Here is a 57,671-nt window from a genome sequence, read left to right as displayed (position 1 = left end):
GCACCACCGCCGAGTCCCTGGGCAAGCTCAAGCCGGCCTTCAAGAAGGACGGTAGCGTCACTGCCGGCAACGCCTCCTCGCTCAATGACGGCGCCGCCGCGGTAATGCTGATGAGCGCAGCCAAGGCAGAGCAACTGGGCCTGCCCGTGCTGGCCCGGATCAAGGCCTACGCCAACGCCGGTGTCGATCCGGCGATCATGGGCATCGGCCCGGTCGGCGCCACCCGCCGCTGCCTGGAAAAGGCCGGCTGGACCCTCGACCAGCTCGACCTGATCGAAGCCAACGAAGCCTTTGCCGCCCAGGCCCTGTCGGTAGGCAAGGAACTGCAATGGGATGCGTCGAAGGTCAACGTCAACGGTGGCGCCATCGCCATTGGCCACCCGATCGGTGCATCCGGTTGCCGTGTGCTGGTGACCTTGCTGCATGAAATGATCAAACGCGATGTCCACAAGGGTCTGGCCACCCTGTGCATCGGCGGCGGCCAGGGCGTGGCCCTCGCCATCGAACGCTGATCGACGCGGGAGGGGCCGCCCGGCCCCTCCCCGCTGCGCAACTGGTAAACTGCACGCCCGCAACCAAGGCCACGTGCATGTCCTCCTTGAATCAGGCGCTGCGCGCCGCCCTCGATAACCGCCAATCCCTCCTCGCCGAACTGCATGCCCAGGGCACCGATTGCTATCGCCTGTTCCACGGTAGCCAGGAAGGCGCGCCCGGCCTCACCGCCGATCGTTACGGCCCGCAATTGCTGGTGCAGAGCTTCCACCAGACGCTGGAGCGGGACGACCTGCTGGCGCTGCACGAGACCATCGAGGCGCACCTGGGCCAGCCGCTGCACCTGGTCTACAACGACCGCTCGCGGGGCAACAGCCGGGTCGACCGGCATGACGTGGTGTACCAGGCCAGCGATGAAGCGCTGGTGGATATGGTCGGCCACGAGTGGGGCCTGAACTATCGGGTGCGCGGCCGCCATGCCGGGCAGGATCCGCTGCTGTTCCTCGATCTGCGCAACGCCCGCGGCTGGGTCAAGCAGCACAGCGCCGGCAAAAGCGTGCTCAACCTGTTCGCCTACACCTGCGGGGTTGGCCTTGCGGCGGCGGCGGGCGGTGCCAGCGAGGTGTGCAACCTGGACTTCGCCGAGGGCAACCTGGCGGTGGGCCGCGAGAACGGCGCGCTGAATCCGCAACTGCCGGCGATGACCTTCGTCCAGTCCGATTACTTCCCGGCGATCCGCCAGTTGGCCGGCCTGCCTATCAGCCAGCGCCGCGGACAGAAACTGCCGTCCTATCCCCGCCTGCAAGCGCGCCAGTACGACCTGGTGTTCCTCGATCCGCCAGCCTGGGCCAAGAGCGCCTTCGGTACCGTGGACCTGCTGCGCGATTACCAGAGCCTGCTCAAGCCCGCACTGCTGACTACCGCAGAAGATGGCGTGCTGATCTGCAACAACAACCTGGCCAAGGTCGATATGAACGATTGGCGCGAACTGGTCCTGCGTTGCGCAGAAAAAGCCGGGCGCCGGGTACGGGAATGGCAGGTGATCAGCCCCGCTAGCGACTTCCCTTCACAGGACCAGCGACCACCGCTGAAAACCCTGATACTGCACCTCGAATAAATGGACGACCAGGCTGTCGGACTCGTCCGACAGCCTTCGGAACTCGACTAACCTGCCATACTCTAAGCGTCCCGCACTTCACGCAGATGCCGCACATGCCCAAAGGATTGAAACGCGCCCTCGGCGCCTTGCTGATTGCACTGGCCCTGTACAGCCTTCTCGGCTTTTTCATCCTCCCCGGCGTCGCCCTTCGAATCGCCAACCAGCAGTTGGCCCAATACGCCACCGCTCCCGCGCACCTGCAGCGCATCGAGCTCAATCCGTTCAGCCTCGAACTGACCCTGTGGGGCCTGCAGATCGGCGAGCCAGGCAAAGAGCAGATCGCCTTCGAAAAGCTCTACGCCAACCTGCAAGTGGACAGCCTGTGGACCAAGGCCCTGCACCTGGAGCGGGTCGAACTGGTCAAGCCGCGCACCGAAGTGCTGTTTGCCAAGGACGGCCAGCTCAACCTGGCCAACCTGTTCAAGCTGCCGCCCAGCGAGCCCACGCCGGAAGAGCCGGCCAGCGGCACCTTTCCCCTGCGCATCGGCAGTATTCAACTGAAAGATGGCTACCTGTATTTCCAGGACGCACGCCCCAGCGAACCGATCGAGTTCCTGTACGACGCGATGAACCTGGAGCTGAAGAACCTCAGCACCCTGCCCGACGACAACACCGACATGACCCTGGTGGCCACCGGGCCGAACGGCGGTGAAATCGACTGGAAAGGCAGCTTCAGCCTGTCGCCGATCGCCTCCAAGGGCTCGCTGAAAATCGCCGACGCCAAGATGAAGGCCTTCTGGCCCTATGTGCGCGATGCCGTACCGCTGGTCCTGGAAGACGGCACCTACAACCTGCAAAGCGACTACAACTTCAGCCTCGGCGAGCAGACCGAACTGCTGCTGGAAAACACTGCCCTGAGCGTGTCCTCCTTCGCCATCAAGGCGCCGGATGGCCGCCCGCTGGTGCGCCTGGCCAAGCTGGATGTCAGCGAGACGTCCATCGACCTGGCCAAGCAACTGGTCACCGTCGGCAAGATTCGTAGCGACAATCTCGAAACCTGGGCAGCACTCGAAGCCGACGGGCAACTGGACTGGCAGAAACTGTTCGCCAGCCAACCGCCCAAGGCCACGGAAAAGGAGAAGGCCGAGCCAGCCGCAGCCGAGCCGACCCCGCAAGAGAAGGCCGTGGAGAGCAAGCCCTGGCAGGTCCTGCTGAAAGACACCCAGGCGCGCAACTATCGGGTTCACCTGGCCGACCGCACACAGAAAGAACCGGTCAATCTGGACATCGGCCCGCTGAACGCCGATCTGCAGAACTTCGACAGCCTCAACCAGTCGCCCTTCACCCTCAAGCTCGACAGTGGCATCGGCAAGCAGGGCAAGCTGCAAGCTTCCGGCGAGGTCAACCTGGCACCGGTCAAGGCGAGGCTGAAGGTCAGTACCCAGGACATCGACCTGCGCATCGCCCAGGCCTATATCAGCCCGTTCATCCGCCTGGAACTGCGCAGCGGCATGCTCGGCAGCGACCTCGACGTCGACCTGAAAAGCACCGAGCCGCTGGCCTTCAGCGTCGCAGGCAAGGCCCGGGTCAACCAGTTGCACACCCTCGACACCATCAAGGACCGCGACTTCGTCAAATGGCAGCAGCTCGATCTCGATGGCATCGACTACCGCCATGGCGACGCTCTGAGCATCGCCAAGGTCAATCTGCAACAGCCCTACGCTCGTTTCATGATCAACGAGGATCGCACCACCAACGTCGATGACCTGCTGATTCCACAACCGGCCGACAAGAGTGCCAAGCCACAGGCCAGGACCGCCGCCGCAAACGACAAGCCGCTCGGCATCCGCATTGGCCAGATCGATATCAACGACGGCTCGGCCAACTTCGCCGACTTCAGCCTGACACCCAACTTCGCCACCGCCGTGCAGCAGCTCAACGGCCAGATCGGCACCATCGACAACCGTCAGCCGGTGCCGGCCAAGGTCGACGTCAAAGGCAAGGTCGACCGCTATGCGCCAGTCACCATCAAGGGTGCACTCAATCCTTTCAACCCGCTGGCCAGCCTGGATATCGCCACCAGCTTCAAGCGTGTCGAGCTGACCACACTGACGCCCTACTCCGGCAAGTTCGCCGGTTTCCGCATTCGCAAGGGCCGGCTCAACCTCGACCTGCATTACCTGATCACCAACGGCCAGCTCAAGGCCGAGAACAAGGTGGTGGTGGAGCAGCTGCAATTGGGCGAGAAGGTCGACAGCCCGGATGCCGTGGACCTGCCGATCCGCCTGGCGGTGGCCCTGCTCAAGGACACCGAGGGCAAGATCTCCATCGAACTGCCGGTGTCCGGCGACCTCAACAATCCACAGTTCAGCGTGATGCCGATCGTCTGGCAGACCCTGCGCAACCTGGTGCTACGCGCGGCACAGGCCCCCTTCAAGTTCATCGGCGGGTTGATTGCCGGCGGTGGGGCCGAAGATCTCGGCAACGTGGCCTTCGCTCCGGGCTCCAGCGAGCTGGCAGCCGACACCCAGGGCGCACTGGACAAGCTGGCAGCGGCGCTGAAGGAGCGCCCGGCCCTGCGCCTGGAAATCGAAGGTACCAGCGCACAGAGCAGCGATGGCCCGTTGATCGCCGAGCAGCGTCTGGAGCGTGAGTACCAGAGCACTTACTACAAGATGCTGCAACGCCGCGGCGACAAGGTGCCTGCCCAGGCTTCGCTGCTACAGGTGCCGGACGACGACAAGCCGGCCATGCTCGAAGGCATCTACCGCACGCGCCTGAAACAGCAACCGCCGAAGGAATGGGAACAGCTGGACACCAAGCAGCGCGTGGCCAACATGCGCGATGCCGTGCTCAAGACTTGGGCGGAAAGCAGCGTGTTGCTGCGCCAGTTGGGTCAGGCCCGGGCCAGCAGCATCAAGGATTACCTGGTGGACAAGGGCAAGCTGGAGGACGACCGCGTCTACTTCGTCGACGCCACCCTCGGCCAGGCGGAATCCGACGGCCGTGTCATCACCCCCCTGCATCTGGACGCCGAATAACCTCGTCCCGCAAAAAGGTGAGCCCCGGCGCATGGCCGGGGCTCGGGGTGCCCAAGTCCCTTTGGGCGGTCGCATGAACCGTCAGGATCAGCGAGCGGGACAATCCATCAGTTGGCTTTCAGGCCGTCAGCCGAAACGGCCTGGACGCCTTTGATTTTCTTGGTGATGGCTACAGCCATGTCTTTCTGAGCGTCGGTTACGGCTACGTCGGACGACAGGGAGACCACACCTTTGTTGGTTTCGACCTTGATGTCGGAGCCAGGAATGCCTTTCTCGGTCAGCAGGTCGGCTTTGACCTTGGTGGTGATCCAGGTATCGGAAGTAGCTTCCTTGGCCTTGGTCACCTCAACGGCTGCGAGGGTCATTGGAGCCTGGGTGGACTGTTGAGCGAACGCTACGTTGGCCATGGTCAGGGACAGGGCGGTAGCGGTGGCAGCAGCAATAGCGAACTTCTTCATACGAGACACTCCTGTTTTTCGAAAAGTCCTGCGCCGATAGGTCCTGGCTGCAGGGGGTAACAGGGTTATTGCAGGGGCTGTGCCAGTTTTTTCTTAATAAAAATACGTTTAAAAACAACAACTTATAAAAAATAGAAATCTGCAGGATCGTGCAATTTGCAAGTTGCCGCCTGATTGCGCATGCAAGATGCAAGCGGCTCCAGCAATTCGCGCGCATAAAAAAAGGATCCCCGAGGGGATCCTTTTTTTCGAAAGCCGGACTTAGACGCCCGAAGCCTTCGCAGCAGCCACGTCCTTGATGGACAGCTTGATACGGCCGCGGTTGTCCACGTCCAGTACCAGTACTTCAACTTCCTGGCCTTCCTTCAGGATGTCGGTGACTTTCTCGACGCGGGCATCGCTCAGCATCGAGATGTGCACCAGGCCGTCCTTGCCCGGCAGGATGTTGACGAAGGCACCGAAGTCGACGATGCGCTCTACCTTGCCGACGTAGATCTTGCCGATCTCGGCCTCGGCGGTGATGCTCAGTACGCGCTGGCGAGCTGCCTCGGCCGCGTCCTTGGTTTCACCGAAGATCTTGATCGAGCCGTCGTCTTCGATGTCGATCGAAGCCTTGGTTTCTTCGCAGATGGCACGGATGGTCGCGCCGCCTTTACCGATGACGTCACGGATCTTGTCGGTGTCGATCTTCATCGCGATCATGGTCGGCGCGTTTTCCGACAGCTCGCTGCGGGACTGGGCGATGATCTGGTTCATCTGGCCGAGGATATTCAGGCGCGCTTCCAGGGCCTGGCCCAGGGCGATTTCCATGATCTCTTCGGTGATGCCGTTGATCTTGATGTCCATCTGCAGCGCGGTAACACCCTTGGCGGTACCGGCAACCTTGAAGTCCATGTCGCCCAGGTGGTCTTCGTCACCCAGGATGTCGGTCAGGATGGCGAACTTCTCGCCTTCTTTAACCAGACCCATGGCGATACCGGCAACCGGCGCCTTCATCGGTACACCGGCGTCCATCAGGGCCAGGGAAGCACCGCAGACCGAAGCCATGGAGCTGGAGCCGTTGGATTCGGTGATTTCCGATACCACGCGGATGGTGTACGGGAATTCGTCAGCGGCTGGCAGCATGGCCTGGACCGAACGACGGGCCAGACGGCCGTGACCGATTTCGCGACGGCCAGCACCGCCCATGCGACCACACTCGCCCACCGAGAACGGAGGGAAGTTGTAGTGCAGCATGAAGGGGTCTTTCTTCTCGCCTTCCAGGGTGTCCAGCAGCTGTGCGTCACGGGCAGTGCCGAGGGTCGCAACGACCAGGGCCTGGGTCTCGCCACGGGTGAACAGTGCGGAACCGTGGGTCTTCGGCAGAACACCAACTTCGATGTTCAGAGGACGAACGGTCTTGGTGTCGCGGCCGTCGATGCGTGGCTTGCCGTTGACGATGTTTTCGCGAACGGTGCGGTATTCGATTTCGCCGAAGATATCTTTGACTTCGGAAGCCGAAGGCTGCCCCTCTTCGCCGGAGAACTTGGCGACGGCCTGGTCGCGCAGTTCGCCCAGGCGAGCGTAACGGTCGGCCTTGACAGTGATGGTGTAGCCCTGGGAAACGGCGTCGCCGAATTCAGCGCGAACAGCGTTCAGCAGTTCGGTGTTGGCAACCGCTGGTTTCCAGTCCCAGGTCGGTTTGGCGGCTTCGGCGGCGAATTCCTTGACGGCCTGGATGACGGCCTGGAATTCGTCGTGGGCGAACAGTACGGCGCCCAGCATCTGGTCTTCGGTCAGCTCTTTGGCTTCCGATTCAACCATCAGAACAGCGTCGGAAGTACCGGCCACGACCATGTCCAGGCTGGAGGCAGCCAGTTGCTCGTAGGTCGGGTTCAGCAGGTAGCCGGTGCTTTCATGGAAGGCAACGCGAGCGGCGCCGATCGGGCCTTCGAACGGAATGCCGGAGACAGCCAGGGCAGCCGAGGTACCGATCATCGCAGCGATGTCCGGATCGGTCTTCTTGCTGGTGGAGACGACGGTGCAGACGACCTGCACTTCGTTCATGAAACCTTCAGGGAACAGCGGACGGATCGGACGGTCGATCAGGCGCGAGGTCAGGGTTTCCTTCTCGGAAGGACGACCTTCACGCTTGAAGAAACCGCCAGGGATCTTGCCGGCAGCGTAGGTCTTTTCCTGGTAGTGCACGGACAGAGGGAAGAAGCCCTTGCCAGGATCAGCCTGCTTGGCACCGACCACGGTCACCAGCACGGTGACATCGTTGTCGACGGTGACCAGCACAGCGCCGGATGCTTGACGAGCGATACGGCCCGTCTCGAGGGTTACGGTCGATTGACCGAACTGGAATTTCTTGATTACCGGGTTCACGGTTTCCTACCTTTTTTCAGTTACTTGGGGGAACTGGTTTCTTGCGAATTCTTGGGCAGAACGGGGAATCGGCCCCATTGACCGTCCAGATAAAACTAGAGGTTGGGAGCCTGCCCTGCCCTCGCGCAAAGCGCTCCGGCGGAACAGCCAACCAACCTCTCGGATACGCGGGGTGCGTTCACCTGCCGAGGAACCGAAGCCCCCGGCCGACGACCGCAGCACGCCGCGCACACCACTGGTCAGGCCGCTATTAGCGACGCAGACCCAGACGACCGATCAGGGCGCTGTAACGGGTGGTGTCTTTACCTTTCAGGTAGTCCAGCAGCTTGCGGCGCTGGTTTACCATGCGGATCAGACCACGACGGGAGTGGTGGTCCTTGCCGTTGGCCTTGAAGTGGCCTTGCAGCTTGTTGATGTTGGCGGTCAGCAGAGCAACCTGCACTTCCGGGCTACCGGTGTCGCCGGCGGCTTGCTGATAGTCGGCAACGATCTGAGCTTTTTCTTCAACGCTGAGTGCCATTTGGCTTTCTCCAAATCAACGGAAACCCGAAGGCTTCCAACAGGCCAGGGACAAGCCCTGTATTTAAGAAAATGAGGTGTGACCATGCCTGTTGACAGCCACCCTCGTGTCCACCAGTACCTGGCCTGGGCCCTGCACTGACGGTTTCGATCATTCCGACCGAATCAGTCGACGCGGCGCGATGCGCCCGTCTTCGCTCACTTCACCGATACCGATGAAGCGACCGTTGTGATCCTGAACGCGGACCATGCCGAATTTCGGCGCGTCCGGCGAACGTACTGGCTGACCATGCAACCAGTAGAAAGCACTGTGCTCGGAGAACTGCAGCAACGGCCAGTCCTGCAGACCGCTGTCGGATGGCATCAGGAAGCGGTCGATCGCTTCGTTGCCACCTTCGGCATGAGCCGCCTCGAGCTCTTCGAGGGTCACGGTCTGGGCCAGCTCGAACGGTCCGGCCTGGGTCCGGCGCAGTTCGGCGACATAAGCGCCACAGCCCAGAGCCTCGCCGATATCCTCGACCAGGGTGCGGATGTAGGTGCCTTTGCTGCAACCGACGGACAGGCGAACCCGAGTGCCTTCGCACTCCAGCAGGTCCAAGCGGGTAATAGTAACAGAACGCGCTTCACGCTCCACTACTTCCCCTGCACGAGCCAGTTTGTACAACGGCTGGCCATCACGCTTGAGCGCCGAGTACATCGGCGGTATCTGGCTGATTTCACCACGGAATTGTGGCAGCAGCGCTTCAATATCCGCGCGACCAACGGTCACGTCGCGGGTGCGCAGGATCTCGCCTTCGGCATCCGCAGTGCTGGTGGTCTGTCCCAGTTGCATGACCGTCTCGTAACCCTTGTCGGAATCGAGCAGGTACTGGGAGAACTTGGTGGCTTCGCCGAAGCACAGCGGCAGCACGCCACTGGCCAGCGGGTCGAGGCTGCCGGTGTGACCGGCCTTCTCGGCATTGAGCAGCCAGCGGACCTTCTGCAACGCGGCGTTGGAGGTGAACCCCAGCGGCTTGTCGAGCAGGATGATGCCGCTGACGTTACGGCGGATGCGTTTGACCTGGGCCACCGGTTACTCCTTGTCGCTGTCCGGAGCGTCGGCGCTCTGGTGCAGGCTGTCCTCGGCAACGGCGCGCTCGATCAGGGCCGACAGGTGGGCACCGCGGCTGACGCTTTCGTCATAGTGGAAATGCAGTTGCGGCACGCTGCGCAGCTTCATTTCGCGACCGAGCTGCATGCGCAGGAAACCGGCTGCGGAGTTGAGGACCTTCAGGCTTTGCTGGATCGCATCGTCACCTTCCTGGCCCATGACGGTGATGAACACCTTGGCATGGCCAACATCGCGGCTGACGTCGACGGCGGTGATGGTCACCAGGCCGACACGCGGATCTTTCACTTCACGACGGATCAGTTGGGCCAGCTCGCGCTGCATCTGATCGCCGATGCGTTGGGTACGGCTATATTCTTTTGCCATGTCTTGCTACCTGTAACTAAAGCGGCAAACGCCCGGTCAGGCATGAAGCCTGACCGGGCGTTGCGTTCAGAGCATCCAGCGGGGCTTTGCAGCCGCCGGCCTGGCGCTTCCAAGCTCGCGCATCAGAGCGTACGAGCCACCTGGACTTTCTCGAAGACCTCGATCTTGTCGCCGATCTTGACGTCGTTGTAGCTCTTGACGCCAATACCGCACTCCATGCCGTTACGGACTTCGGAGGCATCGTCCTTGAAGCGGCGCAGCGATTCCAGCTCGCCTTCGAAGATCACCACGTCTTCGCGCAGTACGCGGATCGGGCGGTTACGGTAGACCGTACCTTCCACGACCATGCAACCGGCGATGGCGCCGAACTTCGGCGAACGGAACACGTCACGCACTTCGGCGATACCCAGGATGTTCTCGCGAACATCGCTGCCGAGCATGCCGGTCAGGGCCTTCTTGACGTCTTCGATGATGTCGTAGATCACGTTGTAGTAACGCATATCCAGACCTTCCTGCTCGACGATCTTGCGCGCACCGGCATCGGCACGCACGTTGAAGCCGAACAGGACCGCATTCGAAGCCAGCGCCAGGTTGGCGTCGCTCTCGGTGATACCACCGACACCGCCGGCGACCACGCGAACCTGTACTTCGTCGTTGCCCAGGCCACCGAGGGAGCCTTGCAGAGCTTCGAGAGAACCACGAACGTCGGCCTTGAGGACGATGTTGAGGGTCTTCTTCTCTTCCTGGCCCATGCTTTCGAAGATGTTTTCCAGCTTGCCAGCATGCGCGCGAGCCAGTTTGACTTCGCGGAACTTGCCTTGACGGAACAGGGCGACTTCACGGGCTTTCTTCTCGTCGGCCACAACGCTCAGTTCGTCACCAGCATCCGGGGTGCCATCCAGGCCGAGGATCTCGACCGGGATCGACGGGCCGGCTTCCTTAACAGGCTTGCCGTTCTCGTCGAGCATGGCGCGGACGCGGCCGTAGTTGGAACCGCACAGGACCATGTCGCCCTGACGCAGGGTACCGTCCTGAACCAGCACGGTAGCGACCGGGCCGCGGCCCTTGTCCAGACGCGATTCGACCACCACGCCACGACCTGGAGCGCTCGGCATGGCCTTGAGCTCGAGGATCTCGGCTTGCAGCAGAACGGCTTCGAGCAGTTCGTCGACACCGGTACCCATCTTCGCCGAAACCTTGACGAACGGAGTGTCGCCACCCCAGTCCTCGGAGGTCACGCCGTGGACGGCCAGTTCGTTGCGGATGCGATCGAGGTCGGCACCCGGCTTGTCGATCTTGTTCACCGCAACGACCAGAGGTACACCGGCAGCCTGGGCGTGCTGGACGGCCTCGACGGTCTGCGGCATCACGCCGTCGTCCGCCGCAACCACCAGGATCACGATGTCGGTCGCCTTGGCACCACGGGCACGCATCGCGGTAAACGCGGCGTGACCCGGGGTATCGAGGAAGGTGACCATGCCGCGGTCGGTTTCCACGTGGTAGGCACCGATGTGCTGGGTGATACCACCGGCCTCGCCAGCAGCAACCTTGGCACGACGGATGTAGTCGAGCAGCGAGGTCTTGCCGTGGTCGACGTGACCCATGACGGTCACAACCGGCGCACGGGAAACGCTCTCGCCTTCGAACTTCAGCGATTCTGCCAGGGAGTCTTCCAGGGCGGTGTCGCTGATCAGGGTGACCTTGTGGCCCAGCTCTTCGGCGACCAGCTGAGCGGTCTCCTGGTCGAGCACCTGGTTGATGGTCACCGGAGTGCCCAGCTTGAACATGAACTTGACGACTTCAGCGGCCTTGACCGACATCTGTTGTGCCAGTTCGGAAACGGTGATGGTTTCGCCGATGGTCACGTCGCGGATAACCGGACCGGTCGGGTTCTGGAAACCATGAGCGTTACGCTTCTTCGGCTTGGCCTTGCCACGACCGCCACGACGGAAGCCATCGCTTTCTTCGTCGGTAGTACGTGGGGCAGCACGTGGGGTCGGAGCCTTTTCCTTCTCCTTGACCTTGACCGAAACGCGCGGCGCTTCGTTGCGACGCTCGCCACCGCGACGGTCGTCGTCACGGGCACGATCGTTGCGACGGTTGTCGTCTTTCTTGCGCTCGCCGGCCGGAGCAGGAGCCGCAGCCTCGACGGCAGCCGGAGCAGGAGCCTGAGCCACTGGCTGTGCAGCCGGAGCTGGCGCCGCAGCGACTGGAGCAGCCACAGGCTTCTCGGCAGCCTGGCGACGGGCTTCTTCCTCGGCGCGCTGACGCGCTTCGGCTTCGGACTTCTCGCGCGCGGCATTTTCCACGGCGCGGCGCTCTTCCAGTTCACGCTTCTGCTCGGCCTGGATCTCTTCCGGGCTGCGCTGAACGAAAACCTTCTTCTTGCGTACTTCTACGCTGATGCTCTTGCTGCCGGCAACACGCAGGGTGCTGGTGGTCTTGCGCTGCAAGGTAATCTTGCGCGGCTCTTCCACTTTCGCCTTGTGGCTGCTCTTCAAATGGGTCAGCAGAGCCTGCTTTTCACTATCGCTCACCAGCTGACCGGCGTCGGTGTGCGGCAGACCTGCCTCACGCATCTGCTGCAGCAGGCGCTCTACCGGTGCAGCGACCTCTTGGGCCAGTTCTTTCACCGTGACTTGCGTCATGCACTTCTCTCCTCAGGCCAGCCTGCTTACTCGAACCAATGGGCTCGGGCGGCCATGATCAACTTGCCGGCACGTTCTTCGTCGATGCCGTCGATGTCGAGCAGGTCGTCAATCGACTGCTCGGCCAGGTCTTCGCGGTTAACCACGCCGCGCACCGCCAGTTCCGCTGCCAGGTCCTTGTCCATGCCCTCAAGCGAGAGCAGGTCTTCGGCCGGGTGGGCGTCTGCCAGTTTTTCCTCGGTAGCGATGGCTTTGGTCAACAGGCGGTCCTTGGCACGAGCGCGAAGCTCGTTGACGATTTCCTCGTCGAAGCCATCGATGTTGAGCATTTCTTCCAGCGGTACGTAGGCAATTTCTTCGAGGCTGGTGAAGCCCTCGTCGACCAGCACCTGGGCCAGTTCTTCGTCGACTTCCAGCTCTTCGATGAAGTTGCGCAGGATGTCGCCGGTTTCGGCTTGCTGCTTGGCCTGGATGTCCGATTCGGTCATCACGTTCAGGGTCCAGCCGGTCAGCTGGCTCGCCAGGCGCACGTTCTGGCCACCACGGCCGATGGCCTGGGCCAGGTTGTCGGCAGCTACGGCAATGTCCATCGCATGAGCGTCTTCATCAACGATGATCGCCGCCACTTCGGCCGGCGACATGGCGTTGATGACGAACTGCGCAGGGTTGTCGTCCCACAGCACGATGTCGACACGCTCGCCGCCCAGCTCGCCGGAAACGGCCTGGACGCGCGAACCGCGCATGCCGATGCAGGCGCCTTGTGGATCGATACGCTTGTCCTTGGAACGGACGGCGATCTTGGCGCGGGAACCCGGGTCACGGGATGCGGCCATCACTTCGATCAGGCCTTCGGCGATTTCCGGCACTTCGATGCGGAACAGTTCGATCAGCATCTGCGGTGCGGTACGCGACAGGATCAGCTGCGGGCCACGGTTTTCGGTACGGATTTCCTTGAGCAGCGCACGAACGCGAACGCCGACGCGGAAAGTCTCGCGGGAAATGATGTCTTCACGTGCCAGCAGTGCTTCGGCGTTGTTGCCCAGGTCAACGATGACGTTGTCGCGGGTCACCTTCTTCACGGTACCGGAGATGATTTCACCCAGACGCTCGCGATAGGCATCGACCACCTGTGCGCGCTCGGCTTCGCGAACCTTCTGCACGATGACCTGCTTGGCGGTCTGGGCAGCGATACGACCGAACTCGATGGACTCGATCTTCTCTTCGATGATCTCGCCAGCGACCGCACCCGGTTTCTTGGCCTGGGCCTGGTCTACCGCCAGCTCGATCGCCGGGTCGTCCAGATCCTCGTCCTCGACCACGGTCCAGCGACGGAAGGTCTCGTAGTTACCGGTGTGGCGGTTGATTTCCACACGCAGGTCCACTTCGTCTTCAAAACGTTTTTTGGTTGCAGTAGCCAGGGCCACTTCCAGCGCTTCGAAAATCACGCCTGCCGGTACACCCTTTTCATTGGATACCGACTCAACAACCAGCAGTACTTCTTTGCTCATCGTACGCCTCGCCTTTCGCAAGCCATTGGAACCGCGTCAACCGCAGCTCCGGCATGTCTCAGTCAAAACTGGGAATAATGTTGGCCTTGTCGATCGAGTCGATCGGCAGCAGGAACTCGTGATTGTCCACCTGGACCACGACATCCTGCTCCTCCACACCACGGATCAGGCCTTGAAAGTTACGACGACCTTCGAAGGGCGTACGCAGCTTGATCTTCACTTGTTCACCGGCATGCGAAGCGAACTGTTCAAGGGTGAACAGCGGGCGATCCATGCCAGGAGAGGAGACTTCAAGGGTGTATTCGGTGCTGATGGGATCTTCAACATCCAGAATGCCACTGACCTGGCGACTGACGACTTCGCAATCGTCCACCAGGATGCCGTCCTCTTTGTCGATATAGATACGCAGTACCGAATGCTTGCCCTGAGAGATGAACTCGATCCCCCAGCATTGATAGCCAAGCGCTTCGACTACCGGGGCCAACAAGGCCTGCAACTGTTCTAGCTTGCTCGACACCTGAACCCCCTCGTGCATGCTGTGCAAATAAAAAATGGGCAAGCGCCCATCATGAAATGCGCCGTGGAATATGGCGCCTGAGAACTGTTTAGCTAACAAAAAGCCCCTGAAAAGGGGCTCCGCTAAAACTGGTTGCGGGGGCTGGATTTGAACCAACGACCTTCGGGTTATGAGCCCGACGAGCTACCAGACTGCTCCACCCCGCGACAAAGCTGGGGCGAAAGTATACGACCGAACCCTGGGAGGGTCAATCAACCTCCACCTGCAAGAAAGCCCGCTAATGCGGGCTTCCTTACTTCAATTGGTACCGAGAAGGGGACTCGAACCCCTACACCCTATGGGCACAACCACCTCAAGGTTGCGTGTCTACCAATTCCACCACCTCGGCAATACTACTTTGAAACCCGTTACTTCTGCTCTGGAGCCTGAGGAACATCGCTGTTGTTACCAGCTTCGCTCTTCTGTTGTTGCCCCTGGAGCACCGGTACATCATCTGTTGCCGGTTTATTCTGCTGCACTTCCAACACTGCTGGATCTGGCAACCCTACTTGAGTCAGCTGATGAGCTTTCTCTTTAGCAAAGTATCCTAACCCAAGAGCAGTTAAGAAGAAAGAGGCAGCTAGTATAGCAGTAAACTTACTCAGAAAGGTAGCAGAACCTTGGCTTCCGAACACAGTATTTGAAGCACCTGCGCCGAAAGATGCACCCGCTTCCGCACCTTTACCCTGTTGCAGCAGAACCAGCACTACCAAACCCAGTGCGCCCAACAGATGAAGAACGACAACAACTGTTTCCAGCATTTTTCAGTTTCCTGCGGCGCGACAAATTGCACCGAATTCGTCTGCGTTCAGGGAGGCCCCACCAATCAGCCCCCCATCGATATCCGGCATGCCGAACAGCTCAGCCGCATTGGCCGCCTTCACGCTGCCGCCGTATAGAAGCCGCGTATGTTGCGCAACTTCTGGATCACTAGCCGCCAACTGCTCGCGAATGGCCTTATGCACATCCTGCGCTTGTTGCGGAGTGGCCGTGAGGCCGGTGCCGATGGCCCATACAGGCTCATAGGCGATAATCGCATCTGCAAAAGCAGAAATACCCAGTTGGTCGATGATGCTTGCCAACTGACGCCCTACTACTTCGAGCGTTTTGTTCGCTTCGCGCTCTTCGAGGGTTTCCCCTACACAGAACACTGGCTTCAGCCCACAGGACTGTGCTGCCGCGAACTTCTTGACCAGGACCGAATCCTGCTCACCTAGAATCTGACGTCGCTCCGAGTGACCGATCAACACCAGCTTGCAACCGGCATCAATCAACTGACTCGCTGCCACCTCTCCGGTCAGAGCACCCTGCTGGGGCTCTACCGCGGAGTTCTGAGCACCTACCGTAATCGATTTGCCCTGAAGGCCATCGACCACTTGGTTGATGAACAGACTCGGTGGGAACACCGCGACATCGACACCGCTCGGCAGAACCTGATCACTCAAGCCCTTGATCAGCTCAGCGACGCTGGCGCGGGTACCGTGCATTTTCCAGTTACCAGCTACCATTGGGCGACGCATGCTTTACCTCGTGGGTCAAAGTGGGCGCAGATGTTACCCAACCAAATCATCACTGGCAAGCGTAAATCAAACGCAAACTTCACTTACCAGTTTTGCCAGGGCTTCGGCATGGCCACGGACCTGACTTTCATCGTCGCCTTCGACCATCACACGCACCAGAGGCTCTGTTCCGGACTTGCGCAACAACACCCGACCGCGCCCAGCCATTTCCTCGGTGACACGCTCGCACGCAGCTTTGACCGACGGGTGCTCCAGCGGGTCGACCTTGCTCGCACCAAAGCGCACGTTGATCAACACCTGCGGGCATTTGCGCACAGCCTGCCGCGCTTGTGCCAGGGTCTCGCCACGGCGCTTGAGCGCCATCAGCACCTGCAACGCAGCGATGATCGCGTCACCGGTCGTGGTGTGGCTGCAGCACACGACATGCCCGGAGTTCTCGCCACCGATAATCCAGTCGCGCTCCAGCAGCTCGGCCATCACATAGCGGTCACCCACCTTGGCTCGTACGAAGGGAATTTCCAGGTCCTTCAGCGCCAGCTCCAAGCCGAGATTGCTCATCAAGGTCCCGACCACACCACCTTGCAGCTTGCCGCGCTCATGCAGGTCGCGAGCGATGATGAACAGCAACTCATCACCGTCGACGATGGCACCGGTATGATCGACCATCAGCACGCGATCACCATCGCCATCGAAGGCAATGCCCAGATCGGCATGCCCCACCAGGACCGCCGCCTGCAGCGACTCGATGTGCGTGGAACCGCAGTTCTCGTTGATGTTCAGGCCGTCCGGCTGGTTGGCCAGAACCGTCACCTCGGCGCCCAGTTCGCGGAATACGCTGGGAGCGACCTTGTAGGTAGCGCCATGGGCACAGTCGATGGCCAGCTTGAGACCGGAGAAGCTGGTACTGCTCGGAACGCTGCTTTTGCAGAACTCGATGTAACGACCTGCCGCATCGTTGATCCGCGAAACCTTGCCGATCTTGCTGGACTCGACCACGGTCATGGGCTGGTCGAGCAACTCCTCGATCATCAGTTCGACCTCATCAGGCAACTTGGTGCCCTGGCCGGAGAAGAACTTGATGCCATTGTCGTCGTGCGGATTGTGCGAAGCGCTGATCACGATGCCAGCCTCGGCGTGGAAGGTGCGCGTCAGATAGGCAATGGCCGGCGTAGGCATCGGACCGAGCAGCATGACGTCGGCGCCTGCCGCAGAGAGACCGGCCTCCAGGGCCGACTCGAACATGTACCCGGAAATACGCGTGTCCTTGCCGACCAGGACCCTGCAGTTGCCCTGCTTGCGGAAGGCCATGCCCGCCGCCCAGCCGAGCTTGAGCATGAAATCAGGCGTGATCGGGTATTCCCCGACACGGCCACGAATGCCGTCGGTACCAAAATATTTTCTGCTCATAAATGCTCCGTCACTCTTTATTCGGCGTTCTGTACCGCGGCGATCATGCGTACGACATCGACGGTCTCGGCGACATCATGAACACGCAGAATGCTCGCCCCCTTGGTCATCGCCAAGGCAGCCAGCGCCAGGCTGCCGTACATCCGCTCGTTTACTGGCCGATTGAGGGTCAGGCCGATCATGCTCTTGCGTGAAACGCCCACCAGCAAAGGGCGCCCCAGGCGCTGCAAGCGTTCCATATGCTTGAACAGGCTCAGATTATGCTCCAGGGTCTTCGCAAAGCCGAATCCCGGATCGAGAACAATCCGTTCTGCCCCGATTCCCACCGCCGCACAGGCAGCCATACGCTCTTCAAGATAGCCGCCCACTTCAGCAGTGACATCCTCGTAGTACGGGTCGTCCTGCATGTTTCCGGGCTCGCCGCGCATGTGCATCAGGCACACCGGCAAGCCGGTGGATGCGGCCGCATCCAGAGCGCCATCCCGCGACAGGGAGCGAACATCGTTGATCAGTCCAGCCCCCAGGCGAGCCGACTCACGAATGACTGCTGGCGTCGAGGTATCCACGGAGATAACCACATCCAGCTCGCGATTCAGCACCTCAACGACCGGCGCGACGCGCTCGAGCTCCTCAAGCGCAGTGACCACACGCGCACCAGGGCGCGTGGACTCGCCACCGACATCGATCAGCGTGGCACCCGCAGCAACCATCTGCTCGGCATGGCGCAAGGCTGCATCACGCTGGGTGAAGCGCCCACCATCGGAGAAGGAATCCGGAGTGATATTGAGGATACCCATGACATGGGTACGAGAAAGGTCAAGAACCCGGTTGCCGCAAGGCAACCGGGTTAGGTACTGCTGTGAGGTCATGTCAGCCCTTAGTGTTGCGCAGCGGGACCACCGATCGGGGATTCCGGACGGTCACCCTGGGAAGCAGTGGTGCCCGAAGTGCCGGAGTCGTTATCCCAGTCGCGTGGTTCACGCGGAGTACGGCCTGCCATGATGTCGTCAATCTGATCGGCGTCAATGGTTTCGTACTTCATCAGCGCATCGGCCATGGCATCGAGCTTGTCACGGTTGTCCGTGAGGATCTGCTTGGCGGTGGCATAACACTGATCGATGATGCTGCGCACCTCGGAGTCGATCAGCTTGGCGGTCTCGCCGGACACGTTGGTGTGCTGGCCACCAGAGCCACGCCCCAGGAACACTTCGCCTTCTTCCTCGGCGTACATCAGCGGGCCGAGCTTTTCCGACAAGCCCCACTTGGTCACCATGTTCCGCGCGATCTGACTGGCACGCATGATGTCGTTGGAGGCACCGGTGGTCACGCCGTCGAAGCCCAAGGTCATTTCCTCGGCGATACGACCGCCGTACAGCGAGCAGATCTGACTGATCAGCGCACGCTTGGACAGGCTGTAGCGATCCTCTTCCGGCAGGAACATGGTCACACCCAGTGCGCGACCGCGCGGGATGATCGAGACCTTGTAGACCGGGTCGTGCTCGGGAACGATGCGACCGACAATAGCGTGGCCCGCCTCGTGGTACGCAGTATTCTGTTTCTCTTTCTCCGACATGACCATGGTCTTGCGCTCTGCGCCCATCATGATCTTGTCCTTGGCCAACTCGAACTCCTTCATCTCGACCACGCGCTTGCCGCCACGTGCCGCGAAGAGGGAAGCCTCGTTGACCAGGTTGGCCAGATCGGCACCGGAGAAGCCTGGGGTACCACGAGCGATTACCGCCGGGTTGACGTTCTCGCCAACAGGCACCTTGCGCATGTGCACTTTCAGGATCTGCTCACGACCACGGATATCCGGCAGGCCGACCACTACCTGACGGTCGAAGCGACCAGGCCGCAGCAGCGCCGGGTCAAGTACGTCAGGACGGTTGGTAGCAGCAATGACGATGATGCCATCGTTCATTTCGAAACCGTCCATCTCTACCAGCAACTGGTTGAGAGTCTGCTCGCGCTCGTCGTGACCGCCGCCCATGCCGGCGCCACGATGGCGACCCACGGCGTCGATCTCGTCGATGAAGATAATGCAGGGAGCGTGCTTCTTGGCTTGCTCGAACATGTCACGTACACGGCTGGCACCGACACCCACGAACATTTCCACAAAGTCGGAACCGGAAATGGTGAAGAACGGCACCTTGGCTTCGCCGGCAATGGCCTTGGCCAGCAGGGTCTTACCGGTACCCGGAGGGCCGACCATCAGCACCCCGCGCGGGATACGACCACCCAGGCGCTGGAACTTGCCCGGATCGCGAAGGAATTCGACCAGCTCGCCGACCTCTTCCTTGGCTTCGTCGCAGCCAGCGACATCGGCCAGGGTGGTCTTGACCTGATCTTCGGACAGCAGGCGCGCCTTGCTCTTGCCGAAGCTCATCGGCCCGCCCTTGCCACCAGCACCGCCCTGCATCTGGCGCATGAAGAACATGAACACCGCGATGATCACCAGGATAGGGAAACTGGCAACCAGCAACTGGGTCCAGATGCTCTGCTGTTCTGGCTGACGACCTTCGATCACCACGTGATTGTCGACCAGATCGCCGATCAACCCGTTGTCCTGGATAGCCGGACGGATAGTCTTGAAGGTGTCGCCGTCATTGCGTTTGCCGGTAATGACAGCACCGTCGACCGTGACGCGCTCGACCTTGCCATCCTTGACTTGCTGGATGAAGTCGGAATAGTTGAGGGTCTGCGGCTCATTCGGGCTGGAGAAGTTGTTCATCACCGTCACCAGGACGGCTGCGATGATCAACCACAGGATCAAATTCTTTGCCATATCGTTCAATTAGCTACCCTCTGAAGCCGGTTTAGGCGCAACCGTGCCTCGCATGATAATCAGCGGCTTAACTTACTACATTACCTACAACGGCTGTTGGCACCGTCTGTAACCCTTTGTGAATCCAGACTACACGATATTCATCCACATCAGGCAGGAGCGCCGATTGGAAAATACTATCGAAGCCCCTGAAAGCTGCCGCGCTGACGCCTTATTCGCCGCGATATCCTCTTGCCAGCAGGTACTGTTCACGTGAGCGATCACGGGAAGACGACGGCTTGCGCATCTGGACCTTGTCGAATTTCTGACGAACGTCCTTCAGGTAAGTGTCGAAACCCTCGCCCTGGAAAATCTTGATCAGAAAATCCCCACCCGGACGCAAGACCCGGCTGGCCAGATCCAGCGCCAGTTCGCAAAGGAACATCGCCCGGGGCATATCGACGGCAGGCGTACCACTCATGTTGGGGGCCATATCGGAAATCACAAGGTCTACCTGCGAATTACCTACGGCTTCGAGAATCTGTGCGAGCACTTCGTCCTGGGTGAAGTCGCCCTGGATGAAGGTCACGTCGGGAATGCTGTCCATTTCCAGGATGTCGGAAGCGATCAGGCGACCCTGCCCGCCGATCAGCCGACTGGTGACCTGGGACCAGCCACCTGGCGCAGCGCCGAGGTCGATCACGCTCATACCAGGACGGATCAGGCGATCCTTTTCCTGGATCTCCAGCAGTTTGTAGCTCGCGCGCGAGCGATAGCCATCCTTTTGCGCCTGTTTGACGAAAGGATCGTTGAAATGCTCTCTCAGCCAGTTATGGCTGCTCTTGGAACGCTGCGCCACTGGGCACCTCGATGATTAAGCGTCGTGATTAACTGGGCGGAGCCACGGGCCCTCGGGTAAAATGGCCGCCATTTTTACAGAATCCAGACGAAAGGGTCAGATTATGCCGCTCAATAACGAGCAGAAGAAACAGTACAAAGCCATTGGTCACGACCTGAAACCTGTCCTGATCGTGGCGGGCAATGGCTTGACCGAAGGTGTCCTCGCCGAGTTGGAGCGCGCCCTTGTAGATCATGAACTGATCAAGGTGCAGGTCAAGCTCGAAGACCGTGAAGAACGCCGGGCTGTCATGGACGAGCTGGCCAAGGTCGGTCGTGCCGAGCAGGTCCAGATCATCGGCAAGATGGTGCTGCTGTACCGCCGCAACCCACAGCCGAACAAGCAACTGTCCAATATCCACCGCTACAAGTAACGGTGGCGCCGGTCAGCGGCGCGCCTTGCGCGCCCTGGTCGGGACGGGCTGGGCCACCAGCGCGATACCGCTGAGCCCCAGCACGACGAAGCAGAACACCTGCCAGCGCTCCCCGGCGGAAACACCGTAGCGCAGCGTGTAATAACCGACGCACGCAGTGAAACCGACCAGCAGCAGCTTGCCGCTGAACAGTCGCCACCACGCCGACACACCTCGCACCCGCGCCAGCACCGCCAGCTGGGTCAGCAATCCCACCGCCGCCACACCGATCAACCAGCGATCGATCTGCACAGCGATGTCCTGCACCAGCAAGGGTGCCAGGCTGCTGACCTTCAATGCCGGCACCAGGCCAACATGAAACACCCACAGGCCACCGACCCAGAACACCTGGGCCAGTTGCCAGAGGACGGCTTCGACGGTAGGGCCGCGCACGCCGGTATCAGATGTGCTTGACTTCGACAATCTCGTACTCGACCGTGCCGCTTGGGGTTTTCACCACGACGACATCACCCTCTTCCTTGCCAATGATGGCACGAGCGATAGGTGCACTCGCCGAGAGCTTGCCCTTCTTGATATCGGCCTCATCCTCGCCAACGATCTGGTAGCTCACCTGATCGCCGGTTTCGGTATTTTCCAGATCGACGGTGGTACCGAAGATCACCTTGCCGGTATGGGCGATGGAGGTGACGTCGATCACCACCGAGTTCTGCAGACGACCTTCGATATCGCGGATCCGCGCCTCGACCATGCCCTGCTCTTCACGAGCGGCATGGTATTCGGCGTTTTCCTTGAGGTCGCCCAGCTCCCGCGCTTCACCGATCGCCTGGCTCAGGCGTGGGCGCTCGGTCTTGCTGAGGAAGGTCAGTTCGTCTTCCAGGGCGCGAGCGCCCTGGACGGTCATCGGGTACTTGGTAATGCTCATGCTTTGAGTCCTGCATGCAGATCCTGCAAGCGGCGAACGGTCTTTTCCGGACCGAACTTCAGCGCTTCGCAGATAGCTTCACCGGCCGCAATGGTGGTGGTGCAGTAGATCTTGTGCTGCAACGCATTGCGGCGAATCGAGTAGGAATCGGCGATCGACTGGCGACCTTCGGTGGTGTTGATGATCAACGACACTTCGTCGTTCTTGATCATGTCGACCACGTGCGGACGACCTTCGGTCACCTTGTTCACGCGACGCACTTTCAGGCCAGCCGCTTCGATGATCTTCGCGGTACCAGCAGTTGCGACCACTTCGAAGCCCAGGGCGATCAGGTCACGGGCAACGCCAGCCACTTGCGGCTTGTCGTCGTCACGCACGCTGATGAACGCGGTACCGCCGGTCGGCAGCACTTCGCTGGCACCCATCTGGGCCTTGGCGAAGGCTTCACCGAAGCTGTCGCCGACACCCATGACTTCGCCGGTGGATTTCATCTCAGGGCCGAGGATCGGGTCAACCCCTGGGAACTTGGCAAACGGGAACACCGCTTCCTTGACGCTGTAGAAGTTCGGAATGATTTCCTTGGTGAAGCCCAGTTCTTTCAGGGTCTTACCGGCCATGACGCGCGCGGCGATCATCGCCAGCGAGGTGCCGATGCACTTGGAAACGAACGGCACGGTACGCGAAGCACGCGGGTTGACTTCGATCACGTAGATCTTGTCGCCCTGCAGGGCCAGCTGCACGTTCATCAGACCGACGACGCCCAGCTCCAGGGCCATCTTCTTGACCTGCTCGCGGACTTCGTCCTGCACATGGGCAGGCAGCGAGTACGGAGGCAGGGAGCACGCGGAGTCACCGGAGTGAACACCGGCCTGCTCAATGTGCTGCATGATCGCGCCGATCACCACGTCGGTGCCGTCGCAGACCGCATCCACGTCCATCTCGATGGCGCAGTTGAGGAAGTGGTCAAGCAGAACCGGGCTGTCGTTGGAGACCTGTACGGCTTCGCGCAGGTAGCGCTTCAGCTCGTCCAGTTCGTAGACGATTTCCATGGCACGACCGCCCAGTACGTAGGACGGACGCACTACCAGCGGATAGCCGATGTCGCCTGCGGCACGGATGGCCTCGTCTTCGCTGCGTACGGTAGCGTTTGGCGGCTGCAGCAGGTTCAGGCGCTGAACCATCTGCTGGAAGCGCTCGCGGTCTTCGGCACGGTCGATGGCGTCAGGGCTGGTACCGATGATCGGCACACCGGCCTCTTCCAGGGCGCGAGCCAGTTTCAGCGGAGTCTGACCACCGTAGTGGACGATGACACCCTTCGGCTTCTCGACCCGCACCACTTCCAGCACGTCTTCCAGGGTCAGAGGCTCGAAGTACAGACGGTCGGAAGTGTCGTAGTCGGTGGAGACGGTTTCCGGGTTGCAGTTGACCATGATGGTCTCGTAACCGTCTTCACGCAGGGCCAGCGCGGCGTGTACGCAGCAGTAGTCGAACTCGATACCTTGGCCGATGCGGTTAGGACCGCCACCCAGGATCATGATCTTGTCGCGGGTCGACGGGTTGGCCTCGCACTCTTCCTCGTAGGTCGAGTACAGGTAGGCGGTGTCGGTGGCGAACTCGGCGGCGCAGGTGTCGACGCGCTTGTACACCGGGAACACTTCCAGCTTGTGGCGGTGACGGCGCAGGTTCTTGTCGGTGATACCCAGCAGCTTGGCCAGACGCTGGTCGGAGAAGCCCTTGCGCTTCAGGTTCAGCATCAGTTGCTTGTCGATGGCGGCCAGGCCCAGGGTCTTGACCTTCTCTTCTTCCTTGATCAGGTCTTCGATCTGGATCAGGAACCAGTGGTCGATGCTGGTCAGGGCGAAGATTTCGTCGCGGGTCATGCCGGCACGGAAGGCGTCGGCCACGTACCAGATACGCTCGGCACCCGGAACGGTCAGTTCACGCTTGAGGATGCTTGGGGTTTCCGGGTTGGCCAGGTCGACTTTCGGGTCGAGGCCGCAAACACCGACTTCCAGGCCGCGCAGGGCTTTCTGCATCGACTCCTGGAAGGTACGGCCGATGGCCATGACTTCACCCACGGATTTCATCTGGGTGGTCAGGCGGGCGTCGGCTTTCGGGAATTTCTCGAAGGCGAAGCGTGGCAGCTTGGTGACGACGTAGTCGATCGACGGCTCGAATGACGCTGGAGTGCGGCCGCCGGTGATGTCGTTCTGCAGTTCGTCGAGGGTATAGCCGACAGCCAGCTTGGCGGCGATCTTGGCGATCGGGAAGCCGGTGGCTTTCGAGGCCAGGGCGGACGAACGGGATACCCGCGGGTTCATCTCGATGACGACCATGCGGCCAGTGTCCGGGCAGATACCGAACTGGACGTTGGAGCCGCCGGTCTCGACGCCGATTTCACGCAGCACCGCCAGCGAGGCGTTGCGCATGATCTGGTATTCCTTGTCGGTCAGGGTCTGGGCCGGAGCAACAGTGATCGAGTCACCGGTGTGCACGCCCATCGGGTCGAAGTTCTCGATCGAGCAGACGATGATGCAGTTGTCCTTTTTGTCGCGGACCACTTCCATCTCGTACTCTTTCCAGCCGATCAGGGATTCGTCGATCAGCAGTTCCTTGGTCGGCGACAAGTCCAGACCACGGGCGCAGATTTCTTCGAACTCTTCACGGTTGTAGGCGATACCGCCGCCGGTGCCGCCCATGGTGAAGGACGGACGGATGATGCACGGGAAGCCCAGCTTCTCGAGGACCGCATTGGCCTCTTCCATGCTGTGGGCGATACCGGAGCGCGGGCACTCCAGGCCGATGGCCTTCATTGCCTTGTCGAAGCGCGAACGGTCTTCGGCCTTGTCGATGGTGTCGGCGTTGGCACCGATCATCTCCACACCGAATTTTTCCAGAACGCCTTCGCGCTCCAGGTCCAGGGCACAGTTCAGCGCGGTCTGGCCACCCATGGTCGGCAGCAGCGCGTCAGGGCGCTCCTTCTCGATGATCTTGGCAACCGACTGCCACTTGATCGGCTCGATGTAGGTGGCGTCGGCCATGGCCGGGTCGGTCATGATGGTGGCCGGGTTGGAGTTCACCAGGATGACGCGGAAACCTTCCTCGCGCAGGGCTTTGCAAGCCTGGGCGCCGGAGTAGTCGAATTCGCAGGCCTGGCCGATCACGATCGGGCCGGCGCCGAGAATCAGGATGCTTTTAATGTCTGTACGTTTTGGCATGGTTGTCACTCAAATCCGCAGGTCAGTCGGCAAGCCGTCTTGAACAATCTTGGTCAGGCGCTGCTGAACCGGGCGCGCCGGTTCAGGGCCTTCTCGCAGGGATGCTTAGCGGCGCTTGGCCATGGCATCGATGAAACGATCGAACAGTGGCGCGACGTCAGTCGGGCCTGGGCTGGCTTCAGGGTGGCCCTGGAAGCTGAACGCGCTCTTGTCGGTACGCTCGATGCCCTGCAGGGTACCGTCGAACAGCGACTTGTGGATGGCGCGGACGTTGCCCGGCAGGGTGGCCTCGTCGACCGCGAAGCCGTGGTTCTGGCTGGTGATCATCACTACGCCGGTGTCCAGGTCCTGGACCGGGTGGTTGGCACCGTGGTGGCCGTGCCCCATTTTCACGGTCTTGGCGCCGGACGCCAGGGCCAGCAGTTGGTGACCGAGGCAGATACCAAAGACCGGGATGTCGGTTTCGAGAATGTCCTTGATCGCCTGGATCGCGTAGTCGCAAGGCTCCGGATCGCCTGGGCCGTTGGACAGGAAGACGCCATCGGGATTCAGGGCAAGCACTTCGCTGGCCGGGGTCTGGGCCGGCACCACGGTCAGGCGGCAGCCACGAGCGACCAGCATGCGCAGGATGTTCAGCTTGACGCCGTAGTCGTAGGCAACCACGTGATACGGCAGGTCGGCAGCTTCGATCGTCGGGTGGCTGTCGGTTTTCAGCTCCCAGACGCTGGAACGCCATTCGTAGGCGGTCTTGGTGCTGACCACTTTGGCCAGGTCCATGCCTTTCAGGCCCGGGAAACCACGGGCAGCGGCGATGGCCGCCTCTTCGCTGATGTTGTCGCCGGCCAGGATGCAGCCGTTCTGAGCGCCCTTCTCACGCAGGATGCGGGTCAGGCGACGGGTATCGATACCGGCGATGGCTACGACGTTGTTGGCCTTGAGGTAGTCGCTCAGGGACAGGGTGTTGCGCCAGTTGCTGGCGATCAGCGGCAGGTCACGAATGACCAGACCAGCCGACCAGACGCGGTCGGACTCGGCGTCTTCGGCGGTAGTGCCGGTGTTGCCGATGTGTGGGTAAGTCAGGGTAACGATCTGTTGCGAGTACGAAGGGTCAGTCAGGATTTCCTGATAGCCGGTCATTGCGGTGTTGAACACCACCTCACCAACGGTCTGACCGTCGGCTCCAATGGCTTCACCGCGAAAAATGCTGCCATCGGCAAGGGCGAGTATGGCTGGCTTAGTCAAGAAGACCTCCCGTAAATCAAGCCTGAAGGGGCGATCGCAGGTTGCAAAAAAGCGGAATGACGTATAGACACGTCACCCCGCTTTCTTCGTCGAATTATCTGCGCGCTTTTAGTGGACACACTAAAGCTGTAGCTTACAGAAATATGCTTTTTTGGTCTACCACTGATGTGTCTGAAAGACGCAGGAATGCGACAGGGCGCATCGGAGAGGGCCGCGGGAGCGGGTCGATCAAAAACGACCGACCCGCTCCCGGGTAGAGCGGATAGCGGATCAGTGCAGTTCGAGCACGTCCTGCATGTCGTACAGGCCTGGCTCGCGACCATCCAGCCACATGGCTGCACGCACCGCCCCCTTGGCGAAGGTCATGCGGCTCGAGGCCTTGTGGGTGATCTCGACGCGCTCGCCTTCGGCAGCGAACAGCACGGTGTGATCACCGACCACATCGCCGGCACGCACGGTGGCGAAACCGATGGTCTGACGATCACGAGCGCCAGTCTGACCCTCACGACCATAGACCGCCACTTCCTTCAGATCACGCCCCAGCGCCTGGGCAACCACCTCCCCCATGCGCAGCGCGGTACCGGACGGTGCATCGACCTTGTGACGATGGTGAGCCTCAATGATCTCGATATCCACTTCGTCCGCCAGCACCCGTGCAGCGGTGTCGAGCAGCTTCAGGCAGAGGTTTACGCCGACGCTGAAGTTGGCGGCGAAGACGATTGGAATCTCCTTGCCCGCCTCGACCAGCAGTTGCTTCTCTTCAGCACTGAAGCCGGTGGTACCGATGACCATGGCCTTGCCCGCCTTGCGGCAGAACGCCAGGTTCTTCAGGGTGACCGACGGATGGGTGAAGTCGATCAATACATCGAACTCTTCCACCACCTTGGCCAGATCATCCGAGATCGGTACGCCGATCCGGCCCAGCGCCGCCAGCTCACCGGCGTCCGCCCCGACCAGCGTGCTGTCGGGACGATCCACCGCCGCAGTCAGGCCGGCGCCCGGTGCATGCTGGATCGCCTCGACCAGCGTCTTGCCCATGCGCCCTGCCGCGCCCATTACCGCAATACGTCGCATGTCTCGTTCCTTTTACAGATCGCCGAAGAAGCGTTTCACACCCTCGAACCAGCCACTGGCCTTGGGCGAATGGGAACTGTCGCCTTCCAGGGAAGCACGCAGCTCTTCGAGCAGCTCACGCTGACGACGGCTCAGGTTGACCGGGGTCTCGACCGCCACACGACACATCAGGTCGCCAGCACCGCCACCACGCACCGGGGCCACGCCCTTGCCGCGCAGACGGAATTGCTTGCCGGTCTGAGTGCCTTCCGGAATCTTCAGCTTGACCCGACCATCGAGGGTCGGCACTTCCAGCTCGCCACCCAGTGCCGCGTCGGTGTAGCTGATCGGCACTTCGCAGTACAGGTGCTTGCCATCACGCTGGAAGATCGGGTGCTCGCGCACATTGATCACCACATACAGGTCGCCGGTCGGGCCACCCTGGGTCCCGGCCTCGCCTTCGCCGGAGAGACGGATGCGGTCACCGGTATCGACACCGGCCGGCACTTTCACCGACAGGGTCTTGTACTCTTCGATGCGGCCTTCGCCGTGGCAGGAGTCGCACGGATCGGTGATGATCTTGCCCTGCCCCTGGCAACGCGGGCAGGTCTGCTGCACCGAGAAGAAGCCCTGCTGCATGCGCACCTGGCCGATACCACCACAGGTCGGGCAGGTTGCCGGGGACGAACCCTTCTTGGCACCCGAGCCGTCACACGGCTTGCAGTTGACCAGTGTCGGCACACGGATATTGACCGTGGTACCGCGTACCGCTTCTTCCAGATTCAGCTCCAGGGTGTAGCGCAGATCGCTGCCGCGCTGTGCGCCGCCGCGGGAACCACCACGGCCACCACCAAAGAAATCACTGAAGACATCACCGAAGATGTCGGAGAAGTTGGCACCACCAAAACCGGCACCGCCGCCACCCATGCTCGGGTCGACGCCGGCATGACCGTACTGGTCGTACGCCGTACGCTTGCTGGTATCGGAAAGCACTTCGTAAGCCTCGTTGGCTTCCTTGAACAGCTCTTCCGACTCTTTGTTATCGGGATTACGGTCCGGGTGATGCTTCATCGCCAGGCGACGGTAGGCCTTCTTCAGATCAGCCTCGCTCGCACCTCGCTCGACCCCCAGAACCTCGTAATAGTCACGCTTTGCCATGGTTCTTTGCACTCTTGAGGACGTTCGGCAAACCTCTGCGCATCAGCGCTGTGCCGTCAGCACCGGCCTGAAACCAGTGCTGGAAAAAATTCGGGTATTCCAGACACGCCAACGCGGGAGCAAGCCCCCGCGCGGCGACATCCTACCAGTCAACATCAAACATCAGTCAACCGGCCGACAACGAACAGCAATTACTTGTTGTCTTTGACTTCTTCGAACTCGGCATCGACGACGTCGTCGTGCTTGGCTTCGTCAGCCTGCTGGGCCTGAGCGCCAGCTTCCGGCTTCTCGGCCTGTTCGGCGTACATCTTCTGGGCAACCGGCGCGGAGACTTTCGACAGCTCTTCGACCTTGGCTTCGATGGCAGCCTTGTCGTCGCCTTTCACGGCAGCTTCCAGAGCGACCACGGCAGCTTCGATAGCGGTCTTCTCTTCGGCAGTCACCTTGTCACCGGCGTCGGCGACCATCTTGCGAGTCGAGTGGACCAGCGCGTCACCCTGGTTGCGGGCAGCGGCCAGCTCTTCGAACTTGCGGTCTTCCTCGGCGTTGACCTCAGCGTCGCGGACCATCTGCTGGATTTCTTCCTCGGACAGACCGGAGTTGGCCTTGATCACGATGGACTGCTGCTTGCCGGTGGCCTTGTCTTTGGCGCCGACGTGCAGGATGCCGTTGGCGTCGATGTCGAAGGTCACTTCGATCTGTGGAACACCACGTGGCGCTGGTGGAATCTCGGCCAGGTCGAACTTGCCCAGGGACTTGTTCTGTGCGGCCTGCTTGCGCTCACCTTGCAGCACGTGAATGGTCACGGCGCTCTGGTTGTCGTCGGCAGTCGAGAACACCTGCGACTTCTTGGTCGGGATGGTGGTGTTCTTCTCGATCAGCGCGGTCATCACGCCACCCATGGTTTCGATACCCAGGGTCAGCGGGCTGACGTCGAGCAGCAGAACGTCCTTCACGTCACCAGCCAGAACGGCGCCCTGGATCGCAGCACCCATGGCAACGGCTTCGTCAGGGTTGACGTCCTTGCGCGCTTCCTTGCCGAAGAACTCGGCAACGGTTTTCTGCACCAGCGGCATACGGGTCTGGCCACCGACCAGGATCACGTCGTCGATCTTGCTGACGTCGATACCGGCGTCCTTCATGGCGATACGGCAAGGTTCGATGGTGCGCTGAACCAGGTCTTCGACCAGCGACTCCAGCTTGGCGCGGGAGATCTTCACGTTCAGGTGCTTCGGACCGGTCGCATCGGCAGTGATGTACGGCAGGTTGACGTCGGTCTGCTGGCTGGAGGACAGCTCGATCTTGGCCTTCTCGGCAGCTTCCTTCAGACGCTGCATGGCCAGAGGGTCGCCCTTCAGGTTCATGCCGGTTTCTTTCTTGAATTCCTCGACAAGGTAGTCGATCAGACGGATGTCGAAGTCTTCACCACCGAGGAAAGTGTCACCGTTGGTTGCCAGTACTTCGAACTGGTGCTCGCCATCGACTTCGGCGATTTCGATCACGGAGACGTCGAAGGTACCGCCACCCAGGTCATAAACGATGACGGTGTGGTCGCCCTTGGCCTTGTCCATACCGTAGGCCAGCGCAGCGGCGGTCGGTTCGTTGATGATGCGCTTGACGTCCAGACCGGCGATACGACCAGCGTCCTTGGTAGCCTGACGCTGGCTGTCGTTGAAGTAAGCAGGAACGGTGATGACCGCTTCGGTCACTGCTTCGCCGAGGTAGTCTTCGGCGGTCTTCTTCATCTTCTTCAGGACTTCGGCGCTGATTTGCGGCGGAGCCATTTTCTGGCCGTTGACTTCGACCCAGGCGTCGTTGTTGTCAGCCTTGACGATCTTGTACGGAACCATCTGGATGTCTTTCTGCACCACTTCTTCTTCGAAGCGACGGCCGATCAGACGTTTTACCGCGTACAGGGTGTTGTGCGGGTTGGTGACGGCCTGGCGCTTGGCCGACTGGCCAACCAGGATTTCGCCGTCGTTGGCGTAAGCGATGATCGACGGAGTGGTGCGAGCGCCTTCGGCGTTCTCGATCACCTTGACGTTGCCGTTTTCCAGAATGGAGACGCAGGAGTTGGTGGTCCCCAGGTCGATACCGATGATTTTGCCCATGTTAACTCTCCCGAAACTTTGGATTTGGTTGCCGCAGCGGTGGTTGCCAACTGCGGTAGCACTTAAACGCTTGACACCTAGATGGGGGCCATCCGGCTAATTTCAAGCCTTCTCATCGATGGAAGGCGAAACCGGAGCCGGGGCCTTGCTGACCACGACCATGGCCGGGCGCAGCAGGCGTCCGTTGAGCTGATAACCCTTCTGGAACACCTTGAGCACGCTGTTCGGCTCGACTTCGGCGCTTTCCTGCATGGCCATCGCCTGATGCTGCTCGGCATTGAAGGGTTCGCCGTGCGGATCGATGGCCTCGAGGTTGTAGCGCTTGAGGGTGTCCTGGAACATCTTCAGGGTCAGTTCGATGCCTTCGCGCATCGGACGGATGCTTTCATCGTCCGGGCTGGACAGCTCCAGGCCGCGCTCCAGGCTGTCGATGACCGGGAGAAGGTCGCCAGCGAACTTCTCCAGGGCGAATTTGTGGGCCTTTTCCACGTCCTGCTCGGCGCGGCGGCGCACGTTCTGCAGATCGGCCGCAGTGCGCAGGGCTTGATCCTGGGCAGCCGCAACCTGCTCTTCGAGCAGTTGCACGCGCGCAACCAGATCCTCGGAATCCGCTTCGGCGGCTTTGTCGGCGTTCGGATTCAGTTCGTCCAGCTTCTGCTCATCAGCCATGAATTCTCTCCTCTCAATGTCGTCGGCGAGCTCGACTCGCTCATCTGCCGGCCTATATGGGGTCGTAAAAGACAGCTTCAAGGGCGATTGAACATCAATGTGTTCCACACATAACTGTCCGCGATCAAAAGCGGACACGAACGAGCGAATCGACCTAAGGCGGGAATTGTCAGAAATTTCAAAAACACTGTATAAATAACCAGACCTGACTTCTGGGAGCCGCCCGCATGCTGGTGCACCTGTCCATCCATAACTACGCCATCGTCGAACACCTCGACCTCGAACTCGCCCGCGGCATGAGCGTCATCACCGGCGAAACCGGGGCCGGCAAGTCGATCATGCTCGACGCCCTGGGCCTGACCCTGGGCGATCGCGCCGACAGTGGCGTAGTGCGCCCCGGTGCGGACAAGGCCGATATCCTCGCCACCTTCGACCTGGTCGACATCCCCGAGGCCCGCACCTGGCTGGCTGAACGCGACCTGGACAACGACGGCCCGTGCATCCTGCGCCGGGTCATCACTGCGGAAGGACGCAGTCGCGGCTATATCAATGGCACCCCCTGCCCGCTCGGCGACCTGAAAGCTGTGGGCGAACTGCTGATCGATATCCACAGCCAGCACGAACACCAGTCCCTGCTCAAGACCGACACCCACCGCCGCCTGCTCGACGAATATGCCGGCGCCACCGACCTGGCACGCCAGGTCCAACTGGCCGCCCAACGCTGGCGGCAGAGCCACGTCGAACTGGAGCGCCTGCGCAACTCCGGCGACGAGCAGCGCGCCCGCCACCAGTTGCTCAGCTACCAGCTTGAAGAGCTGGACAACCTGGGTCTGGGCGAGAACGAGCTGGAGCAACTGGAGCAGGAACACAAGAACCTGACCAACGCCGAGGCGCTATTCGGTATCTGCCGCCAGGTCATCGACCACTGCAGCGAAAGCGACTCAGGCAACGTGCTCAGCGCCCTGACCGTCAGCCTCAATCGCCTGACCGCCGTGCAGAACGCACCCCGCGCCCTGGGCGAGGCAGTGAACCTGATCGCCAGCGCACAGATCCAGGTCGAGGAGGCTGTCGGCGAACTCAATCGCTTCCTCGACAACTTCGATGCCGACCCGATGCGCCTTCAGCAACTGGAAGAACGCCTCGACACCCTGTACACCCTGGCGCGCAAGCACCGTATCCACCCCAGCCAGCTGATCGACTTGCAGCAGCGCCTGGGAGAAGAGCTGGAAAGCCTCAACGCCAACGACGAGTCCATCGAACGCCTGGAAGACGAACTCAAGGCCTACACCCGCCACTACCATGAGAAGGCCGGCGAACTCAGCAGCCTGCGCCAGCGCGCCTCGACCCAGCTTGCTGCAGCCGTTGAGCAGGAAATCCAGCGTCTGGGCATGCCGGGTGGCCGCTTCTGCATCGAACTGCGCCCAGGTAACGGCGAGGATCTGCACCCCCATGGCCTGGAGCAGGTAGAACTGCTGGTCAGCGCCAACCCGGGTCAACCGCTCAAAGGGCTGGCGAAAGTCGCATCGGGTGGCGAGCTGTCACGGATCAGCCTGGCGATCCAGGTCATCACCGCACAGACCTCGCGCATCCCTACGCTGGTCTTCGATGAAGTGGACGTCGGTATCGGCGGCCCGACTGCAGAAATCGTCGGCCAGTTGCTGCGCCGCCTGGGTGAGCGCGGCCAGGTACTGACCGTGACGCACCTCCCGCAGGTGGCAGCACAGGGGCATCACCACCTGTTCGTACACAAGGTGCGCAACAGCGATGCGACCCACACCGCCGTCGCCAGCCTGGGCAAGCGGGAGCGAGTCGAAGAAGTGGCGCGCATGCTGGGCGGCATCGACCTGACCAAGGAGTCCCTGGCCCATGCGAAAAAGATGGTGGTGACCAGCAAGGGCTGACCCCGAAAACAAAGAAGGCGACCCGGAGGTCGCCTTCTTTTTTCTACAGTAAACGCGGACGCTTACTTTTTCTTGCGTACGTACAGCACCAGATTGTGGTCGACCAGTTCGTAACCGTGCTGGGCAACGATTTCCTTCTGACGCTTCTCGATCTCAGGATCGAAGAACTCGATCACTTCACCGGAATCCACGTTGACCATATGGTCGTGGTGACCGCCATCGGCCAGTTCGAATACCGCATGACCGCCGTCGAAGTTGTGACGCACGACCAGGCCAGCCGCCTCGAACTGGGTGAGGACACGGTAGACCGTGGCCAGGCCGACATCTTCTCCAGCTTCCATCAATGCCTTGTAGACATCTTCAGCGCTCATGTGGCGCTGCTCGGTGGAGTCGAGCATCTGTAGGATCTTGACTCGAGGCAGAGTTACCTTGAGACCGGCTTTGCGCAGTTCGCTATTTTCAACCATGGTCAGCTTTCTCGCCGATGCTGCTTCGCAGCTTCTCTGAATACGGGTATGATCGGGGTTTACGTTGTCCAGCCAAGATAGTGGAAGTCGCCCACCGATGCAAAACACCAAGCTCTTGCTAACCAGCCTCACCCTCGTGGGACTGCTCGCACTCGCCGGTTGCTCGTTCCCCGGGGTTTACAAAATCGACATCCAGCAGGGCAATGTCGTAACGCAGGACATGATAGACCAATTGCGCCCCGGAATGACCCGTCGCCAAGTAAGGTTTATCATGGGCAACCCGCTGATCCAGGATACCTTCCACACCAATCGTTGGGATTACCTGTACAGCCTGCAACCTGGTGGTGGTGAGCGCCAACAGGAACGCATCAGCATCTTCTTCAATGAGAATGACCAACTGGCCAGCCTGTCCGGCGACTTCATGCCAGGCAAGAGCCGCGACCAGGAAATCCTCGGCAGCGAAAGCGGCACGACGGTCAGCCAGCCAGGGCAGAACCAGGCCCAGCCGGTGCAGCAGGACAAGCCTGCCCGCCCAGGCTCGCTGGAAGAGAAGATCCAGCGCGACGTCGATACCATCGAGGTCATGCCGGTTCCAACCCAGGAACCCCTGCAGACCGAGTAATTCCGGTACGCATAAAAAAGCCCGAACATGTTCGGGCTTTTTTGCATCTGCACCCAGCGCCAGGCTCAGCTGTTGAGCTGCTTGGCCCGCTGGCAGAACGCATCGACCAACGTATTCGCCGCCTGGTTGAAAAGCGGCCCCAGGGTCGCCTTGACCAACGCCCCGGAATACTCGAAGGACAGATCCAGACTGATCTTGCAGGCCTTCTCACCCAGCGGCTTGAACACCCAGAGTCCGTGCAACTGACTGAACGGCCCCTCCTCCAGATTCATCTCGATGGACTGCCCCGGCACGAGCACATTGCTCGTAACAAAATGCTGGTTAAGCCCACCCTTCGCCACCTCGACCCGAGCCCGCATCGCGGTGTCGCTGACCTCCAGGATCTTGGCCCCTGAACACCAGGGCAGGAACTCCGGATAGCGCGCAACGTCGTTGACCAGATCGTAGAGCGCCTGAGCGGGATAAGGCAGCAGGGCCGACCGTTGAATATGGGTAGTCATCCAGGCGTCATTTCCAAACGTGAACAAAAGGGACAAACGGGCGCCACTAGAACAAAGAATAGGCCGCCCATCAACCCGCCGATGGCCGCATCACCCTCTGATGACAACAGCCCGGCCGGGAAAAATCCGCCGCATTGTCCGGGATTCACCGCATCGCCTCAAGCTCGCCACTCCCCCGTAGCCGCCGACGCGGCGACTGCCTATAATGCCGCCCCTATGGCCAAACAAAAGAAACATCCGACAGGGACCATCGCGCAGAACAAGAAAGCGCGACACGATTACTTCATCGAACACAAATTCGAGGCCGGACTGGTCCTGTCCGGTTGGGAAGTAAAAAGCCTGCGTGCCGGCAAGGCGCACCTCGTGGACAGCTACGTGCTGCTCAAGGACGGTGAAGCCTGGCTGATGGGCAGCCACATCACCCCGCTGACGACCGCCAGTACCCACGTCATCGCCGACCCGACCCGCACCCGCAAGCTGCTGCTCAATCGCCGCGAGCTGGAACGTCTGTTCGTGGGCGTGCAGCAGAAGGGCCACACCTGCGTCGCGCTGTCCATGTACTGGAGCAAACACTTGATCAAGTGTGAAATTGCCCTGGGCAAGGGCAAGAAGGAATACGACAAGCGCGATACCCAGCGCGAGCGTGATTCCGATCGCGAGCTGCAGCGTGCCGTTCGCAACAAGGGCAAGGAAGACTAGTTCTGCCTGGCCCTTGATGGCCTCATCGCCGGCCACGCCGGCTCCCCACAAGGTTCGGCGATGTACGCGATCCCTGTGGGAGCCGGCGTTGCCGGCGATTAGGCCATCAGCGCCAACACAAAATCAGCGCCCCTTGCGCCGCTCCGCCCGCGCCACCCGCTGCACTTCCTGCCTGACCTCTTCCAGCACCTCCTGCACATAGAGAATGTGCTTGCTCGATACCTCGCGAGCTTCCTGCGCACGCCCCTCGACAATCGCCAGATACAGGTCCCGATGCTGACTGATCAGCATGTCGCGGGTTTCCGCGCGCTGCTTGTACATGCCGCCAATATTGGTGACCACGTTGCGCTTGAGCAGATCGAACAGCCCACGGATGGTATGCAGCAATACCGCGTTATGACTGGCCTCGGCGATCGCCAGATGGAAGCGCGCGTCGGCGGCGCCTTCTTCGGCCCGGCTCACTTCGTCGTTGCGGGTATAGCAATCCTGCAGAGTATCGAATGCCGCCTTTAGCCGCTCGCGATCGACATCGGTCGCGCGCATGGCCGCGTAATAGGCACATGACGCCTCCAGGGTGTGGCGAAACTCCAGCAGGTCGCGTTGCGCTTCCGGATTGCTTTCGAGCAGTTGCAGCAGGGGATCGCTGAAGGTCGTTCCCAGCGCTTCAGCCACATAATTGCCGCCCCCCTGGCGACTGACCAGCATGCCCTTGGCCACCAGTTTCTGGATCGCCTCGCGCAACGACGGGCGCGAGACACCGAACTGTTCAGCCAGCACCCGCTCGGCCGGCAGGCGTTCGCCGGCGGTCAGGGTGCCCTCAAGAATCATTCCCTCCAGCCGCTCGACGATATCGTCGGACAAACGGCGCTGGCGGACCTGGTCGAAAACCATCACGTGCTCTCCACAATCCCGAGTCAGTTCGGGGCCGCATATTCTGGCCTATCCAGCCCCTCGCCACACCCATCAGTTGGCAACTTTCCTTACCACTCAGTCAGCCCGCTCATCGGAGCTTCGACGAAAGTTTCACGAGGACAAATTGACACACCCACAGCGAGGCTTTTAACCTAGCGCCTCGCCATTGTAAATTGGTCTTACCAATTAACCAATGCCAGCGCCTTACCAAAAACAATTAGGGGCCATCCCACATGCAAACCTGGCAACAACTCTATAGTCCGCTTGGTAGTCTTGGCCTGTCCGCCCTGGCGGCGGTCATTCCAATCGTGTTCTTCTTCCTGGCGCTGGCCGTGTTCCGCATGAAGGGACATATCGCCGGCAGCATTACCCTCGCCCTGTCGATCCTGGTAGCGATCTTCGCCTTCCAGATGCCTGCCGACATGGCCTTCGCCGCCGCCGGCTACGGTTTTGCCTACGGCCTGTGGCCCATCGCCTGGATCATCGTCGCCGCAGTGTTCCTCTACAAACTGACGGTCAAGAGCGGCCAGTTCGAAGTGATCCGCAGCTCGGTGCTGTCGATCACCGATGACCAGCGCCTGCAAGTCCTGCTGATCGGCTTCTGCTTCGGTGCCTTCCTCGAAGGCGCGGCCGGTTTCGGTGCGCCGGTTGCCATCACCGCCGCCCTGCTCGTCGGTCTCGGCTTCAACCCGCTGTACGCCGCCGGCCTGTGCCTGATCGCCAACACCGCGCCAGTGGCCTTCGGCGCCCTGGGCATCCCGATCATCGTGGCCGGCCAGGTCACCGGCATCGACGCCTTCCATATCGGCGCCATGACCGGTCGCCAACTGCCGCTGCTGTCGCTGTTCGTGCCGTTCTGGCTGGTGTTCATGATGGACGGCCTGAAAGGCGTGAAGGAGACCTGGCCTGCCGCCCTGGTCGCCGGCCTGAGCTTCGCCGTCACCCAGTACTTCACCTCGAACTTCATCGGCCCGGAACTGCCGGACATCACCTCGGCCCTGGCTTCGCTGATCGCCCTGACCCTGTTCCTCAAGGTCTGGCAGCCGAAGAAATCCTTCACCACCGCGACCGCCGGCGTCGGCGCCGACGTGGTCAAGACCGGTGCCCAGCCAACCCCTTACAGCTTCGGCGAGATCTTCAAGGCCTGGTCGCCGTTCCTGATCCTCACCGTGCTGGTCACCATCTGGACCCTCAAGCCATTCAAGGCCGCCTTTGCCTCCGGCGGCGCGATGTACAGCTGGGTATTCAACTTCGCCATCCCGCACCTGGATCAGTTGGTCATCAAGACCGCCCCGATCGTCGCCAACCCGACCGCGATCCCGGCGGTGTTCAAGCTGGACCCGATCTCCGCCACCGGCACCGCGATCTTCCTGTCCGCGCTGATCTCGATGATCGTCCTGAAGATCAACTTCAAAACTGGTCTGACCACTTTGAAGGAAACCTTCTACGAACTGCGCTGGCCGATCCTGTCCATCGGCATGGTCCTGGCCTTCGCTTTCGTCACCAACTACTCGGGCATGTCCTCGACCATGGCCCTGGTCCTGGCCGGCACCGGCGCCGCGTTCCCGTTCTTCTCGCCGTTCCTCGGCTGGCTGGGCGTGTTCCTGACCGGTTCGGACACCTCGTCCAACGCCCTGTTCAGCTCGCTGCAGGCCACCACCGCGCACCAGATCGGGGTCAACGACACCCTGCTGGTCGCAGCCAACACCAGCGGCGGCGTGACCGGCAAGATGATCTCGCCACAGTCCATCGCCGTGGCCTGCGCCGCCACCGGCCTGGTCGGCAAGGAATCCGATCTGTTCCGCTTCACCCTCAAGCACAGCCTGTTCTTCGCCACCATCGTCGGCCTGATCACCCTGATCCAGGCGTATTGGCTGACCGGTATGCTGGTTCACTAAAGTGACAGGGGCCGGGCGCCGTTTCCGACGCGCCCGGCAGTTGCCTTCTCACACACATAGCTGCGAGATCCCATGATCATTTCTGCCTCCACCGACTACCGCGCCGCGGCCCAGCGCAAGCTGCCGCCGTTCCTGTTCCATTACGCCGACGGTGGCGCCTACGCCGAATACACCCTGCGGCATAACGTCGAGGACCTGGCCAGCATCGCCCTGCGTCAGCGCGTTCTGAAAAACATGTCGGAACTGAGCCTGCAGACCCAGCTCTTCGACGAAACCCTGAACATGCCGGTGGTCCTCGCCCCGGTCGGCCTGACCGGCATGTATGCCCGCCGTGGCGAAGTGCAGGCAGCCCGTGCAGCGGCGTCGAAAGGCATTCCGTTCACCATGTCCACGGTCTCGGTGTGCCCGATCGAAGAAGTCGCCCCGGCCATCGACCGGCCAATGTGGTTCCAGCTTTATGTATTGAAAGACCGCGGTTTCATGCGCAACGCGCTGGAACGAGCCAAGGCCGCCGGTGTGAAAACCCTGGTGTTCACCGTCGACATGCCGGTCCCCGGCGCCCGCTACCGCGATGCCCACTCCGGCATGAGCGGCGCCAACGCCCCGCTGCGTCGCGTCTGGCAGGCCATGACCCATCCGCAATGGGCCCTCGACGTCGGACTGCTCGGCCGCCCGCACGACCTCGGCAATATCTCCAAATACCGTGGCAACCCCACCGGCCTGGCCGACTACATCGGCTGGCTTGGCGCCAACTTCGACCCGTCCATTTCCTGGAAAGACCTGGAGTGGATCCGCGAATTCTGGGACGGCCCGATGATCATCAAGGGCATCCTCGATGCCGATGACGCCCGCGATGCAGTGAAATTCGGCGCCGACGGCATCGTCGTGTCCAACCACGGCGGCCGCCAGCTCGACGGTGTGCTGTCCAGCGCCCGCGCCCTGCCGGCCATTGCCGACGCAGTGAAGGGCGATATCAAGATCCTCGCCGACTCCGGCATCCGCAGCGGCCTCGACGTAGTGCGCATGATCGCCCTCGGCGCCGACACCGTGATGATCGGCCGCGCCTTCCTCTACGCCCTGGCCACCCACGGCGAAGCCGGCGTGCGCAACTTGCTGGAACTGTTCGAGAAGGAAATGCGCGTGGCCATGGTGCTGACCGGCGCCAAGTCGATCAGCGAGATCACCCGCGATTCGCTGGTCCGCGAACTGGGCGCCTGACCGCGCGCCCGCACTTCATACCGCCTGATTGACCGGGGCACGCGGCGCGCCAGACGCCGTGGCTCCGCGAGGAGTTTGCATGAGCCTGCCCGCCGCGTTCCTGCGCGATGCCGAGCGTCTGATTCCCGCCGATCGCCGCTTCGACGATCCCACCTCGACCCTGGCCTTCGGCACCGATGCCAGTTTCTATCGGCTGATTCCCAAGCTGGTGGTGCGGGTCGAATCCGAAGACGAAGTGGTCGGCCTGATCCACCTGGCCCAGCGCGACCGCGTGCCGGTGACCTTCCGCGCCGCCGGCACCAGCCTGTCCGGCCAGGCCATCAGCGACTCGGTGCTGATCGTTCTCGGCGACAACTGGAACGGCCGCGAAATCCGCGGCCAGGGAGAGCAGATCCGCCTGCAACCCGGGGTCATCGGTGCCCAGGCCAACGCCTGGCTGGCACCGTTCGGACGCAAGATCGGCCCCGATCCGGCCTCAATCAATGCCTGCAAGATCGGCGGCATCGTCGCCAACAACGCCAGCGGCATGTGCTGCGGCACCGCGCAGAACACCTACCACACCCTCGCCGGCCTGCGCCTGGTGCTGGCCGACGGCACCCGCCTGGACAGCGAAGATCCGGCCAGCGTCGCCGCCTTCGAAACCAGCCACGCCGAACTGCTCGCCGAACTGGCCCGCCTTGGCCGGGAAACCCGCGCCAACACAGCACTGGCCGAACGCATCCGGCACAAATACCGACTGAAGAACACCACCGGTCTGTCACTCAATGCACTGGTGGACTACGACCAGCCGCTCGACATCCTGCAACACCTGCTGGTCGGTTCCGAAGGCACCCTCGGCTTCATCAGCGCGGTCACCTACGACACCGTACCCGACCACCCGCACAAGGCCTCGGCGCTGATCGTCTTCCCCAGCGTGGAAAGCTGCTGCCGTGCCGTGACCGTGCTCAAGCAGCAACCGGTCTCCGCCGTGGAACTGCTCGACCGCCGCAGCATGCGCTCGGTGCAGAACAAGCCGGGCATGCCGGAATGGGTGAAAGGCCTGTCGGAAAACGCCTGCGCCCTGCTCATCGAATCCCGCGCCGCCAGTCAGACCCTGCTGCACGAGCAACTGGCGCAGATCATGGCGTCTATCGCCGATTTCCCGCTGGAGCAGAAAGTCGACTTCAGCGAAGACCCGGCGGTCTACAACCTGCTGTGGAAAATTCGCAAGGACACCTTCCCCGCTGTCGGCGCAGTGCGTCAGACCGGGACCACGGTGATCATCGAAGACGTCACCTTCCCCGTCGAACAACTGGCCGAGGGCGTCAACCGCCTGATCCAGTTGTTCGACAAGCATCGCTACGACGAAGCGATCATTTTCGGGCACGCGCTGGAAGGCAACCTGCATTTCGTCTTCACCCAGGGCTTCAACAGTGCCGAGGAAATCGCGCGCTACCAGGCCTTCATGGACGACGTGGCGCAGCTGGTGGCGGTGGAGTTCGGCGGTTCGCTCAAGGCCGAGCACGGCACCGGACGCAACATGGCGCCCTTCGTCGAGCTGGAATGGGGCCGGGACGCCTACGAACTGATGTGGAAGCTCAAGCGTCTGCTCGACCCCAACGGCATTCTCAATCCGGATGTGGTCCTCAGCGAAGACCCGGATATCCATCTGAAAAATCTGAAACCGCTGCCAGCGGCGGACGAGATCGTGGACAAGTGCATCGAGTGCGGCTTCTGCGAGCCGGTCTGCCCGTCCAAGGGACTGACCCTCAGCCCGCGCCAGCGCATCGTCATGTGGCGGGATATCCAGGCGAAAAAACGCGCCGGCGAAGATACCTCGGCGCTGGAGCGCGATTACCAGTACCAGGGCATCGACACCTGCGCCGCCACCGGCCTGTGTGCCCAGCGTTGCCCGGTCGGGATCAACACCGGCGAGCTGGTGAAAAAACTGCGCGGCCAGGTCGCCCATCACGGCAAGACCGCCGACTGGCTGGCGGAGAACTTCCACACCGCACTCAGCGGCGCGCGCCTGACCCTGCGTGTCGCCAACGGCGCCCGTCGCCTGCTCGGCGCACCGCGCCTGGGCCGGATCAGCCAGTCGCTGAGCAAGGCCAGCAAGGGCCGCCTGCCGCAGTGGACCCCGGCCATGCCGCAACCGCTGAAATCGCCGCAGATCAGCCTCGCCAGCAACGATGCGCGACCACGGGTGGTCTACCTGGCGGCCTGCGTCTCGCGAGTCATGGGCCCGGCAGCCGGCGACAAGGAACAGACCTCGCTGCTGGACAAGACCCGCGCCCTCCTTGAAAAGGCCGGCTACCAGGTGGTCTTCCCGGACAACCAGGACAGCCTCTGCTGTGGCCAGCCGTTCGCCTCCAAGGGCTACGCCGAGCAGGCCGAGCACAAGCGCCAGGAACTGCTCAGCGCCCTGCTGCATGCCAGCCGCGGCGGCCTCGACCCGATCTACTGCGACACCAGCCCGTGCACCCTGCGCCTGGTCCAGGACCTGGCCGAAACCCGCCTGGACATGTACGACCCGGTGCGCTTCATCCGCACCCATCTGCTCGACAAGCTGGAGTTCACCCCGCAGGACGCCCCGGTCGCCGTACACGTGACTTGCAGCACCCAGCACCTTGGCGAAAGCCAGGCGCTGATCGACCTGGCGCGGTTGTGCAGCAAGCAAGTGGTGATTCCCGAAGGCATCCACTGCTGCGGTTTCGCTGGCGACAAGGGCTTCACCACGCCGGAGCTCAACGCCCACTCGCTGCGCAGCCTGAAGGACGCGGTGCAGTACTGCGAGGAAGGGATCTCCACCAGCCGTACCTGCGAGATCGGCCTGTCGAGCCATGCCGGCATCGACTATCACGGGCTGGTCTACCTGGTGGACCGGGTCACCCGTCCGCGCGCCATCTGACCGGTGCTGACGACCGGCTGGAACGACGAGCCAGCCAGTCATGACATTCCTGTGAACTCCTTCGAGAGCGGTGCAGTCCACCGCTCAAGGCCCACTCCCGAGGCCTTTCCAGCCAAGGAGATTCACATGAAGCGTACTGCGATTACCGGACTGTTCATGACCGCCGCACTGCTAGCCTCCCCTGTGTTCGCGGCGGACGACCTGTGTACGGCCAACCTGCAGAAGATCGACGACCAGCTGGCCAGTCTCGGCGCCACGTCCGAAGACCTGGTCAAATCGGTGAAGGAACAGGCCGACGATGCGCGGGCCGCGAAAACCGCCGGCAACGACAAGGACTGCATCGCCCTCACCAGCAAGGCCCTGCAAGATCTGGAGAACACCACCAAGGGCGGCGGCAGCCAGTAGGCCAGAGCATCCGGGCGGTGGTGTACGTCGCCCGGATGATGGCGTATACTCCGCCCTACGCGCCTGAAAAGGCGTCAGCTTAGAGCTGAAAAATTGGGGCCGATTAGGATTCGACGCCGGTAGTGAAACTCTAGGTGCATGCCGAGTTGGTAACAGAACTCGTAAATCCACTGTTGCAACTTTCTATAGTTGCCAATGACGAAAACTACGAGGGCTACGCTCTCGCTGCGTAAGCAGCTGAGCCCGCTCTTCTGGTAGCTTCGGCTCCAGCAATCATCAGGGGATGCCTGTAAACCCGAAATGATTGTCATACAGAACAGGATCGCCGTGCAGTACGTTGTGGACGAAGCGGCTAAAACTTACACAACTCGTCCAAAGCACCCTGCCCGTCGGGCGGCTGCGGATTAACTCAATAGACACGGCTAAGCATGTAGTACCGACAGCGGAACACTGGCGGACGGGGGTTCAAATCCCCCCGGTTCCACCAAACATATGTTTCCACATGCTCCCGCATGACTGGAAACGACCTGAAAAGCCCGCCCCGTGCGGGCTTTCTTGTTTCTGAATGCCTCCAAGCGTTTCCCGCACATTCCTGCCCTTCATGTATCCCCGCTGCGCACATCCTCCTCGCCTGGTTTGCGTGGGCGTTAGCCTTGGAACTGCTCTAGCTCACGAGTCCTTGAAGAGGCCCTGCACAAAATAGTTAACCTTAGAGTAACGAAACGCCTGCTCGCTTGATTGATACCCCACCGCTGGCACTTCTAATGTGCCTCCACAGCGGAACTCGTGGAGTCTTCAATGACAATTACAAGACCCTCTCCCCCGCCGCACTGGTCGCGCCGTCTCGGCCAGGCAGGCACCCCCCAAGCTCGACTTCTCCTTCGCCGGCCCGCAGAGCCTGCGCATCAACCCGCTGGTGGATGACGTCCGCGACCGGCCCCGAGTAGATATCCCGACGTCCTGGATCGACTTCGCGCCTGGATACTCTGGACGCACTGCAGCATCAGGAGGAGAACCACAGCCGAAAGCAGTTCCGATTACCGAAGCACAAGAACAATAACTTCGAAGCGTAAGCGAGGATAAAAACAATGATCATCTACGGTGTAGCGCTCATCTGTCCCTTGGCCGATGCCATCACGCTGGAGGACCTCCTGGAAGGGGTGGAAACGACGTGCGCGCGCGCATGAACAGGCGCGCAGGATCGGAAAACCATGCAGTACCCCTGGATGGCGGGTCGCCATCGGATGGAACGAACAAAGTGTCTCGGGAGGATGAATGAGTCCGGAAATCGCAACGATCATCGGTCTGGTGATCATGTTCATCGTAGCCACGGCGCTGCCCATCAACATGGGCGCCGTCGGCTTTGCATTGGCGTTCATCGTCGGCGGCATCTGGGTCGGCATGGGTGGCAAGGAAGTCCTTGCAGGATTTCCCGGCGATCTGTTTTTGACCCTGGTCGGCATTACCTATCTGTTCGCCATCGCCCAGAAGAATGGCACCATCGACCTGCTGGTGCATTGGGCGGTGAAGGCGGTAAGAGGCCATATCGTGGCCATTCCGTGGGTGATGTTCATCGTCACCGCCATGCTCACCGCCTTCGGCGCACTGGGTCCGGCGGCGGTCGCGATCATCGGCCCTGTCGCGCTGCGTTTTGCCAAGCAGTACGAGATCAATCCGTTGATGATGGGTCTGCTGGTGATCCACGGCGCACAGGCGGGCGGATTTTCACCAATCAGCGTGTATGGCGGCATCACCAACCAGGTGGTGCAAAAGGCCGGACTGGACGTCACGGAAATGGCTGTATTCCTCACCAGCCTCGGCTTCAACGTGTTGATGGCGTTCATCTGCTTCTTCGCCTTCGGCGGCATCGCACTGCTGCGCCGCGCCCCTGCCGTGGTCGATGAGCCGTTGATCGCCGGCGCGCAAGCATCGTCGCGCCAGTTTGCCATCGAGGGCCATGGCGCAGTGGTCAGTGCCGGTGGTGGCACCTTGTCCAATGATCCGCAGGCGCTGGATGACGTACGCATCAACCGCGATCACCTGATCACGCTTACCGGCCTGCTGGGCCTGGGCATCGCCGCGCTGGTGTATGACCTCAACGTTGGCCTGGTGGCGATTACCGTCGCGGTTGCCATCGCAGTGGTCTCGCCATCTGCGCAGAAGGGCGCGGTAGACGGCATCAGCTGGTCCACGGTGCTGCTGATCAGCGGTGTGGTGACCTATGTCGCCGTGTTGCAGAAGGCCGGTGCGGTTGACTTCGTCGGCCACGGTGTCAGCGCCATCGGCATTCCGCTCCTGGGTGCACTGCTGGTCTGCTATGTCGGTGGTATCGTCTCCGCCTTCGCCTCTTCGGCGGCCGTACTGGGCGCCACGATCCCGCTGGCAGTACCATTCCTGATGCAGGGCCACCTCAGCGCGGCAGGCGTGATCTGTGCGCTGGCGGTGTCTTCCACGGTGGTGGACGTCAGCCCGTTTTCCACCAATGGCGCGTTGGTGGTGGCTTCGGCTGCGAAGGAAGAGCGCGAAGCGTTGTTCCGTCGCTTCCTTGTCTACAGCGGGCTGGTGGTGGCATTCGGACCGCTGCTGGCCTGGCTGCTGTTCATCGTCCCAGGCTGGATGTAAATCCAGATGAAGAGAGCCGCGCATAGCGCGGCTCTCTTTACAGCGAGATGTTACCTGCAACTTTCAGACTCATTCGCGATCACTAAACGATCTCAAAAAGCCATTTATTCCCGAAACCTCTCCCTCCAGCGTCACACCCGTTGATGCAGAGTCATCCCGCCTCCACTACTCCCTCCCACGGACTCTTCAGCGCAAACGCCCCAAAGACATCGTATAACAATCGAGGCCCTCCTCGATTGATGCTCGATACGGTGCGCTGTCAATCAGGTAAACGCCTCGGCGCTAGCCATCGTAAAGGCATGCAGAGGACACGTAACAAATTGTGTTGTACGATAACACACAACATGACATCCTTGCCTTGAAATAATTTGTCTCAAATCGCCATGCCAGCGCCGAGACAAGCACCGCACCGCTAAAAATAACTCCAGGTGAACCATGAAAATAAAAGGCATCCGTTGGTGGATGGTCAGCCTTGTCACGGCTGGTCTCGTCGTCAACTACCTCGCTCGCAACACCCTGTCGGTGGCCGCGCCCACCCTGATGACCGACCTCTCCATCTCCACCGCCGAATACGCCAAGATCGTCGCCGCCTGGCAGTTCTGCTATGCGCTGATGCAGCCGATCGCCGGCTGGCTGATCGACTTTATCGGCACCAAGCTCGGCTTCGCCGTGTTCGCCCTGGCCTGGTCCGTCGCCTGTGCCGGTGCGGCCCTGGCCAGTGGCTGGCAGAGCATGGCGTTCATGCGCGGGCTGCTCGGCATGACCGAAGCCGCCGGCTTGCCCGCCGGGGTCAAGGCCACCACCGAGTGGTTCCCGGCCAAGGAACGTTCGGTAGCGATCGGCTGGTTCAATATCGGCTCGTCGTTCGGCGCCCTGCTCGCCCCGCCGCTGGTGGTCTGGGCGATCCTGCACAGTGGCTGGCAGCTGGCCTTTGTCCTGGTTGGCGTCGCGGGGATCATCTGGACCCTGCTGTGGATGCTGCTCTACAAGCACCCACGGGACCAGAAACGCCTGAGCGATGAAGAACGCGAGCACATCCTCTCCGGCCAGGAAGCCCACTTCAAACAGGAGAAGCGCGAGCCCGGCGCCTGGAAAAAGATCTTCAAGACCCGCAACTTCTACGCCATCGCCTCGGCGCGCATCCTCTCCGAGCCGGCCTGGCAGACCTTCAACGCCTGGATCCCGCTGTACCTGATGACCGAGCGGCACATGAACATCAAGGAAGTCGCGATGTTCGCCTGGCTGCCGTTCCTCGCCGCGGATATCGGCTGCGTCCTCGGCGGCTACCTGAGCCCGTGGTTCCACCGCTACTTCAAGGTGTCGCTGTTCACCTCGCGCAAGATGGTCCTGGTGTTCGGCGCCAGCTGCATGATCGGCCCGGCCTGCATCGGCCTGGTGGAAAGCCCCTACACCGCGATCCTGCTGCTGTGCATCGGTGGCTTCGCCCACCAGACCCTGTCCGGCGCGCTCTACTCGATCACCTCGGACTCCTTCACCCGCGACCAGGTCGCCACCGCCACCGGCATGGGCGGCATGTGCGGCTACCTCGGCGCGACGGTGTTCACCCTGGCCTTCGGCATCCTGGTCACCCAGATCGGCTACAGCCCGCTGTTCGTGGTGCTGGCGGCGTTCGATATCGTCGCGGCGTTGCTGGTGTGGAAGGTGGCGAAGGAAGTGACTGCGACTCCGGTCCAGCACTCGACAACTGCCACCGGAGGCAATCAGGCCATTGCCTGATACTCACAAACGACAAGGGCCGCAATCGCGGCCCTTTTTTATTGGTCACTGCGCCCCTTGTGGGAGCGGGTTCACCCGCGATTGCGGTAGTGAGCCCAGCATCGCCATCGCGGGTGAACCCGCTCCCACAAGGGTCAGCGTGAGACTGGCTGGTATTGCAACCTGAACCCCAGGCTCGCCTCCTCCCCCTGCTCCAGCAACCTCAACCCCGGCCGTCCCGGCAGATGATGGGCATTGACCGGATGGCTCACCGGCTCGACACAAAAGAACGGCTTGTCCTCGGGACAGAACAGCAAAAAGTAATCCGCCCCAGTGGCCTGGCATTCCAGGCGATACCCCGGCTGCTCGATCACACAATCACCTGCCCAGCCGCTGAATGCATGATCCACCTGCCGCGCCGGCAATCCTGCCAGCTCCATAAAGCGCCAATCCTCGGGAATCTCCGCCTCGTACGACGGCAAACGCCCCTCCTCCGCCAGCCACACCCGGCTTGCCGCAGCCTGCAAGCGGGTCTGTGGATAACGCGGAAAGTACGGATGCAGGCCGAGGCCATACCAGTTGGCTTGCTCATCCAGGTGGGTGACATGCAGATCGAGGTTCAGGCAGCCTTCGTGCAGATGAATATCCAGCGTCGCCTGGTAAGCGAACGGCCATTCGCTGTCGAGGGTCAGGCGCACGCGCCGCTCGCTGTGATGATCCACCTGCCAGGCCTGCTGCCAGGCGCTGCCGTGGATCGGGTAAGGATCATGATCGGTATTCGGCGCCAGCGCCTGCCAGCCATCGGGCCGCTCGAAACCGCCACCGGCGATGCGATTGGACCAGGGCAGCAGCGGATAGCAGCCCAGCCGCCGTGGTGTGCCGGCGGCTTTCGCTTCGTCATCGGCTGGGCGCAGCAGCGGCTGCCCGGTCGCCTTCACTTCCCAACTGACAAGGCTGGCGCCCAGTTCAGGGGCGATGCTCAGGCGGGTCAGGCGGTCTTGCAGGTACAGCTCGGATAAGGCCATCAAGGGCTCCTGTGGATAAGAATCTCAGCCGCTCTTGCGCCAGGTGAGCAGGACGATACCGCCCACCACCACCGCGCCGCCGAGCAGTTGCAGGCCACTCAGGTGCTGGTCGAGCAGGGCCCAGCCCAGCAGCATGGTGGCGATGGGTTCGATATTCATCACCGGCGCGTTCTGCGCCATGTTCAGCCGCGGCACGCAGACGAACAGCAAGGTGAAGGCGATGCCGTACAGCACCACCAGGCTCGCCAGTGCCAGCCAGCCGCCAGCGCTGCCCGGTGCGGACAGGCCGCTGGGCATCACCCCGCTCATGCCGGCGAGCAACATGCTGGAAAACACAATGACCAGGGTCAGCAGGCTGCGCACCGGCCCGCGCAGCGCGGCCAGCTTGTGGTCGGTTATCCACAGGGCGCAGGCGAAGGCACAGGCGGCGCAGAACGCCAGGCTGACGCCCAGGGTCCAGTGCGGGTTGGCCTCGCCGCTGTCGGCAAGGCGCGCCGGCACATCCAGGGCCAGCACCAGGCCGCAGAGAATCAGGCCCATGAACAGCACGCTGCGCCCGGTCGGCCGCGGCCCGCCCAGGGCCCAGCCCAACAGCGCCAGCAACATCGGAAAGGTATTGCCCACCAGCAACGCCAGGGCCACCGGAATGCGCGCCACTGCCGAATACAGGCAAAGGCTCTGGGTGGCGATCAGCAAGCCGAGCAGCAGTTGCCAGGGCAGCGTCCCGGCCGGCAAGCCCAGCGGCTGGCGTTGCCAGGCGAGCAATCCGGCCAGGACCAGCAAGGTGATGCCGGAGCGACAGAGAATCGCCAGCAACACCCCGGTACCGTCATCGAAGGCAAAGCGCGCGGCGATATGGTTGCCGGCGAAGGAACAGGCCAGCAGCGCGAGGAGTGCGATTGCCAGCTTGCGCGGAAACAGCGCAGGAACATCCATGTGCAGGATCCATATAGGAGAGACTCGGCAGGTTTTTGGGGCTGCTTTGCAGCCCTTCGCGAGCAAGCTCGCTCCCACAGGTGCCGTGGTGCCTCCGTGGGAGCGAGCTTGCTCGCGAAGGGCCGCAAAGCGGCCCCAAGGCTTACAGCACGACGCTAGGCAGCCAAAGAGAGATGGCAGGAATGTAGGTCACCGCCATCAGCACCATGAACAGCGCCAGATAGAACGGCAGCAACGCCTTCACCGTGGACTCGATACTGACCTTGCCAATGGCCGAGCCAACGAACAGCACCGCCCCCACCGGCGGGGTAATCAGCCCGATCCCCAGGTTGACCAGCATGATCATGCCGAAGTGCACCGGGTCCACCCCGATGCCCTGGATCACCGGCAGCAGGATCGGCGTCAGGATCAGGATCAGCGGCGCCATGTCCATCACCGTGCCGAGCAGCAGCAACATGAAGTTGATGCACATCAGGATCACGTAGCGGTTATCCGACAGGGTCAGGAACGCAGTGGTGATCTTCGACGGAATCTGCATCAGCGTCATGACGTAGCCGAAGCTCGCCGCAAAGCCGATCAGGATCATCACGATGGAGATGGTCCGCACCGTGCGGTGCATCAGCTTGGGCAGGTCGCGCCACTTGTAGTCGCGGTAGATGAACATGGTCACGAAGAACGACCAGACCACCGCCACCGCCGCCGATTCGGTCGCGGTAAACGCCCCCGTAAGAATGCCGCCGAGGATGATGACCATGGCCATCAGGCCCCACATGGCTTCACCGGCGATCTTCAGCGCCTGGCGCAGCGGGATCACCTCGCCCTTGGGGTAGTTGCGCTTCTTCGCGAAGATCAGGCACAGGCCCATCATCACCGCGCTAAGCAACAGCCCGGGCATCACCCCGGCCATGAACAGCGCACCGATGGACACCGTGCCGCCCGCCGCCAGCGAGTAGAGCACCGAGTTATGGCTGGGCGGGGTCAGCAGCGCCTGCACCGAGCCGCTCACGGTCACCGCCGTGGAGAACTCGCGCGGATAGCCCTTGCGCTCCATCTCCGGGATCAGCACCGAGCCCACCGACGCGGTATCCGCCACCGACGAGCCGGAAATGGCGCCGAAGAAGGTCGAGGCCATGATGTTGACCAGCGACAGGCCACCGCGGACGAAGCCCACCAGCACCCCGGCAAAGGCCACCAGCCGGCGTGACATGCCGCCCTCGGCCATGATCGCGCCGGCCAGGACGAAGAACGGAATCGCCAGCAGCGAGAATTTGTTAACCCCGCCAGCGACCTGGATCATCATCGCCTGCAGCGGAATATCGATCCACCAGGCGCCGATCAGCGCGGCCATGCCCAGGGCATAGGCCACCGGCATGCCGATAAGGATGAGCAGGATGAAGCTGCCCAACAGAATGAAGGCATCCATTTACGCAACTCCTTCGTTTTCTTCGGGCAGGTCGAAGCACACGACCTTGCGGTGGCTCTGGTCACCCAGCAGCAGTTTTTCCAGGACGAAGACCAGGGTCAGCACACCGCCGACCGGGATCGGCGCATAGGTCATGCCGACCCGCACGCCGGGCAGCGAGGCGAGGAACTGGTTCCAGGTCGTGATGCACAGCTTGGCGCCGTACCAGACCATGAAAATGCAGATCGCCACCATCAGCAGCTGCACCAGCAGGCCGACCAGGTTGCGCAGCGGCTCGGGCAAGCGGTCGGTGGCCATGCTCACCGCCATATGGGCACGGGCCCGGTAGCTGGCGGCGGCACCGATGAAGGTGAACACCACCATCAGCAGGATCGATACCGGCTCCGGCCAGCTGGAGCCGGTGCCGAGGATGTAGCGGGCAAAGATGCCCCAGGGAATGATCAGCGACATGGCCAGGATCGACAGCCCGGCGACCCAGATACAGGCGCGGTACAGCGTGTCGTTCATGTGCAGGAAGAACGATTTCATAGGCATCACCAGAGCGGCCGTGCGCAGGACGCACACGGCCGGGTCGTCTTGAAGGGTCCGGTATTACTCGACGGCGTCGATACGCTTCATCAGGTCGGCGTATTGCGCGCCGTACTTCTCGCGGACCGACGCGGTGGCGTCGTAGAAGGGCTTCTTGTCCACGGTGATGAACTCGACACCGGCGGCCTTGAGCTTCTCTTCGCTGGCGGCGGACTTGGCGTCCCACAGCGCGCGCTCTTCGAACTGCGCCTCGCGGGCGACCTTCTTGACCAGCGCCTGCTGGTCAGGGGTCAGCTTGTTCCAGGTGGTCTTCGACATCACCACCGGCTCCGGCAGGATCAGGTGGCTGGTCAGGGTGAAGTACTTGGCGTTCTGGTAGTGGTTATGTTCGAGCAAGGTCGGCGGGTTGTTTTCGGCGCCGTCGATCACCCCGGTCTGCAGGGCGCTGAAGATCTCGCCGGTGTCCATGGCGATGCCGTTGCCGCCCATGGCGTTCATCATGTCGATGAACAGCGGGTTGCCCTGCACGCGGATCTTCATGCCCTTGAGGTCTTCCAGCGAGCGCACCGGCTTCTTGGTATACAGGCTGCGGGTGCCGCCATCCATCCAGGCCAGGGCCACCAGGTTGAATTCGGAATTGGTGATCTTGTCGAGGATTTCCTGGCCGATCTCGCCGTCGATGACCTTGCGCATGTGCTCATGGTCGCGGAACACGAACGGCATGTTGAACACGTTCACGTCCGGCACCACCGGGCCGACGATCCCCAGGCTGACCCGGGCCATCTGCACTGCACCGATCTGCGCCTGCTCGATCACCTCCTTCTCGGAGCCGAGCACGCCACCGGCGAACATCTTGAACTTGAGTTCGCCGTTGCTGCCCTCTTCGAGTTTCTTGCCCATGTTCTGCTCGGCGACCACGGTCGGGTAACCGGCCGGGTGCACGTCGGCGAACTTGATGTCCAGCGCAAAGGCGGACGCAGAGAAGACGAAAGGAAGCGCGGCAAGAAGCAGCTTGCGTTTGAAGGTCATGGTGAAGCTCCGTGTTTTGTTGTTATCCGGTTTGGCTTGTATGACGGCAGGTTGTGCGGTGCAGCGGTCAGTAGTGCGCGGCGGGTTCCTCCAGGCCTTTGGTACCGGGGTCCAGGGCGAACACGCCGCCGGCCAGGGGCTGGTCGGACAGGTCGGTGTTCCCGGGGCGAATCGAAGTGACGAACAGGGTGTCGAGGTTGGCGCCACCGAAGGCGCACATGGCCGGCTTCTTCACCGGCACTTGCAGCGAGCGGTCGAGACGACCGTCCGGAGTGAAGCGGTGGATCAGCCCGGCATCGTTGCCGCAGATCCAGTAGCAACCGTCCTGGTCGATGGCAGCGCCATCAGGGCGGCCCGGGTAGTCGTGCATATCGACGAACACCCGCTGGTTGCTCGGTGTGCCGGTGTCGATGTCGTAGTCGAAGGCCCACACGGTCTGCACGCTCGGGTGCGAGTCCGAGAGGTACATGCGCGTGCCGTCCGGGCTGAAGGCCAGGCCGTTGGGCACCAGCATGCCGTCGATCTGGCGGTGCAGGCGGCCTTCGCCGTCGAAGCGGTACAGCGCGCCAGCCGGCACGCCTTGCTGCATGTCCATGACCATGGTGCCGGCCCAGAAGCGGCCCTGGCGGTCGCAGCGGCCGTCGTTGAAGCGCATGCCGTCGCGGGCATGGCTCACCGGGCTGAGCAGGCGGCTGTCGAGGCGACCGTCGGCAGTGGCGGTCACCTGGAAGATCCCGCTCTCCATGCCCGCCAGCCAGCCATCGCCGCTACGGGCGATGCAGGCCAGCATCTCGTCGCCCTGCCAGACCTGGTGGGCGCCATCCGCAGCACTCCAGCGGTGCAGCTGGCGGGCGGGAATGTCGGCCCAGTACAGGGCCTGCTCGCCGGCGTGCCACACCGGGCTTTCACCGGTGCCGTTGCGGGCGTCGACGATCAGTTCGCAATTCATGGGCCGTGCCTCCTGGCGCGCGGGGTCAGTTGAAGGGGCCGGCCGCGACGAAGGCGCCGCCCTGGTAGACCATCGATGGATCGTCGGCGGCCGGCGCCGGCTGAGCCTCGACCTGGGCGCGGAACACCTCGGACGTGTCCTTGGGCACATAGCCCAGGTGCTCGGCGTAGCGGTTGTCCCACCACACGGTGCGGTTGTCGGAAGCGCCGTAGACGATGGTGTGGCCCACGTCCGGGGTAGTCAGGCCGCGCTCGATGATCTGGGTCAGGTCGTCGTAGCTCAGCCAGGTGCAGAGCATGCGCGGGTTCTGTGGCTGATCGAACGACGAGCCGATGCGGATGCTCACGGTCTCGATGCCGTAGCGGTCGAAATAGAAGCTGGCGACGTCTTCGCCGTAGCACTTGGACAGGCCGTAGTAGCTGTCCGGGCGACGCGGCGAACGGGCGTCGATGCGCTCGTCCTGGCGATAGAAACCGATGGTGTGGTTGGAGCTGGCGAAGATCACCCGCTTGACCCCGTGCTTGCGCGCCGCCTCGTAGATGTGGAACACGCCGCAGATATTCGGGCCGAGGATGTCTTCGAAAGAATGCTCGGTGGACACGCCGCCGAAGTGGAGGATGGCATCGACGCCTTCCACCAGTGCGTGCACCGCGGCCTTGTCGGCGAGGTCGCAGGTCACCACTTCTTCATGGGGGCCAGCGGCAGGTGCCATGGGGCTGATGTCGGACAGGCGCAGAACCTCGGCAGAGCCTTTCAGGCGTTGGCGAAGGATCTTGCCCAGGCCGCCTGCGGCTCCAGTGAGCAGCAGGCGCTTGAGGGGGGTGGTGGTCATGGCCGGCCCTGTATTGTCTGTTGTTGTAGGTTGTCGTATGACTTTGCCGATTATCGACAGGGACTCGCAGACCTGTCAACGCCTGGTTGCGGGGATCGCCGGGCGACCCCCGCAAAGGATCACAGCAGCGACAACGGATAGTTGAAGATCAGGCGGTTCTCGTCGAACTCGTTGTTGCTGAAGTCGCGACGCATGGTCGAGTTGCGCCAGCGGATGCTGAGGTTCTTGAAGGTGCCGCTCTGGATCACGTAGGCCAGTTCCGACTCCCGGGCCCATTCCTTGCCGTCGGTGATCGCCCCGGTGTGCACGTTGTCGCCGCTGATATAGCGGTTCATCAGGGTCAGGCCGGGAATGCCGACGCCGGCGAAGTTGAAGTCGTGGCGTACCTGCCAGGAGCGTTCCTCGGCGTTGTCGAAGCTGGAGTTGTAGCTGTCGTTGGCCAGGGTGCCGCCGCTGGTGCCGTTGACGCGCATCCAGGTGTTGCCATCGACCTTCTGCAGGCCGACGTAGAAGGTGCTGCTGCCGTACTTGGCGGAGAACATCCCCGACCAGGTCTTGTTGTCCAGCTTGCCGGCGCGGGCGGCGCCGTCGTCGTCGCCATGGAAGTAGCCGAGGTTGGCGCCCAGGGTCCAATCGCCGACCGGTTGCAGATGGCTGACCTGCAGGTACTGCTGCTCGTAGACGTCCTTGAGCACCGCGTTCCACAGGCCGAACAGGGTGCGGTCCTGGTTGAACTTGTACTCGCCGCCGACGAAGTTGAAGCGGTCCGACACCCCGCCGCCGTAGCTCATGTCTTCCATGCTTGCGTCGTTGCGCGGGCTGTTGCCGCGGAACTGGCCGCCGTAGAGGGTCAGGCCGGCGATTTCATTGGAGGTCACCTGGCCGCCGCGGAAGGTCTGCGGCAGCGAACGGCCATCGTCGGAGCGCAGGATCGGCAGTACCGGCATCCACTCGCCGACCTTCAGTTCGGTCTTGGAAATGCGCATCTTCCCCGCCACCCCCAGGCGGCCGAAATCATCGGCTGGACGGCCATCGTCATGCCGCGGCAACAGCGCCGTACCGTAGGTACCGCCACCGCCATCGAGCTTCACCGCCCACAGCCCCAGCACATCCACGCCAAAGCCCACGGTGCCCTCGGTAAAGCCCGAGCGGGCGTCGAGGATAAAGCTCTGGGTCCACTCCTCGGCCTTGCTCTGCGGGTTGGCCGGGTTGGTGAAATTGCGGTTGATGTAGAAGTTGCGCAGGCCGAGGGTGGCCTTGGAATCCTCGATGAAACCGGCGGCGCTGCTGGTGGCCGGCAGGCTGGCGAGCAGGCCGGTGCCGAGCAGGGTCAAAGGAAGGGTGTGGCGGATTTTCATTATTGTTGTGCTCCCTGAGGGTGTGGCAGTCCGTCCACCGGGCGCGCGTCGGCGGCCTGCGGCAAAGGGCGGGTGGTTTATCCGGCCCACGGGGGGCCAAGGGTGGAACCGGGTACGCGGGGCGTCAGGCGCCCACGGCGATACGCGACGAGCCGAAGGGGCTGGCCGGGGAAATCGGGATAGGGAAGACGCGCGGGGAAAGCGAAGGTGATGTCGACATGGGTAGCTTCACTGTTTGTAGTTTTTGTTGTGTGTTGTCGTACAACATGGCGAATTATTAGCAAGTGAAAACGAGAGTGTCAACGCTGCGGGAGAGAGAGCCTTGCCATCCGCGCTGAATTTTCTTGAGTTGCTTCGTTAAAGAGCGCTCTAGCATGCGGGCTCTGCCATCAGTGCAGACATACTATGACCAGAGAAAATATCCGCTGGTCGCTCCACCCTTGCACAGACAATGCAATCGCATTACCTTCGTTGCATCTTTCACCAGGCTGGAGCAGAGCATGGTCACCACACTCGAAGTCGAATCCACTCTTACCGATCGCTACCAGACCACAGTGCCGGAAACCGTGCGCCGCGCCTTGCAACTGAGCAAGCGCGACAAGATCCACTACAGCATCCGCCCAAATGGGGAAGTCGTACTTACCCGCGCCCTCGAGCCAGAGGATGATCCGGTGCTGGGTGAATTCCTGGCCTTCATCGCCCGCGATATCACGAAGAATCCACAGCATCTCAAAGTGCTGGATCAGGATTTTGTACAGCGATTGCAAAGCTTGGTGGCGAATGTCGAGATCGACCTGGATGCTCCCCTATCGGCGGATGACGAATGACCTCTGCTCCGCTAGTCATTCATGGCTGGACGATTTTCGCCTATGGGCTTTTCCTCGATCAGGTCGAACGCTTGAGCCAACAGGTCGAGTCGCTAAAAGAAAAGTACCCCGCCACATACCAGCAAAAGAATGCCAGCAAGCGCCTGGCTGCAATTACCCGCCTGGCTTTCGACATCATTCCGCAAGATCCTGGCAAACCTGAGTATCGGCAGGGCAGCACACTGGGCGCTGGGCACAAGCACTGGTTTCGGGCCAAGTTCTTCCAGCAGTACCGGCTGTTCTTCCGCTACCACGGGCCAAGCAAGGTGATAGTGCTGGCGTGGGTGAATGATGAAGACACCAAGCGAGCCTATGAGAGCAACGATGATGCTTATCGAGTCTTCGGCAGGATGCTCGGAAATGGTCATCCACCAGATGACTGGGATGAGCTGCTGAAGGCGTCAACGCTCGAAGCGTCACGGCTGCAATCGATAGTGACTGGCGAGGCAACTTGAAAATCAGGAGCTGGCATGTCGCGTGACGAACCAGCTCCTGCCGAATCAACGGTCAACCAGGACTCAACCTCCAGCCCGCCGCTCGGCAATCCCCCTCAACATCGATTCGGCCAATGCCCGTGAAGCTTCCAGGGTGTGCTGGGTGGCCCAGAGCATGCCGGCCAGGTGACGGTCCTTGACCGTGTCGCAGGCCTGGAGATTGGTTTCGTAGCAGGTCCGCAGCATGACCTCCAGATGCACCAGAGCGTCTTCGATATCAGCACCGGCACAGACGGCGAACAGCGGCGGGTGTTGGCCGTCGCAGGCAGCGAACGGGGTATGCACGGTAAGGGTACGTGGGGATGAAGCGGGTGGATCGGGGACGATCTTTTTCATGACTTTCACCTTGCAAGTGATGCTGTCACGAGTCGCTGTCAAACGAACGGGTGGCAGCTGTACGTGGGTTGACAGACCGAGGCAAGGTATCCCGGCGCGCACGAATGCGCCCCACGCACAGCCGCCATGACACGAACCTTCAGCGCAGGGGCCAAGGCTGGTGAATGTGGCACTGGTGGAACCTTACGGACGGCCTGTCAAAGCCGGTCGTCAAGAATCAACGACGGTGGCAAGACTAGGCAGCGTTTCCCCGGTGCGCAACGACTGAAAGGCCGCGGGAGTATGCTTGGGAATTTGCCTACAAGAAAGTCGGAGATCGGTGAAGTTTCGTAGCTTTATATGGCATGAAACCGAACAGAACAGAGCTGGTGCCTGGTCTTATGCCAATCGCTGGCAAGCCAGCTCCCACAGGTACGGCATGCACCGACCCTGTGGGAGCTGGCTTGCCAGCGATGAGCATGGGTATCTACACATCTCAATCAGACGCAACACGGACCCTGTGGGAGATTCTATGGTTTTGGCCAAGCATTTTTAGGCTGTTTTCGGTT

Annotated in this window: 49 protein-coding genes, 2 tRNA genes and 1 other RNA gene (1 of these 52 running past the window's edge); 16 read left to right on the top strand and 36 right to left on the bottom strand. The window is 61.6% G+C overall.

Annotated elements, in window-relative coordinates; translation table 11 throughout:
* The 3 genes from ACODSK_RS14570 to ACODSK_RS14560 all read left to right on the top strand — a co-directional run.
* Positions 1-512 carry the end of an acetyl-CoA C-acetyltransferase gene (locus ACODSK_RS14570; RefSeq protein ID WP_489017011.1) on the top strand. The gene continues 667 nt to the left of window position 1, outside the view, so only the last 512 of its 1,179 coding nucleotides appear in the window; its start codon lies beyond the left edge, outside the window; its stop codon occupies positions 510-512.
* A gap of 77 nt (positions 513-589) precedes the next feature.
* Entirely contained in the window at positions 590-1,609 is a 1,020-nt protein-coding gene (locus ACODSK_RS14565) for a class I SAM-dependent rRNA methyltransferase (protein ID WP_489017009.1), read from the top strand.
* Positions 1,610-1,704: 95 nt separating this feature from the next.
* On the top strand, positions 1,705-4,632 hold the full coding sequence (locus tag ACODSK_RS14560; protein ID WP_489017008.1) for a DUF748 domain-containing protein: 2,928 nt from the start codon (positions 1,705-1,707) through the stop codon (positions 4,630-4,632).
* 107 nt (positions 4,633-4,739) lie between these two features.
* On the opposite strand, the gene ACODSK_RS14555 is transcribed toward ACODSK_RS14560, so the two are convergent.
* The 16 genes from ACODSK_RS14555 to rlmE form a co-directional block, all read right to left on the bottom strand.
* Positions 4,740-5,090 carry a BON domain-containing protein gene (locus ACODSK_RS14555; protein ID WP_489017006.1) on the bottom strand — a complete coding sequence of 117 codons (351 nt, stop codon included), beginning with the start codon at positions 5,088-5,090 and terminating at the stop codon, positions 4,740-4,742.
* A gap of 261 nt (positions 5,091-5,351) precedes the next feature.
* Positions 5,352-7,457: a polyribonucleotide nucleotidyltransferase gene (pnp, locus tag ACODSK_RS14550; protein ID WP_489017004.1), complete on the bottom strand. Its 2,106-nt coding sequence runs from the start codon at positions 7,455-7,457 to the stop codon at positions 5,352-5,354.
* 250 nt (positions 7,458-7,707) lie between these two features.
* Positions 7,708-7,977: a 30S ribosomal protein S15 gene (gene rpsO / locus ACODSK_RS14545; protein WP_009404303.1), complete on the bottom strand. Its 270-nt coding sequence runs from the start codon at positions 7,975-7,977 to the stop codon at positions 7,708-7,710.
* 150 nt (positions 7,978-8,127) lie between these two features.
* On the bottom strand, positions 8,128-9,045 hold the full coding sequence (gene truB, locus ACODSK_RS14540) for a tRNA pseudouridine(55) synthase TruB (RefSeq protein ID WP_489017002.1): 918 nt from the start codon (positions 9,043-9,045) through the stop codon (positions 8,128-8,130).
* Positions 9,046-9,048: 3 nt separating this feature from the next.
* Positions 9,049-9,450 (bottom strand): 30S ribosome-binding factor RbfA, encoded by a 402-nt coding sequence (gene rbfA, locus ACODSK_RS14535; protein ID WP_009404301.1) that lies wholly within the window; start codon positions 9,448-9,450, stop codon positions 9,049-9,051.
* Positions 9,451-9,572: 122 nt separating this feature from the next.
* Positions 9,573-12,098 (bottom strand): translation initiation factor IF-2, encoded by a 2,526-nt coding sequence (gene infB / locus ACODSK_RS14530; protein WP_489017001.1) that lies wholly within the window; start codon positions 12,096-12,098, stop codon positions 9,573-9,575.
* Positions 12,099-12,124: 26 nt separating this feature from the next.
* Positions 12,125-13,606, bottom strand: coding sequence for a transcription termination factor NusA (gene nusA / locus ACODSK_RS14525; RefSeq protein ID WP_042125737.1), 1,482 nt, complete (start codon positions 13,604-13,606; stop codon positions 12,125-12,127).
* A 58-nt stretch (positions 13,607-13,664) separates the two neighbouring features.
* Complete coding sequence (gene rimP, locus ACODSK_RS14520) at positions 13,665-14,123, bottom strand: ribosome maturation factor RimP (protein WP_009404298.1); 459 nt, start codon at positions 14,121-14,123, stop codon at positions 13,665-13,667.
* A gap of 129 nt (positions 14,124-14,252) precedes the next feature.
* Positions 14,253-14,329 (bottom strand) — tRNA-Met (locus ACODSK_RS14515).
* A gap of 96 nt (positions 14,330-14,425) precedes the next feature.
* Positions 14,426-14,511, bottom strand: a tRNA-Leu gene (locus ACODSK_RS14510).
* A 19-nt stretch (positions 14,512-14,530) separates the two neighbouring features.
* Complete coding sequence (gene secG / locus ACODSK_RS14505; protein WP_489016999.1) at positions 14,531-14,923, bottom strand: preprotein translocase subunit SecG; 393 nt, start codon at positions 14,921-14,923, stop codon at positions 14,531-14,533.
* A 3-nt stretch (positions 14,924-14,926) separates the two neighbouring features.
* The gene (tpiA, locus tag ACODSK_RS14500; protein ID WP_489016997.1) at positions 14,927-15,682 is read right to left on the bottom strand and encodes a triose-phosphate isomerase; all 756 of its coding nucleotides are present in this window, start codon (positions 15,680-15,682) and stop codon (positions 14,927-14,929) included.
* 66 nt (positions 15,683-15,748) lie between these two features.
* The gene (gene glmM, locus ACODSK_RS14495) at positions 15,749-17,089 is read right to left on the bottom strand and encodes a phosphoglucosamine mutase (protein ID WP_489016995.1); all 1,341 of its coding nucleotides are present in this window, start codon (positions 17,087-17,089) and stop codon (positions 15,749-15,751) included.
* Between the two features lie 17 nt (positions 17,090-17,106).
* Complete coding sequence (gene folP / locus ACODSK_RS14490; protein WP_489016993.1) at positions 17,107-17,958, bottom strand: dihydropteroate synthase; 852 nt, start codon at positions 17,956-17,958, stop codon at positions 17,107-17,109.
* 8 nt (positions 17,959-17,966) lie between these two features.
* The gene (ftsH, locus tag ACODSK_RS14485) at positions 17,967-19,874 is read right to left on the bottom strand and encodes an ATP-dependent zinc metalloprotease FtsH (RefSeq protein ID WP_489016991.1); all 1,908 of its coding nucleotides are present in this window, start codon (positions 19,872-19,874) and stop codon (positions 17,967-17,969) included.
* Between the two features lie 211 nt (positions 19,875-20,085).
* A complete protein-coding gene (rlmE, locus tag ACODSK_RS14480) occupies positions 20,086-20,712 on the bottom strand; it encodes a 23S rRNA (uridine(2552)-2'-O)-methyltransferase RlmE (protein WP_009404292.1) in 627 nt (208 codons plus the stop codon).
* Positions 20,713-20,815: 103 nt separating this feature from the next.
* On the opposite strand from rlmE, the gene yhbY reads away from it, so the two are divergent.
* Positions 20,816-21,124, top strand: coding sequence for a ribosome assembly RNA-binding protein YhbY (gene yhbY, locus ACODSK_RS14475; RefSeq protein WP_489016989.1), 309 nt, complete (start codon positions 20,816-20,818; stop codon positions 21,122-21,124).
* A 12-nt stretch (positions 21,125-21,136) separates the two neighbouring features.
* Here yhbY and ACODSK_RS14470 read toward each other — a convergent pair whose 3' ends face one another.
* The 8 genes from ACODSK_RS14470 to grpE form a co-directional block, all read right to left on the bottom strand.
* Complete coding sequence (locus ACODSK_RS14470) at positions 21,137-21,586, bottom strand: MFS transporter (protein WP_489016988.1); 450 nt, start codon at positions 21,584-21,586, stop codon at positions 21,137-21,139.
* Positions 21,564-22,046, bottom strand: a complete 483-nt coding sequence (gene greA, locus ACODSK_RS14465; protein WP_489016987.1) for a transcription elongation factor GreA — start codon at positions 22,044-22,046, stop codon at positions 21,564-21,566. The genes ACODSK_RS14470 and greA overlap by 23 nt, the downstream gene beginning before the upstream one ends.
* Positions 22,043-25,264, bottom strand: a complete 3,222-nt coding sequence (carB, locus tag ACODSK_RS14460; protein ID WP_489016986.1) for a carbamoyl-phosphate synthase large subunit — start codon at positions 25,262-25,264, stop codon at positions 22,043-22,045. Before carB ends, greA begins: the two co-directional genes overlap by 4 nt.
* 105 nt (positions 25,265-25,369) lie before the next feature.
* Positions 25,370-26,506, bottom strand: a complete 1,137-nt coding sequence (carA, locus tag ACODSK_RS14455; protein WP_489016984.1) for a glutamine-hydrolyzing carbamoyl-phosphate synthase small subunit — start codon at positions 26,504-26,506, stop codon at positions 25,370-25,372.
* A 270-nt stretch (positions 26,507-26,776) separates the two neighbouring features.
* Positions 26,777-27,580: a 4-hydroxy-tetrahydrodipicolinate reductase gene (gene dapB, locus ACODSK_RS14450; RefSeq protein WP_489016982.1), complete on the bottom strand. Its 804-nt coding sequence runs from the start codon at positions 27,578-27,580 to the stop codon at positions 26,777-26,779.
* A gap of 12 nt (positions 27,581-27,592) precedes the next feature.
* Entirely contained in the window at positions 27,593-28,717 is a 1,125-nt protein-coding gene (dnaJ, locus tag ACODSK_RS14445) for a molecular chaperone DnaJ (RefSeq protein ID WP_330073067.1), read from the bottom strand.
* A 191-nt stretch (positions 28,718-28,908) separates the two neighbouring features.
* Entirely contained in the window at positions 28,909-30,828 is a 1,920-nt protein-coding gene (gene dnaK / locus ACODSK_RS14440; protein ID WP_489016980.1) for a molecular chaperone DnaK, read from the bottom strand.
* A gap of 102 nt (positions 30,829-30,930) precedes the next feature.
* On the bottom strand, positions 30,931-31,497 hold the full coding sequence (gene grpE, locus ACODSK_RS14435; RefSeq protein ID WP_489016978.1) for a nucleotide exchange factor GrpE: 567 nt from the start codon (positions 31,495-31,497) through the stop codon (positions 30,931-30,933).
* 227 nt (positions 31,498-31,724) lie between these two features.
* Here grpE and recN point away from each other — a divergent pair, with 227 nt between their 5' ends.
* Positions 31,725-33,398, top strand: a complete 1,674-nt coding sequence (recN, locus tag ACODSK_RS14430) for a DNA repair protein RecN (RefSeq protein ID WP_489016976.1) — start codon at positions 31,725-31,727, stop codon at positions 33,396-33,398.
* Between the two features lie 62 nt (positions 33,399-33,460).
* Here recN and fur read toward each other — a convergent pair whose 3' ends face one another.
* Positions 33,461-33,865 (bottom strand): ferric iron uptake transcriptional regulator, encoded by a 405-nt coding sequence (gene fur / locus ACODSK_RS14425; protein WP_042125706.1) that lies wholly within the window; start codon positions 33,863-33,865, stop codon positions 33,461-33,463.
* 97 nt (positions 33,866-33,962) lie between these two features.
* Between fur and ACODSK_RS14420 the strand changes: the two genes are divergently transcribed.
* Positions 33,963-34,487, top strand: a complete 525-nt coding sequence (locus ACODSK_RS14420) for an outer membrane protein assembly factor BamE (RefSeq protein WP_489016974.1) — start codon at positions 33,963-33,965, stop codon at positions 34,485-34,487.
* A 65-nt stretch (positions 34,488-34,552) separates the two neighbouring features.
* Here ACODSK_RS14420 and ACODSK_RS14415 read toward each other — a convergent pair whose 3' ends face one another.
* Complete coding sequence (locus tag ACODSK_RS14415) at positions 34,553-34,987, bottom strand: type II toxin-antitoxin system RatA family toxin (RefSeq protein WP_489016972.1); 435 nt, start codon at positions 34,985-34,987, stop codon at positions 34,553-34,555.
* Positions 34,988-35,203: 216 nt separating this feature from the next.
* Between ACODSK_RS14415 and smpB the strand changes: the two genes are divergently transcribed.
* On the top strand, positions 35,204-35,686 hold the full coding sequence (gene smpB / locus ACODSK_RS14410; RefSeq protein ID WP_489016970.1) for an SsrA-binding protein SmpB: 483 nt from the start codon (positions 35,204-35,206) through the stop codon (positions 35,684-35,686).
* A 123-nt stretch (positions 35,687-35,809) separates the two neighbouring features.
* Here smpB and ACODSK_RS14405 read toward each other — a convergent pair whose 3' ends face one another.
* Positions 35,810-36,577, bottom strand: a complete 768-nt coding sequence (locus ACODSK_RS14405) for a GntR family transcriptional regulator (protein ID WP_489017059.1) — start codon at positions 36,575-36,577, stop codon at positions 35,810-35,812.
* A gap of 254 nt (positions 36,578-36,831) precedes the next feature.
* Here ACODSK_RS14405 and ACODSK_RS14400 point away from each other — a divergent pair, with 254 nt between their 5' ends.
* From ACODSK_RS14400 to ACODSK_RS14370, 7 genes are all read left to right on the top strand, one after another.
* On the top strand, positions 36,832-38,496 hold the full coding sequence (locus ACODSK_RS14400) for a lactate permease LctP family transporter (RefSeq protein WP_489016968.1): 1,665 nt from the start codon (positions 36,832-36,834) through the stop codon (positions 38,494-38,496).
* A 72-nt stretch (positions 38,497-38,568) separates the two neighbouring features.
* On the top strand, positions 38,569-39,714 hold the full coding sequence (lldD, locus tag ACODSK_RS14395) for an FMN-dependent L-lactate dehydrogenase LldD (RefSeq protein ID WP_489016966.1): 1,146 nt from the start codon (positions 38,569-38,571) through the stop codon (positions 39,712-39,714).
* Positions 39,715-39,793: 79 nt separating this feature from the next.
* On the top strand, positions 39,794-42,604 hold the full coding sequence (locus ACODSK_RS14390) for an FAD-binding and (Fe-S)-binding domain-containing protein (protein WP_489016964.1): 2,811 nt from the start codon (positions 39,794-39,796) through the stop codon (positions 42,602-42,604).
* A gap of 126 nt (positions 42,605-42,730) precedes the next feature.
* A complete protein-coding gene (locus ACODSK_RS14385; RefSeq protein WP_489016962.1) occupies positions 42,731-43,009 on the top strand; it encodes a hypothetical protein in 279 nt (92 codons plus the stop codon).
* A 95-nt stretch (positions 43,010-43,104) separates the two neighbouring features.
* Positions 43,105-43,496, top strand: a transfer-messenger RNA (tmRNA) gene (gene ssrA / locus ACODSK_RS14380).
* 788 nt (positions 43,497-44,284) lie between these two features.
* Complete coding sequence (locus ACODSK_RS14375; protein ID WP_489016960.1) at positions 44,285-45,631, top strand: SLC13 family permease; 1,347 nt, start codon at positions 44,285-44,287, stop codon at positions 45,629-45,631.
* A gap of 435 nt (positions 45,632-46,066) precedes the next feature.
* The gene (locus ACODSK_RS14370) at positions 46,067-47,368 is read left to right on the top strand and encodes an MFS transporter (protein WP_489016958.1); all 1,302 of its coding nucleotides are present in this window, start codon (positions 46,067-46,069) and stop codon (positions 47,366-47,368) included.
* Positions 47,369-47,502: 134 nt separating this feature from the next.
* Here ACODSK_RS14370 and ACODSK_RS14365 read toward each other — a convergent pair whose 3' ends face one another.
* The 8 genes from ACODSK_RS14365 to ACODSK_RS14330 form a co-directional block, all read right to left on the bottom strand.
* A complete protein-coding gene (locus ACODSK_RS14365; protein ID WP_489016956.1) occupies positions 47,503-48,372 on the bottom strand; it encodes an aldose 1-epimerase in 870 nt (289 codons plus the stop codon).
* Positions 48,373-48,396: 24 nt separating this feature from the next.
* Positions 48,397-49,308 carry an EamA family transporter gene (locus tag ACODSK_RS14360; RefSeq protein ID WP_489016954.1) on the bottom strand — a complete coding sequence of 304 codons (912 nt, stop codon included), beginning with the start codon at positions 49,306-49,308 and terminating at the stop codon, positions 48,397-48,399.
* A 142-nt stretch (positions 49,309-49,450) separates the two neighbouring features.
* Positions 49,451-50,731 carry a TRAP transporter large permease gene (locus ACODSK_RS14355; RefSeq protein WP_489016952.1) on the bottom strand — a complete coding sequence of 427 codons (1,281 nt, stop codon included), beginning with the start codon at positions 50,729-50,731 and terminating at the stop codon, positions 49,451-49,453.
* Positions 50,732-51,259 (bottom strand): TRAP transporter small permease, encoded by a 528-nt coding sequence (locus tag ACODSK_RS14350; protein ID WP_489016950.1) that lies wholly within the window; start codon positions 51,257-51,259, stop codon positions 50,732-50,734.
* A 63-nt stretch (positions 51,260-51,322) separates the two neighbouring features.
* On the bottom strand, positions 51,323-52,288 hold the full coding sequence (locus tag ACODSK_RS14345) for a TRAP transporter substrate-binding protein (protein WP_489016948.1): 966 nt from the start codon (positions 52,286-52,288) through the stop codon (positions 51,323-51,325).
* A gap of 67 nt (positions 52,289-52,355) precedes the next feature.
* Positions 52,356-53,237: a glucurono-1,5-lactonase gene (locus tag ACODSK_RS14340; RefSeq protein WP_489016946.1), complete on the bottom strand. Its 882-nt coding sequence runs from the start codon at positions 53,235-53,237 to the stop codon at positions 52,356-52,358.
* A gap of 25 nt (positions 53,238-53,262) precedes the next feature.
* On the bottom strand, positions 53,263-54,069 hold the full coding sequence (locus tag ACODSK_RS14335; protein ID WP_489016944.1) for an NAD-dependent epimerase/dehydratase family protein: 807 nt from the start codon (positions 54,067-54,069) through the stop codon (positions 53,263-53,265).
* A 119-nt stretch (positions 54,070-54,188) separates the two neighbouring features.
* A complete protein-coding gene (locus ACODSK_RS14330; RefSeq protein ID WP_489016942.1) occupies positions 54,189-55,427 on the bottom strand; it encodes an OprD family porin in 1,239 nt (412 codons plus the stop codon).
* 500 nt (positions 55,428-55,927) lie between these two features.
* Here ACODSK_RS14330 and ACODSK_RS14325 point away from each other — a divergent pair, with 500 nt between their 5' ends.
* Together ACODSK_RS14325 and ACODSK_RS14320 are read left to right on the top strand one after the other, a co-directional pair.
* The gene (locus ACODSK_RS14325) at positions 55,928-56,254 is read left to right on the top strand and encodes a type II toxin-antitoxin system PrlF family antitoxin (RefSeq protein ID WP_489016940.1); all 327 of its coding nucleotides are present in this window, start codon (positions 55,928-55,930) and stop codon (positions 56,252-56,254) included.
* The gene (locus ACODSK_RS14320; RefSeq protein WP_489016938.1) at positions 56,251-56,748 is read left to right on the top strand and encodes a type II toxin-antitoxin system YhaV family toxin; all 498 of its coding nucleotides are present in this window, start codon (positions 56,251-56,253) and stop codon (positions 56,746-56,748) included. Before ACODSK_RS14325 ends, ACODSK_RS14320 begins: the two co-directional genes overlap by 4 nt.
* Before the next feature lie 63 nt (positions 56,749-56,811).
* On the opposite strand, the gene ACODSK_RS14315 is transcribed toward ACODSK_RS14320, so the two are convergent.
* Positions 56,812-57,123, bottom strand: coding sequence for a hypothetical protein (locus tag ACODSK_RS14315; RefSeq protein ID WP_489016936.1), 312 nt, complete (start codon positions 57,121-57,123; stop codon positions 56,812-56,814).
* Between the last annotated feature and the right edge of the window lie 548 nt (positions 57,124-57,671).

The sequence above is a fragment of the Pseudomonas sp. FG98 genome, assembly GCF_057808595.1.
Note: the sequence above shows the minus strand (reverse complement) of the source record. Positions and strands in the feature narration are given on the sequence as shown.

Bases quoted from the DNA above. Each gene is read 5' to 3' on its own strand.
- dapB (WP_489016982.1), bottom strand. From the start codon at position 27,580: ATGCGACGTATTGCGGTAATGGGCGCGGCAGGGCGCATGGGCAAGACG.
- ACODSK_RS14385 (WP_489016962.1), top strand. From the start codon at position 42,731: ATGAAGCGTACTGCGATTACCGGACTGTTCATGACCGCCGCACTGCTA.
- glmM (WP_489016995.1), bottom strand. From the start codon at position 17,089: ATGAGCAGAAAATATTTTGGTACCGACGGCATTCGTGGCCGTGTCGGG.
- ACODSK_RS14355 (WP_489016952.1), bottom strand. From the start codon at position 50,731: ATGGATGCCTTCATTCTGTTGGGCAGCTTCATCCTGCTCATCCTTATC.
- ACODSK_RS14400 (WP_489016968.1), top strand. From the start codon at position 36,832: ATGCAAACCTGGCAACAACTCTATAGTCCGCTTGGTAGTCTTGGCCTG.
- secG (WP_489016999.1), bottom strand. From the start codon at position 14,923: ATGCTGGAAACAGTTGTTGTCGTTCTTCATCTGTTGGGCGCACTGGGT.
- ACODSK_RS14560 (WP_489017008.1), top strand. From the start codon at position 1,705: ATGCCCAAAGGATTGAAACGCGCCCTCGGCGCCTTGCTGATTGCACTG.
- grpE (WP_489016978.1), bottom strand. From the start codon at position 31,497: ATGGCTGATGAGCAGAAGCTGGACGAACTGAATCCGAACGCCGACAAA.
- dnaJ (WP_330073067.1), bottom strand. From the start codon at position 28,717: ATGGCAAAGCGTGACTATTACGAGGTTCTGGGGGTCGAGCGAGGTGCG.
- ACODSK_RS14360 (WP_489016954.1), bottom strand. From the start codon at position 49,308: ATGGATGTTCCTGCGCTGTTTCCGCGCAAGCTGGCAATCGCACTCCTC.
- ACODSK_RS14320 (WP_489016938.1), top strand. From the start codon at position 56,251: ATGACCTCTGCTCCGCTAGTCATTCATGGCTGGACGATTTTCGCCTAT.
- ACODSK_RS14340 (WP_489016946.1), bottom strand. From the start codon at position 53,237: ATGAATTGCGAACTGATCGTCGACGCCCGCAACGGCACCGGTGAAAGC.
- ACODSK_RS14415 (WP_489016972.1), bottom strand. From the start codon at position 34,987: ATGACTACCCATATTCAACGGTCGGCCCTGCTGCCTTATCCCGCTCAG.
- carB (WP_489016986.1), bottom strand. From the start codon at position 25,264: ATGCCAAAACGTACAGACATTAAAAGCATCCTGATTCTCGGCGCCGGC.
- ACODSK_RS14335 (WP_489016944.1), bottom strand. From the start codon at position 54,069: ATGACCACCACCCCCCTCAAGCGCCTGCTGCTCACTGGAGCCGCAGGC.
- ACODSK_RS14315 (WP_489016936.1), bottom strand. From the start codon at position 57,123: ATGAAAAAGATCGTCCCCGATCCACCCGCTTCATCCCCACGTACCCTT.
- ACODSK_RS14330 (WP_489016942.1), bottom strand. From the start codon at position 55,427: ATGAAAATCCGCCACACCCTTCCTTTGACCCTGCTCGGCACCGGCCTG.
- yhbY (WP_489016989.1), top strand. From the start codon at position 20,816: ATGCCGCTCAATAACGAGCAGAAGAAACAGTACAAAGCCATTGGTCAC.
- rbfA (WP_009404301.1), bottom strand. From the start codon at position 9,450: ATGGCAAAAGAATATAGCCGTACCCAACGCATCGGCGATCAGATGCAG.
- infB (WP_489017001.1), bottom strand. From the start codon at position 12,098: ATGACGCAAGTCACGGTGAAAGAACTGGCCCAAGAGGTCGCTGCACCG.
- greA (WP_489016987.1), bottom strand. From the start codon at position 22,046: ATGAGCATTACCAAGTACCCGATGACCGTCCAGGGCGCTCGCGCCCTG.
- ACODSK_RS14420 (WP_489016974.1), top strand. From the start codon at position 33,963: ATGCAAAACACCAAGCTCTTGCTAACCAGCCTCACCCTCGTGGGACTG.
- ACODSK_RS14325 (WP_489016940.1), top strand. From the start codon at position 55,928: ATGGTCACCACACTCGAAGTCGAATCCACTCTTACCGATCGCTACCAG.
- dnaK (WP_489016980.1), bottom strand. From the start codon at position 30,828: ATGGGCAAAATCATCGGTATCGACCTGGGGACCACCAACTCCTGCGTC.
- ACODSK_RS14390 (WP_489016964.1), top strand. From the start codon at position 39,794: ATGAGCCTGCCCGCCGCGTTCCTGCGCGATGCCGAGCGTCTGATTCCC.
- ACODSK_RS14345 (WP_489016948.1), bottom strand. From the start codon at position 52,288: ATGACCTTCAAACGCAAGCTGCTTCTTGCCGCGCTTCCTTTCGTCTTC.
- lldD (WP_489016966.1), top strand. From the start codon at position 38,569: ATGATCATTTCTGCCTCCACCGACTACCGCGCCGCGGCCCAGCGCAAG.
- ACODSK_RS14405 (WP_489017059.1), bottom strand. From the start codon at position 36,577: ATGGTTTTCGACCAGGTCCGCCAGCGCCGTTTGTCCGACGATATCGTC.
- ACODSK_RS14370 (WP_489016958.1), top strand. From the start codon at position 46,067: ATGAAAATAAAAGGCATCCGTTGGTGGATGGTCAGCCTTGTCACGGCT.
- ACODSK_RS14565 (WP_489017009.1), top strand. From the start codon at position 590: ATGTCCTCCTTGAATCAGGCGCTGCGCGCCGCCCTCGATAACCGCCAA.
- ACODSK_RS14350 (WP_489016950.1), bottom strand. From the start codon at position 51,259: ATGAAATCGTTCTTCCTGCACATGAACGACACGCTGTACCGCGCCTGT.
- ACODSK_RS14555 (WP_489017006.1), bottom strand. From the start codon at position 5,090: ATGAAGAAGTTCGCTATTGCTGCTGCCACCGCTACCGCCCTGTCCCTG.
- ftsH (WP_489016991.1), bottom strand. From the start codon at position 19,874: ATGGCAAAGAATTTGATCCTGTGGTTGATCATCGCAGCCGTCCTGGTG.
- ACODSK_RS14375 (WP_489016960.1), top strand. From the start codon at position 44,285: ATGAGTCCGGAAATCGCAACGATCATCGGTCTGGTGATCATGTTCATC.
- rpsO (WP_009404303.1), bottom strand. From the start codon at position 7,977: ATGGCACTCAGCGTTGAAGAAAAAGCTCAGATCGTTGCCGACTATCAG.
- smpB (WP_489016970.1), top strand. From the start codon at position 35,204: ATGGCCAAACAAAAGAAACATCCGACAGGGACCATCGCGCAGAACAAG.
- fur (WP_042125706.1), bottom strand. From the start codon at position 33,865: ATGGTTGAAAATAGCGAACTGCGCAAAGCCGGTCTCAAGGTAACTCTG.
- recN (WP_489016976.1), top strand. From the start codon at position 31,725: ATGCTGGTGCACCTGTCCATCCATAACTACGCCATCGTCGAACACCTC.
- ACODSK_RS14365 (WP_489016956.1), bottom strand. From the start codon at position 48,372: ATGGCCTTATCCGAGCTGTACCTGCAAGACCGCCTGACCCGCCTGAGC.
- tpiA (WP_489016997.1), bottom strand. From the start codon at position 15,682: ATGCGTCGCCCAATGGTAGCTGGTAACTGGAAAATGCACGGTACCCGC.
- folP (WP_489016993.1), bottom strand. From the start codon at position 17,958: ATGACCTCACAGCAGTACCTAACCCGGTTGCCTTGCGGCAACCGGGTT.
- nusA (WP_042125737.1), bottom strand. From the start codon at position 13,606: ATGAGCAAAGAAGTACTGCTGGTTGTTGAGTCGGTATCCAATGAAAAG.